54 protein-coding genes (1 of these 54 only partly in view) are annotated in these 57117 nt (G+C 71.4%); 32 read left to right on the forward strand and 22 right to left on the reverse strand.

Annotation, left to right across the window (positions count from 1 at the left end; translation table 11 throughout):
• The 4 genes from VFW79_RS04475 to VFW79_RS04490 form a co-directional block, all read right to left on the reverse strand.
• On the reverse strand, positions 1–189 hold a 189-nt coding region (locus tag VFW79_RS04475; protein WP_329676177.1), incomplete at its 3' end, for a response regulator transcription factor.
• 5 nt (positions 190–194) lie between these two features.
• Positions 195–1397, reverse strand: a complete 1203-nt coding sequence (locus VFW79_RS04480) for a sensor histidine kinase (RefSeq protein WP_329676115.1) — start codon at positions 1395–1397, stop codon at positions 195–197.
• Between the two features lie 59 nt (positions 1398–1456).
• A complete protein-coding gene (locus tag VFW79_RS04485; protein WP_329676116.1) occupies positions 1457–2353 on the reverse strand; it encodes an ABC transporter permease subunit in 897 nt (298 codons plus the stop codon).
• Positions 2350–3309 carry an ABC transporter ATP-binding protein gene (locus VFW79_RS04490; RefSeq protein WP_329676117.1) on the reverse strand — a complete coding sequence of 320 codons (960 nt, stop codon included), beginning with the start codon at positions 3307–3309 and terminating at the stop codon, positions 2350–2352. The genes VFW79_RS04485 and VFW79_RS04490 overlap by 4 nt, the downstream gene beginning before the upstream one ends.
• 278 nt (positions 3310–3587) lie before the next feature.
• Here VFW79_RS04490 and VFW79_RS04495 point away from each other — a divergent pair, with 278 nt between their 5' ends.
• From VFW79_RS04495 to VFW79_RS04505, 3 genes are all read left to right on the forward strand, one after another.
• Positions 3588–4439, forward strand: a complete 852-nt coding sequence (locus VFW79_RS04495; protein WP_329676118.1) for a Bax inhibitor-1/YccA family protein — start codon at positions 3588–3590, stop codon at positions 4437–4439.
• A gap of 146 nt (positions 4440–4585) precedes the next feature.
• Positions 4586–5992, forward strand: coding sequence for a cystathionine beta-synthase (locus VFW79_RS04500; protein ID WP_329676119.1), 1407 nt, complete (start codon positions 4586–4588; stop codon positions 5990–5992).
• Positions 5993–6034: 42 nt separating this feature from the next.
• Positions 6035–7027 carry an acetylxylan esterase gene (locus tag VFW79_RS04505; protein ID WP_329676120.1) on the forward strand — a complete coding sequence of 331 codons (993 nt, stop codon included), beginning with the start codon at positions 6035–6037 and terminating at the stop codon, positions 7025–7027.
• On the opposite strand, the gene VFW79_RS04510 is transcribed toward VFW79_RS04505, so the two are convergent.
• Both VFW79_RS04510 and VFW79_RS04515 read right to left on the reverse strand, forming a co-directional pair.
• A complete protein-coding gene (locus tag VFW79_RS04510) occupies positions 7017–7568 on the reverse strand; it encodes a TetR-like C-terminal domain-containing protein (RefSeq protein ID WP_329676121.1) in 552 nt (183 codons plus the stop codon). The genes VFW79_RS04505 and VFW79_RS04510 overlap by 11 nt on opposite strands.
• 25 nt (positions 7569–7593) lie before the next feature.
• Positions 7594–8472 (reverse strand): alpha/beta hydrolase, encoded by an 879-nt coding sequence (locus VFW79_RS04515; RefSeq protein WP_329676122.1) that lies wholly within the window; start codon positions 8470–8472, stop codon positions 7594–7596.
• A 110-nt stretch (positions 8473–8582) separates the two neighbouring features.
• Here VFW79_RS04515 and VFW79_RS04520 point away from each other — a divergent pair, with 110 nt between their 5' ends.
• From VFW79_RS04520 to VFW79_RS04530, 3 genes are all read left to right on the forward strand, one after another.
• Positions 8583–8987, forward strand: a complete 405-nt coding sequence (locus tag VFW79_RS04520; RefSeq protein ID WP_329676123.1) for an FKBP-type peptidyl-prolyl cis-trans isomerase — start codon at positions 8583–8585, stop codon at positions 8985–8987.
• Positions 8988–9080: 93 nt separating this feature from the next.
• Positions 9081–9536, forward strand: a complete 456-nt coding sequence (locus tag VFW79_RS04525) for a nitroreductase family deazaflavin-dependent oxidoreductase (protein ID WP_329676124.1) — start codon at positions 9081–9083, stop codon at positions 9534–9536.
• Positions 9537–9695: 159 nt separating this feature from the next.
• On the forward strand, positions 9696–10274 hold the full coding sequence (locus VFW79_RS04530) for a TetR/AcrR family transcriptional regulator (RefSeq protein WP_329676125.1): 579 nt from the start codon (positions 9696–9698) through the stop codon (positions 10272–10274).
• A gap of 17 nt (positions 10275–10291) precedes the next feature.
• Here the strand turns inward: VFW79_RS04530 and VFW79_RS04535 are convergent, their stop codons facing one another.
• Positions 10292–11017 carry a HEAT repeat domain-containing protein gene (locus tag VFW79_RS04535; RefSeq protein ID WP_329676126.1) on the reverse strand — a complete coding sequence of 242 codons (726 nt, stop codon included), beginning with the start codon at positions 11015–11017 and terminating at the stop codon, positions 10292–10294.
• A 29-nt stretch (positions 11018–11046) separates the two neighbouring features.
• On the opposite strand from VFW79_RS04535, the gene VFW79_RS04540 reads away from it, so the two are divergent.
• Positions 11047–11427 (forward strand): YchJ family protein, encoded by a 381-nt coding sequence (locus tag VFW79_RS04540; RefSeq protein WP_329676127.1) that lies wholly within the window; start codon positions 11047–11049, stop codon positions 11425–11427.
• A gap of 76 nt (positions 11428–11503) precedes the next feature.
• Here VFW79_RS04540 and msrA read toward each other — a convergent pair whose 3' ends face one another.
• Positions 11504–12127: a peptide-methionine (S)-S-oxide reductase MsrA gene (gene msrA / locus VFW79_RS04545; protein ID WP_329676178.1), complete on the reverse strand. Its 624-nt coding sequence runs from the start codon at positions 12125–12127 to the stop codon at positions 11504–11506.
• Positions 12128–12295: 168 nt separating this feature from the next.
• Here msrA and VFW79_RS04550 point away from each other — a divergent pair, with 168 nt between their 5' ends.
• From VFW79_RS04550 to ilvA, 3 genes are read left to right on the forward strand one after another with little or no spacing between them, the layout of a single operon-like run.
• On the forward strand, positions 12296–13516 hold the full coding sequence (locus VFW79_RS04550; protein WP_329676128.1) for a cystathionine gamma-synthase: 1221 nt from the start codon (positions 12296–12298) through the stop codon (positions 13514–13516).
• Positions 13513–14643 carry an AI-2E family transporter gene (locus tag VFW79_RS04555; protein ID WP_329676129.1) on the forward strand — a complete coding sequence of 377 codons (1131 nt, stop codon included), beginning with the start codon at positions 13513–13515 and terminating at the stop codon, positions 14641–14643. The genes VFW79_RS04550 and VFW79_RS04555 overlap by 4 nt, the downstream gene beginning before the upstream one ends.
• Entirely contained in the window at positions 14640–15842 is a 1203-nt protein-coding gene (ilvA, locus tag VFW79_RS04560; protein WP_329676130.1) for a threonine ammonia-lyase, read from the forward strand. The genes VFW79_RS04555 and ilvA overlap by 4 nt, the downstream gene beginning before the upstream one ends.
• 120 nt (positions 15843–15962) lie before the next feature.
• Here the strand turns inward: ilvA and greA are convergent, their stop codons facing one another.
• Positions 15963–16448, reverse strand: coding sequence for a transcription elongation factor GreA (gene greA / locus VFW79_RS04565; RefSeq protein ID WP_329676131.1), 486 nt, complete (start codon positions 16446–16448; stop codon positions 15963–15965).
• A 286-nt stretch (positions 16449–16734) separates the two neighbouring features.
• On the reverse strand, positions 16735–17148 hold the full coding sequence (locus VFW79_RS04570; RefSeq protein ID WP_329676132.1) for a DUF4307 domain-containing protein: 414 nt from the start codon (positions 17146–17148) through the stop codon (positions 16735–16737).
• A gap of 145 nt (positions 17149–17293) precedes the next feature.
• On the opposite strand from VFW79_RS04570, the gene mca reads away from it, so the two are divergent.
• From mca to VFW79_RS04585, 3 genes are read left to right on the forward strand one after another with little or no spacing between them, the layout of a single operon-like run.
• The gene (gene mca, locus VFW79_RS04575; RefSeq protein ID WP_329676133.1) at positions 17294–18175 is read left to right on the forward strand and encodes a mycothiol conjugate amidase Mca; all 882 of its coding nucleotides are present in this window, start codon (positions 17294–17296) and stop codon (positions 18173–18175) included.
• Positions 18172–18501: a hypothetical protein gene (locus tag VFW79_RS04580; protein ID WP_329676134.1), complete on the forward strand. Its 330-nt coding sequence runs from the start codon at positions 18172–18174 to the stop codon at positions 18499–18501. The genes mca and VFW79_RS04580 overlap by 4 nt, the downstream gene beginning before the upstream one ends.
• A 26-nt stretch (positions 18502–18527) precedes the next feature.
• Positions 18528–19322 carry a carbon-nitrogen hydrolase family protein gene (locus tag VFW79_RS04585; protein ID WP_329676135.1) on the forward strand — a complete coding sequence of 265 codons (795 nt, stop codon included), beginning with the start codon at positions 18528–18530 and terminating at the stop codon, positions 19320–19322.
• A 42-nt stretch (positions 19323–19364) separates the two neighbouring features.
• On the opposite strand, the gene trhA is transcribed toward VFW79_RS04585, so the two are convergent.
• Complete coding sequence (gene trhA / locus VFW79_RS04590; RefSeq protein ID WP_329676136.1) at positions 19365–20051, reverse strand: PAQR family membrane homeostasis protein TrhA; 687 nt, start codon at positions 20049–20051, stop codon at positions 19365–19367.
• Positions 20052–20251: 200 nt separating this feature from the next.
• Between trhA and VFW79_RS04595 the strand changes: the two genes are divergently transcribed.
• From VFW79_RS04595 to VFW79_RS04605, 3 genes are all read left to right on the forward strand, one after another.
• On the forward strand, positions 20252–21013 hold the full coding sequence (locus tag VFW79_RS04595; protein ID WP_329676137.1) for an isoprenyl transferase: 762 nt from the start codon (positions 20252–20254) through the stop codon (positions 21011–21013).
• Positions 21014–21292: 279 nt separating this feature from the next.
• Positions 21293–22693, forward strand: coding sequence for a PhoH family protein (locus VFW79_RS04600; protein WP_414647868.1), 1401 nt, complete (start codon positions 21293–21295; stop codon positions 22691–22693).
• A gap of 129 nt (positions 22694–22822) precedes the next feature.
• Positions 22823–24937, forward strand: a complete 2115-nt coding sequence (locus VFW79_RS04605) for a methyl-accepting chemotaxis protein (protein WP_329676138.1) — start codon at positions 22823–22825, stop codon at positions 24935–24937.
• Between the two features lie 21 nt (positions 24938–24958).
• Here the strand turns inward: VFW79_RS04605 and VFW79_RS04610 are convergent, their stop codons facing one another.
• The 5 genes from VFW79_RS04610 to xseA all read right to left on the reverse strand — a co-directional run bounded on the left by VFW79_RS04610 (position 24959) and on the right by xseA (position 29708).
• Positions 24959–26371: a class II fumarate hydratase gene (locus VFW79_RS04610; RefSeq protein ID WP_329676139.1), complete on the reverse strand. Its 1413-nt coding sequence runs from the start codon at positions 26369–26371 to the stop codon at positions 24959–24961.
• 92 nt (positions 26372–26463) lie between these two features.
• On the reverse strand, positions 26464–27096 hold the full coding sequence (locus VFW79_RS04615) for a carbonic anhydrase (protein WP_329676140.1): 633 nt from the start codon (positions 27094–27096) through the stop codon (positions 26464–26466).
• 2 nt (positions 27097–27098) lie between these two features.
• The gene (locus tag VFW79_RS04620; protein WP_329676141.1) at positions 27099–28055 is read right to left on the reverse strand and encodes a carbohydrate kinase; all 957 of its coding nucleotides are present in this window, start codon (positions 28053–28055) and stop codon (positions 27099–27101) included.
• Positions 28052–28300, reverse strand: a complete 249-nt coding sequence (locus VFW79_RS04625; protein ID WP_329676180.1) for an exodeoxyribonuclease VII small subunit — start codon at positions 28298–28300, stop codon at positions 28052–28054. The genes VFW79_RS04620 and VFW79_RS04625 overlap by 4 nt, the downstream gene beginning before the upstream one ends.
• A 163-nt stretch (positions 28301–28463) precedes the next feature.
• A complete protein-coding gene (gene xseA / locus VFW79_RS04630) occupies positions 28464–29708 on the reverse strand; it encodes an exodeoxyribonuclease VII large subunit (protein WP_329676142.1) in 1245 nt (414 codons plus the stop codon).
• 91 nt (positions 29709–29799) lie between these two features.
• On the opposite strand from xseA, the gene VFW79_RS04635 reads away from it, so the two are divergent.
• On the forward strand, positions 29800–30831 hold the full coding sequence (locus VFW79_RS04635) for a 4-hydroxy-3-methylbut-2-enyl diphosphate reductase (RefSeq protein ID WP_329676143.1): 1032 nt from the start codon (positions 29800–29802) through the stop codon (positions 30829–30831).
• Between the two features lie 5 nt (positions 30832–30836).
• On the opposite strand, the gene VFW79_RS04640 is transcribed toward VFW79_RS04635, so the two are convergent.
• Complete coding sequence (locus VFW79_RS04640) at positions 30837–31688, reverse strand: hypothetical protein (protein WP_329676144.1); 852 nt, start codon at positions 31686–31688, stop codon at positions 30837–30839.
• 138 nt (positions 31689–31826) lie between these two features.
• On the opposite strand from VFW79_RS04640, the gene VFW79_RS04645 reads away from it, so the two are divergent.
• Entirely contained in the window at positions 31827–32108 is a 282-nt protein-coding gene (locus VFW79_RS04645; RefSeq protein WP_329676145.1) for a hypothetical protein, read from the forward strand.
• On the opposite strand, the gene VFW79_RS04650 is transcribed toward VFW79_RS04645, so the two are convergent.
• The 3 genes from VFW79_RS04650 to rmuC all read right to left on the reverse strand — a co-directional run bounded on the left by VFW79_RS04650 (position 32078) and on the right by rmuC (position 36565).
• The gene (locus VFW79_RS04650) at positions 32078–34651 is read right to left on the reverse strand and encodes a hypothetical protein (RefSeq protein ID WP_329676146.1); all 2574 of its coding nucleotides are present in this window, start codon (positions 34649–34651) and stop codon (positions 32078–32080) included. The two genes, VFW79_RS04645 and VFW79_RS04650, sit on opposite strands and share 31 nt — an antisense overlap.
• A 117-nt stretch (positions 34652–34768) precedes the next feature.
• A complete protein-coding gene (locus VFW79_RS04655; RefSeq protein WP_329676147.1) occupies positions 34769–35176 on the reverse strand; it encodes a hypothetical protein in 408 nt (135 codons plus the stop codon).
• Positions 35177–35218: 42 nt separating this feature from the next.
• Entirely contained in the window at positions 35219–36565 is a 1347-nt protein-coding gene (gene rmuC / locus VFW79_RS04660; RefSeq protein ID WP_329676148.1) for a DNA recombination protein RmuC, read from the reverse strand.
• Between the two features lie 112 nt (positions 36566–36677).
• On the opposite strand from rmuC, the gene VFW79_RS04665 reads away from it, so the two are divergent.
• From VFW79_RS04665 to VFW79_RS04685, 5 genes are all read left to right on the forward strand, one after another.
• Entirely contained in the window at positions 36678–37466 is a 789-nt protein-coding gene (locus VFW79_RS04665) for an ABC transporter ATP-binding protein (RefSeq protein ID WP_329676149.1), read from the forward strand.
• A complete protein-coding gene (locus VFW79_RS04670) occupies positions 37436–38998 on the forward strand; it encodes a hypothetical protein (protein WP_329676150.1) in 1563 nt (520 codons plus the stop codon). Before VFW79_RS04665 ends, VFW79_RS04670 begins: the two co-directional genes overlap by 31 nt.
• Positions 38999–39037: 39 nt before the next feature.
• Positions 39038–40123: a redox-regulated ATPase YchF gene (ychF, locus tag VFW79_RS04675; RefSeq protein ID WP_329676151.1), complete on the forward strand. Its 1086-nt coding sequence runs from the start codon at positions 39038–39040 to the stop codon at positions 40121–40123.
• Positions 40124–40190: 67 nt separating this feature from the next.
• Positions 40191–40655 (forward strand): hypothetical protein, encoded by a 465-nt coding sequence (locus VFW79_RS04680; protein ID WP_329676152.1) that lies wholly within the window; start codon positions 40191–40193, stop codon positions 40653–40655.
• Positions 40656–41125: 470 nt separating this feature from the next.
• On the forward strand, positions 41126–42139 hold the full coding sequence (locus VFW79_RS04685) for a magnesium and cobalt transport protein CorA (protein ID WP_329676153.1): 1014 nt from the start codon (positions 41126–41128) through the stop codon (positions 42137–42139).
• A gap of 9 nt (positions 42140–42148) precedes the next feature.
• Here VFW79_RS04685 and VFW79_RS04690 read toward each other — a convergent pair whose 3' ends face one another.
• Positions 42149–42763, reverse strand: a complete 615-nt coding sequence (locus VFW79_RS04690; RefSeq protein ID WP_329676154.1) for a DinB family protein — start codon at positions 42761–42763, stop codon at positions 42149–42151.
• A 408-nt stretch (positions 42764–43171) separates the two neighbouring features.
• Here VFW79_RS04690 and VFW79_RS04695 point away from each other — a divergent pair, with 408 nt between their 5' ends.
• The 7 genes from VFW79_RS04695 (at position 43172) to VFW79_RS04725 (ending at position 53854) form a co-directional block, all read left to right on the forward strand.
• Complete coding sequence (locus VFW79_RS04695; RefSeq protein ID WP_329676155.1) at positions 43172–44812, forward strand: ABC transporter substrate-binding protein; 1641 nt, start codon at positions 43172–43174, stop codon at positions 44810–44812.
• 144 nt (positions 44813–44956) lie between these two features.
• Complete coding sequence (locus VFW79_RS04700; protein WP_329676156.1) at positions 44957–45883, forward strand: ABC transporter permease; 927 nt, start codon at positions 44957–44959, stop codon at positions 45881–45883.
• Positions 45876–46820: an ABC transporter permease gene (locus VFW79_RS04705; protein ID WP_329676157.1), complete on the forward strand. Its 945-nt coding sequence runs from the start codon at positions 45876–45878 to the stop codon at positions 46818–46820. The genes VFW79_RS04700 and VFW79_RS04705 overlap by 8 nt, the downstream gene beginning before the upstream one ends.
• Positions 46817–48841 carry an ABC transporter ATP-binding protein gene (locus tag VFW79_RS04710; RefSeq protein WP_329676158.1) on the forward strand — a complete coding sequence of 675 codons (2025 nt, stop codon included), beginning with the start codon at positions 46817–46819 and terminating at the stop codon, positions 48839–48841. Before VFW79_RS04705 ends, VFW79_RS04710 begins: the two co-directional genes overlap by 4 nt.
• Positions 48842–49093: 252 nt before the next feature.
• Positions 49094–50959, forward strand: a complete 1866-nt coding sequence (locus VFW79_RS04715) for an ABC transporter family substrate-binding protein (protein WP_329676159.1) — start codon at positions 49094–49096, stop codon at positions 50957–50959.
• A 241-nt stretch (positions 50960–51200) separates the two neighbouring features.
• Positions 51201–52727 carry an ABC transporter permease gene (locus tag VFW79_RS04720; protein ID WP_329676160.1) on the forward strand — a complete coding sequence of 509 codons (1527 nt, stop codon included), beginning with the start codon at positions 51201–51203 and terminating at the stop codon, positions 52725–52727.
• Entirely contained in the window at positions 52724–53854 is a 1131-nt protein-coding gene (locus tag VFW79_RS04725; RefSeq protein WP_329676161.1) for an ABC transporter permease, read from the forward strand. The genes VFW79_RS04720 and VFW79_RS04725 overlap by 4 nt, the downstream gene beginning before the upstream one ends.
• 11 nt (positions 53855–53865) lie before the next feature.
• On the opposite strand, the gene VFW79_RS04730 is transcribed toward VFW79_RS04725, so the two are convergent.
• The gene (locus VFW79_RS04730) at positions 53866–54468 is read right to left on the reverse strand and encodes a PH domain-containing protein (protein WP_329676162.1); all 603 of its coding nucleotides are present in this window, start codon (positions 54466–54468) and stop codon (positions 53866–53868) included.
• A 73-nt stretch (positions 54469–54541) separates the two neighbouring features.
• On the opposite strand from VFW79_RS04730, the gene VFW79_RS04735 reads away from it, so the two are divergent.
• Both VFW79_RS04735 and typA read left to right on the forward strand, forming a co-directional pair.
• On the forward strand, positions 54542–56359 hold the full coding sequence (locus tag VFW79_RS04735; protein ID WP_329676163.1) for an ABC transporter ATP-binding protein: 1818 nt from the start codon (positions 54542–54544) through the stop codon (positions 56357–56359).
• Between the two features lie 151 nt (positions 56360–56510).
• A protein-coding gene (gene typA / locus VFW79_RS04740; RefSeq protein WP_329676164.1) for a translational GTPase TypA crosses the window boundary here: on the forward strand, positions 56511–57117 show its 5' end (the start). Its footprint extends 1322 nt past the window's final position; the window shows 607 of its 1929 coding nt (coding positions 1–607); the start codon lies at positions 56511–56513; the stop codon falls past the right edge of the window.

Consider the following 57117-nt stretch of genomic DNA (forward strand, 5'->3'; position numbering starts at 1 on the left):
GCCGGGCATCCGGACGTCCATGAGGACGACGTCGGGCGCGAGCTCGGCCGCGAGGCGCACACCCTCGGCACCGTCGGCCGCCTCGCCGACCACCTCGAGATCGTCCTCCGCCTCCAGGACGAGGCGGAACCCCATGCGGAGCAGCGGCTGGTCGTCGACGAGCAGCACGCGCGTGCGCACCGCAGCCACCTCGTTCACGCGTCCTCCTCGTCCCAGTGCAGGTCGGCCCGGACCCGCCAGCTCGCCGCGGACGGCCCGGCGTCCACCGAGCCACCGTAGATGGCGGCGCGCTCGCGCATGCCGATGATGCCGCGTCCGCCCGGAGGAATCTGCCGACTGTCGGGCACGGCGAGCGGTGAGGCGACGACGATGCGGACGCCGCCAGGCTCGCGCGCGACCTCGACCGTGACGGGTCCCGACCGGCTCGAGTGCCGCAACGCGTTCGTCAACGACTCCTGGACGATGCGGTACACGCTGAGCTGCAGGCCGACGTCCGCCGGGAGCGACGCGCCTGACACGGTGAGGGTGACCGGCAGGCCCGCGGCGCGGAACGACTGCACGAGGTGGTCGAGGTCCGTGCCGCCCGGCGGTGGCGAGAACGTCGCATCGCCGTCCCGCAGCACGCCGAGCACGCGCCGCATGTCGGCCAGGGCGGCCCGGCCGGTGTCCCCGACCTGGTCGACCGCCGCGCGCGCGGAGTCCGGGGACCGGTCGATCGCCGCGGCGGCGCCGTCGGCCAGCGCGATCATGACGGAGAGGCTGTGCGCGACGACGTCGTGCATCTCGCGGGCGATCCGCGCGCGCTCCTCCGCCGTGGCGAGCTGCGCGCGCTGCTCGGTCTCGCGCGCGAGCGCATTGGCGCGTTCGACCAGCTGGGCGACGTGGGCGCGTCGGCTGCGGATGTTCATGCCGATCGCGAACGCCACCAGGACGAGGAAGGCCAGGCTCGTGAGCTCCTCGGTCCGGTTCGCGACGTCCGGACGCAGCAGGATGGCGGCCATCGGGACCGCCATCGCAGCGACCAGTCCGGTCCACGCGACGCGCGCCGGGCGGTTCGCCGCGACCGCGTACACGGCGCACGCGATCGCGAAGTCGAACCCGCTCCCGGTAGCCGCGAGCGCCACCGCGCCGACGTCGAGCGCCGTGACCGCGGCCAGCACGACCACCGGCGCCCGGCGTCGCGCCAGCAGCGCCGCCGTCGTCCCCACGACGAGCGGGATGAACTGGAGGTGCTGAGGTCGCGCGACGACCGTCCCGACGAGCGCCGGCAGGCCGAACAGCATCGCGACGATCCAGTCCATCGCGACGGGGTGGCGCCACAGCCACAGCCGCAGCGGGCCGAGCCGGCGAGCGTCCTGCTCGCTGAACGTCGTGGGTGCGGCGGGCAGCGCACGCACGGCGACGAGCGCCGGACCGGGGCTGGCCCGATCCGGCGCTCGCGGTGTCGCCGTGTCGCTCAGGCGTCCCTCCGACGCAGCAGCACGGCGGCCACGGCCAGCAGCACGACGACCCACAGGATCATCACGCCGTAGCCCTGCCAGGGATCGAGGATCGCCGCGGTGCTGCCGCTTGCCTTGGCGGCGGCACGGGCCACGTCGATCGACGACTGGGTCTGGGTGAGCTGCTGGCCCGCGGTCGACGGCAGGAACGGGCTGACGTTCCGGAAGAAGGTCGCGGGGATCAACCGGAACACGTTCTCGACGACGAGGAGGAGGCCGAGGACGGTCGCGAGGGCCGCGGCCGAGTGGCGCAGCAGCGCGCCGATCGCGAACGCGAGGAGTGCGATCGCGACCAGGTAGAGCACGCCGCCCAGGAGGATCCGCTGGGTCTCGGAGTCGCTCAGGTTGATCGCCGCGCCTTGCGCATGGAGCGTGGGCCACGTGACAGCCCACGAGACCGCGACCGAGACGACCGCCGTGACGGCCGTGACCGCGGTGAGGACGATGGCCTTGGCCCACAGTGCGGGCAGGCGCTTCGGCACCGCGGTCAGGGTCGAGCGGATCATGCCGGTCGAGTACTCGCCGGTGATGACGAGCACCCCGAGGACGGCGATGGCGAGCTGCGCCATACCGGTCCCAGCGAGCACGATCGACGGGTCGTGCAGGATGGCCTGCATCTGCGCCGCAGACTCCCGGGGTGTCCCGCCGCGTGACGCTTCCTGAGCGGTGAAGAAGACCGCCATGAAGCTGATGCCGGCCATGACGACGACCGTCGAGCCGATCGTCCAGATCGTCGAGCGCAGCGTCCAGAACTTGATCCACTCCGAGCGCAGCACGTTCGGGAAGGTCACGTGGTAGGGGCTCGCGCCCGTGTGGGTCGTCGGGCCCGCCTTGGCGGTGGTCAGGGTGCTCATCGTGCCTGCTCCTGGGGGACGGTGCCGGCCGCGGCCAACGGGTGCTCGGCGGCGGACGTGGAGTGGTACTCGATCGAGTCCGCCGTGAGGGACATGTACGCGTCCTCGAGCGAACCCTTGACCGGCGTGAGCTCGTGCAGCACGATCCGCGCGGCCGCTGCGGCCTCGCCGATGGCCTGTGCGGTCGAGCCGGTGATCTCGATCAGACCGGGCTCGCTCGACGTGACGGTGACCGCCGGACCGCGCATGAGCTCGACGAGCTGGGTCGCCTGCGGGCTGCGCACCAGGACGGTCGTGCCGGTGGACCGGGCCACGATGTCGATGACCGAGGCGTCCGCGATGATGCGACCGCGACCGATGACGATGACGTTGTCGGCCGTGAGCGCCATCTCGCTCATGAGGTGCGACGAGATGAAGACCGTGCGGCCCTCGGACGCGAGGTACCGCACGAGCGTGCGGACCCAGAGCACCCCCTCGGGGTCGAGACCGTTGACCGGCTCGTCGAGGATCAGGGTGCGCGGGTCGCCGAGCAGCGCGACCGCGATGCCGAGCCGCTGGCCCATGCCGAGCGAGAAGCCGCCGACGCGCTTGCGGGAGACCGTCTGCAGGCCGGTCATCTCGATGACCTCGTCGACCCGCTTCTGGCCGATGCCGTGCGTGGCCGCGACGGCTCGCAGGTGGTTGGACGCCGAACGCCCCGTGTGGACCGCCTTGGCCTCGAGCAGCGCGCCGACCTCGGTGAGGGGCGATCGGTGCTGGGCGTACGGGCGGCCGTTGACGGTGACGTGGCCGTGCGTCGGGCGGTCGAGCCCGACGATCATGCGCATCGTGGTGGACTTTCCTGCGCCGTTGGGGCCCAGGAAGCCCGTGACCTTGCCTGGCTGCACGGTGAAGGAGATGCCGTCGACGGCGACCTTCTGCCCGTACTTCTTGGTGAGGTTGGTGGCCTCGATCATGGTGCGGTCCTCAGGTGGGCGGGGTGGACAGGAACGAACCTAGGCCCCGGCTGTGACGTCGGGAACGCCCCACAGGTGGATCTGTGCGAGCTGCCCGCATACGCCGCAAGGACGACGACCCCGGCTCGGACCCCGAGTCGGACCCTGAGAGACCCCTGGTCTTCGTCGTTCGCGGGCACCACCGGGAACGATCCCCGCGTCGGCCACGTTGGCCTGGGTGAGGCAAGCCGTCGACGACGGTGCCGGGACCGTCCCCGATCGCCCCGACAGGAGCACCCATGAGCAACCCAGTCTTCGACAACAGCGCGATCTTCGGCGACCCGCGCAAGCAGCGCCGCACGCAGGGCGCTGGTCCCACGACCACCGTGCTGCGCGGCTACCCGCAGGCGGGCACCTCCGGTGCGCCCACCATCGACGCCATGACGCTCGAGCAGATGTACGGCGGCCCGACGGCCACGACCCGCGACACGGGCCGGCTCACGTACGACGACGTCATCGTCAAGACCGGTGGCCTGCTCGCGCTGCTCGTGGTCGTCGCCGCGGCGACGTGGCAGCTCGCGCCGGGACTGTGGATCGTGGGGGCTCTCGTCGGGCTCGTCCTCGGGATGGTCAACGCGTTCAAGAAGAGCCCGAGCCCCGCGCTGATCACGGCGTACGTGGTCGCGGAGGGGGTGTTCCTCGGTGGCATCAGCGCGTTCTACGCCCAGGCGTTCCGCCCCGGCGTCGTCCCGCAGGCAGTCCTCGCGACCTTCTCGGTCTTCGGCGTCGCGCTCTTCCTGTTCCGCTCGGGCCGCGTGCGCGTGACGCCGAAGTTCACGAAGTTCCTGCTCATCGGCATGGGCGGCTACCTGGCGTTCTCGCTGCTCAACCTCGTCCTGTCGTTCGCGCTGCCGAGCTCGAGCGCCTTCGGGCCGTTGCGCGGGGGCACGCTCGGGGTCGTCGTCGGGCTCGTCGCGGTCGGGCTCGCCGCCGCCTCGCTCATCGTCGACTTCGACTCGATCAAGCGTGGCGTCGAGCAGGGCGTGCCGGCCAAGTTCGCGTGGTCGGCGGCGTTCGGCCTCATCGTGACCCTCGTGTGGCTCTACCTCGAGCTGCTGCGGCTCGCGGCGATGTTCAGCGGCAGGAACTGACGCTCGACCGTCGGCCCCGCAGGGTCGACGGTCCCGCGGTGCCGACCGCCCGGGTGCGATGATCGCACCCGGGCGGTCGTGCGTCGGGACACGTCGGCGCGCCCACCCGTACCCGTCCGCCGTCGTCGCCTGGGAGCACCCGCATCGTGAAGTACGCGCAGCACATCTCGGACCTCGTCGGGAACACGCCGCTCGTCAGGCTCTCGTCGGTCACCGCCGGGCTGTCGGCGACGATCCTCGCCAAGGTCGAGTACCTCAATCCGGGCGGCTCGATCAAGGACCGCATCGCGCTCAAGATGATCGAGGCGGCCGAGGCGAGCGGTGAGCTGCGCCCCGGCGGCACGATCGTCGAGCCGACGAGCGGCAACACCGGCGTCGGGCTCGCGCTCGTCGCGCAGCGCAAGGGCTACCGCTGCGTGTTCGTCTGCCCCGACAAGGTGTCCCAGGACAAGCGCGACGTGCTGCGCGCGTACGGCGCCGAGGTCGTGGTCACCCCGACGGCTGTCCCGCCGGACCACCCGGACTCGTACTACGCGGTCTCGGACCGGCTCGCGCGCGAGATCGAGGGGGCCTGGAAGCCGAACCAGTACGCGAACCCGAACGGCCCCGCGAGCCACTACGAGACGACGGGTCCGGAGATCTGGGCCGACACCGACGGGCTCGTCACGCACCTCGTCGCGGGCGTCGGCACGGGCGGCACCATCACGGGGACGGGACGGTTCCTGCAGGACGCGTCCGCCGGCCGCCCGGTGGAGCGCGGCGGGCGCGTCGTCGTCGTCGGCGCGGACCCGGCCGGCTCGGTGTACTCGGGCGGCGACGGCCGTCCGTACCTCGTCGAGGGAGTCGGGGAGGACTTCTGGCCCGCGGCGTACGACCCGTCCGTGCCCGACGAGATCCTTGCTGTCTCCGACGCCGACTCGTTCGCGATGACCCGGCGGCTCGCGCGCGAGGAGGGGCTGCTCGTCGGTGGCTCGTGCGGCATGGCGGTCGTCGCGGCGCTCCGGCTCGCGCAGCGGCTCGAGGACGAGGACCCCGTCGCCGCCGAGCAGGCCGTGATCGTGGTCCTGCTGCCCGACGGCGGTCGCGGCTACCTGTCGAAGATCTTCAACGACTCCTGGATGCGCTCGTACGGCTTCCTGGCGGCCGAGGAGGGCGCGTCGGTCGCCGACGTGCTGCGCGGCAAGAGCGGCGAGCTCCCGACGCTCGTGCACACGCACCCGAACGAGTCGGTCCGCGACGCGATCGAGATCCTGCGCGAGTACGGCGTCTCCCAGATGCCGGTCGTCGTCGCCGAGCCGCCCGTCATGATCGGGGAGGTCGCCGGTTCGGTGAGCGAGCGCGTCCTGCTCGACGCGGTGTTCTCGGGGGCTGCGGCACTCGCGGACCGCGTCGACCGGCACATGTCTCCGCCGCTGCCGCTCATCGGCTCGGGCGAGAGCGTCGAGGCGGCCCGTGCCGCGCTGCACGAGGCCGACGCGCTCATGGTGGTCGACGACGGCCACCCCGTCGGCGTCCTCACCCGGCACGACCTCCTGGGCTTCCTGGCCCGCTGAGCTTGCGCTGCACCCACCCACCCCGCACCGAGAAGGATCACGATGGCCCTGTTCGACCTGCCCCTCGCCGAGCTCACCACCTACCGACCCGAGCTCGACGAGCCGGCCGACCTCGACGCGTTCTGGGACGCGACCCTGGCCCAGGCCCGCACGTACGACCTCGACGTGTCGGTCGTCCCGGTCGACGAGGGTCTGACGCTCATCGAGACGGCCGACCTGACGTTCGCGGGCTTCGGGGGGCACCCGATCCATGCCTGGCTGACCCGACCCGCGGGCGCGACCGAGCCGTTGCCGGCGGTCGTGGAGTTCATCGGGTACGGCGGTGGGCGCGGGTTCGCGCACGAGCACCTCGGCTGGGCGTCCGCCGGGTACGTGCACCTGCTCATGGACACGCGCGGCCAGGGCTCCGGCTGGGGGACCGGCGGTCATACCTCGGACCCCGTCGGCACCGGTCCGGCGTCACCCGGCTACATGACGCGTGGCATCGAGGACCCGGCGGACCACTACTACCGGCGGGTCATCACCGACGGCGTGCGTGCGGTCGACGCCGTGCGGTCCCTGCCGGGCGTCGACGCCTCGCGGGTCACCGTCACCGGGGGCAGCCAGGGCGGCGGCCTCGCGCTCGCGGTCGGCGGGCTGGTCGACGGGCTCGTCGCGGTCATGCCCGACGTGCCGTTCCTGTGCCACTACCGGCGCGCCGTCGAGATCACCGACTCGTTCCCGTACGGCGAGCTCACCACCTACCTGTCGGTGCACCGGGGGAGCGAGGAGCAGGTCTTCCGCACGCTCTCCTACCTCGACGGCGTGCACTTCGCCCGGCGCGCGACCGCTCCGGCGCTGTTCTCGACCGCACTCATGGACACCACCTGCCCGCCCTCGACGGTCTTCGCGGCGTTCAACTGGTACGGCGCGCTCGCAGGCGTCACGGACAAGGAGATCGAGGTCTACCCGTTCAACCAGCACGAGGGCGGCCAGGGCTACCAGTTCGTCCGTCAGCTGGCCTGGCTCGCGCCGCGGGTCGCGATCACGGGGTGAGCCGAGCGGGCAGTGCCGTGACGAGCAGCTCGACCGCATAGGCGAAGCTGGCGTCGACGTCGTGGGGCAACCCGAAGCCGCTGTCCATCTCGAGCATGACGAACCCGTGCAGGGTCGACCGGAACGCGCGCACCGCGTCGATCGTGCGGGCAGGGTCGACGCCGAGGGTCGTGATGGCGTCGGCGATGACGGCGACGGTCCGGGCGCCCGCAGCCTGGACGGCCGTCGCCGCCGGGTCCTGCGCCCATGCCCCCTGCGTGGCCTGGTAGCGACCCGGGTGGGCGTGGGCGAACGCGCGCGTGGCGTGCATGATCGCACGGACCGCCGGGGCACCGGTGAGGCCGCGTCGCGCGACGGTGAGCACCGTCGTGAGGTCGTCGACGCAGACGCGCGCGACCTCGATGCGGAGAGCGGACAGCCCGTCGACGTGCTTGTACAGGCTCGGCACGGCCACGCCGGCCCGGGCCGCGACGGCGGCGAGGGTCAGGCCCTCGAAGCCGCGCGGACCGCCCGCGTCGACGACCTCGAGCGCGAGGGCCACGACGGCGTCGGTCGTCAGCCCGGCCCTAGGCACCGTGCGGCGCCGGTGCGACCCAGGAGCTCTCGGCGCGCGGGAGTCCGGCGAGGAACGTGAGCGTTGCCGGCACGACGACCTCGGGCGCCTGGTGCTGCGCGTAGTGCGCGACGCCCGGCAGGAGCATCCCCTGGGCGTCCAGAGCCGCCGTGGTCCACTCGAGCTCGGCCGCGGGGTCGGGGTAGTCCGGGTCGAGCGCGCCGACGACGACCAGGGCGGGCGCGTGGACCTCGCCGAGCCGTGGCTCGACGACCGAGTGGTCGAGCGCGAGCGTGAGCTCCCGGAACGACCGCAGCCGGCCGGGTCGACGCATGCTCGCACGGACGGCTCGCACATGCTCGTCGAGCCACGGGGCGGTCGTGCCCTTGGTCAGGACCGTGCGGTAGTACGTGGCCCAGACCGCGGCACCCCAGGGCCGGGCGAAGAGCACGCGGTACAGCAGGTGGACGAGGGGGCGCAACCTTCTCGCGGCGGCGGGTTCGCGCAGCATGGGCGACACGAGGACGAGGCCCGCGACGAGGTCCGCACGCTCGGCGGCTGCCCATGCTGCGGCGCTCGTGCCCATCGAGCTCCCGATGACGACGGCGGGGCCGCCGAGGTTCTCGATCAGCGCGAGCAGGTCGCGGGCCGTGACGACGTCGCCGTGCTCGGTGAAGGTCGTGTCGGAGTCGCCGTGCCCGCGGAGGTCGAGCGCAGCGACGCGGTACCCCGCGCCGGTGAGCGGGCCGACGAGCTCGCGCCAGGTCGAGCGGAGGTCGCCCATGCCGGGGACGAGGACGACGAGAGGTCCCTCACCTGCGACGGCGTAGGCGATACGGCCTTCGGGCCGAGCGAGGAACTGGCTGTCTCGGAGCTGGTCGAGGATGTCCATGACCCAAAGCTAATGCCATTAGCCAACGGCGGTCAATGCCCTGAGGCGCGCTCGGTGACCCGGCTCGGGCAGGATGGTCCGGTACTGACAACGATCCGAGGAGACACCCCATGACCGCACAGCTCCCCGAGGCCACCGGCTCGTTCGGCGAGAAGCCCACCCTGACGTTCCCGGACGCGAGCGCGCCCGCCGAGCTCGAGGTGCTCGTGCTCAGCCGCGGCGACGGCGACCTCGTCGAGGCCGGCGACGACCTCGTCGTGCACTACCTGGGCCAGACCTGGGCCGGCCAGGTGTTCGACAACTCCTACGACCGCGGTTCGTCGATCAACTTCCCGATCGGTGTCGGGGCGGTCATCGGCGGGTGGGACGAGGGCCTCGTCGGCCAGCAGATCGGCTCGCGCGTTCTGCTGTCGATCCCGCCGCACCTGGGCTACGGCGACCGCGGGGTCCCGGCCGCCGGCATCAAGGGCGGCGACACGCTGGTCTTCGTCGTCGACATCGTCGGCGTCGGCTGACCTCGACACCTCACCGCACGCGAACGGCCGCGACGACTCCCGTCGCGGCCGTTCGCGTGCGCGTGCGGATCTGCCCCGGCGTAGGTTGCTCGGATGGGACTCGCCCGACGCCTGACGCACCTCGCCACCCACGCCCACGCACGCCTCTACCGGTGGACCGGCGGGCGCGTCCTGGGGCGCTTCGGCCACCTCGAGCAGGTCCTGCTGACGACGACGGGCCGCCGCACCGGGGCGCCGCGCACCGTGCCGCTCGCCGCGACACCCGTCGGGTCGTCGGTCGTGCTCGTGGCCTCGGACGGTGGCGCACCGGGCCATCCCGCGTGGTACCTCAACCTGACCGCGCACCCCGAGGTGCTCGTCCAGCGCGGACGGCGCACGGTGCCGATGCTCGCGCGCATCGCGGTCGACCCAGAGCGGGACGCCCTGTGGGCTGCGGTCGTCAAGAACAACCCGGGCTATGCCCGTTACCAGGAGAAGACCGCTCGCGAGATCCCGATCGTGGTCTGCGAACCGCCCGGCCCGCAGACTCGACCCACCCCCGCTCCCTGACGCCACGTCCCGCCGAGACTGCGCGGATGGCTGGTCTGCGGGCATGGGAGCCAGCCATCCGTGCAGTCTCGGCGCGGGACCCGACACGCCTGACGTGTAACATCCCGACACTACTGTCGAGAACGGGTCAGTCGGCCGGACGTGCGTGACAATGGGCCCATGCCCCGCATCGACGCACCGACCGTGGCCGAGCACCACGTCATGCGCCGCGACGCCATCATCGCGGCCGCACGCGACCTGCTCGGGTCCGCGGGCGCGTCTGCGGTCACGCCTGCGGCAGTCGCGGGCCGGTCCGGTCTGGCCCGCACGAGCGTCTACCAGTACTTCCCGTCGACCGGTGCGCTGCTGGCTGCCGCGGTCGAGGCGACGTTCGCCGACTCCAGCGCGGCGCTCGCAGCCGGCATCGAGCAGGCCGGCGACCCCCGGTCCCGGATCCACGCGTACGTGTGCGACGCGCTGCGCCTCGCCGCACGCGACCATGGGCCGTTCCACCAGCTCACGCTCTCCGACCTGCCGCCCGAGTGCGTGGCCCGCGTCCGCGAGCTGCACGACGAGCTGGTCGCCCCGCTCCGGTCAGCGATCGAGGACTTCGGTGTGCGCGACACGACGCTGGTCACGGGGCTCGTGTTCGGGGCCATCTCCGCGGCCGTGCAGCTCGTCGACCACGGGCGTGACCTGGACGAGACGACGACGGCGACCTTGAGCTTCATCGACGCAGGGCTCGACGCCGCGCGCTGAGCCGCAGTGCTCCGACCTCAGGCGTCGAGCACGTCGTCGGGGGCGGCGTCGAGAACCCGGCGCAGGCGTGCCTTGCGCAGGTTCTCCCGGACGATCCATGCGACGTCGGGGTCGGTCTGTCCGCGCAGCGTCGCGAACGCCGCGAGCCCCCTGGCCGGCTCCGCCGCGACCGCGACGCTCCAGCAGTAGCCGAGGGCCTGCCGCAGCGTCCGCACGTCGGCGTGACGACGCTCGTCCGCGGGCACAGCCAGCAGACCCGCCGTCGCCGTCGCGCACGCGTCGAGCGCTGCGGCCGCGGTCGTCGGGTCCGTCAGGAGGCGCGGCTCGCAGATCGCCGCGATCGCCGCCCGCCGGACCAACGGCCGCTCGTCCGCGGCCCAGTCGGCCACGATCGCCCGCAGCCGTGCCCGGTCGGCGTCGCCGAGGCGCTGCAAGGCGATCGCGACCGCCTCACGAGCCCGCCACGAGGGATCGCACGCATGCTCGCGCAGCTCGCCGGCGAGCTCGGCAGCACCCTCCGTGAGCAGTCGGCCGAGGCCGACGATGCCGCAGCACCGCAGGTACTCGTCCGGGTCCGTCGCGAGCCGTCGCACGAGGGTCGCGTCGCCCACGTCCCCGAACGCGTCGAGCAGCTCAAGGTTGCCGCGCGGGCCCGGGAGTCCCGAGTGGGCCGTCAGATAACCCGGGACCGCCCCTGGGCTGAGCGACTGCAGCGCCGCCCGATGCTCGTCGCGTCGGCTCATCGCGCCAGGCTAGGGCCGATACTGTGCCCGTGTCCTCGACTCGCTGCCCCTGCCTCAGCGGCCGGCCCTACGACGAGTGCTGCGGGGTGCTGCACCGCGGCGATGCGGCCCCGGCGACCGCCGAGCTCCTGATGCGCTCGCGCTACAGCGCCTTCGCGGTCGGCGACGCGCCGTACCTGCTGCGGACGTGGCACCCCAGCACGCGGCCCGTCAGCTTGACGCTCGACGACGACGTGCGCTGGTACCGGCTCGACGTCCTCGGTGGGTCGCTCGGCGGCCCGGACGACACGACGGGCACCGTCGAGTTCCGCGCCTACTTCCGCTCGGGAGACGGCGCCGACAGCCAGCACGAGGTGAGCCGGTTCGTCCGCGACCACGGGCGCTGGGCGTACCTCGACGCCCTCGGTTGAGCTCGCCGCGCAACCCACCGGGGCGTCGTCCGTGCGCTCCGCGCCCAGCGGGGCGGTGATCCTGCCGAACGCGTCCTCAGGCGACCGGGCAGGCCACGCCCGTCGAGTGCACCGGGCAGTACCCGTTCGGGACCTTGTGCAGGTACTGCTGGTGGTACTCCTCGGCGTAGTAGAACGGGCCGGCCTCCGCCGCGGGGCGGACCTCGGTCGTGATCTCGCCGTAGCCGTTGCGGGCGAGCTCAGGGGCGTAGAGCGCACGGGTCGACGCGGCGACCTCGGCCTGCTCGGGCGTCGTCGTGAAGATCGCGGAGCGGTACTGCGTGCCCACGTCGTTGCCCTGCCGGAACCCCTGCGTCGGGTCGTGCAGCGTCCAGAACGTGCGCAGCAGCTCGGCCGTGGGCAGCACCGTCGGGTCGTAGACGACGAGGACCGTCTCGGCGTGCCCGGTCATGCCCGTGCACGTCTCGTCATACGTCGGGTAGGGCGTGAGCCCGCCCTGGTAGCCGACCGCGGTCGTGACGACCCCGGGCAGCTGCCACATCTCCTTCTCGGCGCCCCAGAAGCACCCGAGCGCGAGGTAGATCACCTGCGTGCCCTCGGGCCACGGACCGCGCAGCGCGGTCCCGAGGACGGCGTGCGTCGTCGGGACGGGGTACGCGTAGTCGTCGCGACCGCGCAGGGCACGCTCGGGTGTCACCATCGTCGACCTCAGCGCAGATCCGAACAGCCAGCCCGCCACGGGACACCACCTTCCGACGAGCACGCGCACGCCCGACGGATCCGGACGCGTCCCTGCTCGACGCAGGAGGAACAGCCGCCAGGTGCGCCCTGTTCCCGCATCGGACCGGCGGACGCATAGCCTGTGCACGTGACTACGTCTCCTGATCTGCCCGGCTCCCACGACTGGTCCGAGGCGGGGTTCTCGACGCGCGCGATCCACGCCGGCCAGGACCCGGACGCCGGCACGGGCGCGGTCGTCCCGCCCATCTACCAGGTGTCGACCTACAAGCAGGACGGCGTCGGCGGGCTGCGCGGCGGGTATGAGTACTCGCGCTCGGGCAACCCGACGCGCGCCGCGCTCGAGGAGGCGCTGCGCGCGGCCGAGGGGGGCGCCGCCGGGTTCGCGTTCGCCTCGGGCCTCGCGGCCGAGGACACGCTGCTGCGCGCGACGCTGCGGCCCGGCGACCACGTCGTCGTGCCCAACGACGCGTACGGCGGCACCTACCGGCTGATCGCACGCGTGTTCGGGCCGTGGGGGATCGAGCACACGCCGGTCGACCTCACCAGCACCGATGCCGTGCTCGACGCGATCCAGCCCGGTCGGACCAAGCTCGTGTGGGTCGAGACGCCCACGAACCCGATGCTCACGATCGCCGACATCGGCGCGATCGCGGCCCACGCGCGGTCGGCCGGTGCCGTCCTCGCGGTCGACAACACCTTCGCGACGCCCTACCTGCAGCAGCCGATCGCGCTCGGCGCCGACGTCGTCGTCCACTCGACGACCAAGTACATCGGCGGGCACAGCGACGTCGTGGGCGGCGCACTCGTCGTCGCGGACGGCGCGCAGCTGCCGGTCGGGCTCGACGGGCCGACGGGCGGGACGTCGCTCGCGGACGCCGTGCGGTTCCACCAGAACTCCTCGGGGGCGGTCGCCGGCCCGTTCGACGCGTGGCTCACCCTGCGTGGCCTCAAGACCCTCGCGGTGCGCATGGACCGCCACTGCGCCAACGCTGCAGCAGTCGCGGAGTTCCTCGCGGGTCACCCGCGCGTGACGCAGGTGATCTACCCGGGCCTCGAGTCCCACCCGGGCCACGAGCTCGCCGCCCGCCAGCAGCGCGGGTTCGGCGGCATGATCTCGTTCCGGACCGGCAGCGTGGACAGCGCGCTCGCCGTCTGCGCAGCGACCCGCGTCTTCACGCTGGCCGAGTCGCTCGGCGGCGTCGAGTCGCTCATCGAGCACCCCGCGCGGATGACGCACGGCTCCGTCGCCGGCACCGCGCTCGAGGTGCCCGACGACCTCGTCCGGCTCTCGGTGGGCATCGAGGACGTCGCCGACCTGATCGCCGACCTCGCCCGCGCACTCGCATGACGGACGACGTCAACGCCGCCGTCCCCCGTCCCGTCCGGGTGTCGGCGGCGTGGTCGTGGCGGCTGCTGCTGTTGGCCGCCGCGCTGGCCGTGCTGTTCTGGGTGCTCGCGGTGCTCAAGACCGTCATCGTGCCCGTGGCCATCGCCCTGCTCGTCACGATCGTGCTCACGCCGCTCGTGCAGTGGCTGCAGCGCCGCGCCCGCCTCCCGCGCGCGGCCGCGTCGGGAGCGGCCCTGCTGTCCCTGCTTGCCGTGATCGGGCTGCTGATCGGGCTCGCGGGCAGCTCGATCGCGAGCGGGATCACCGAGCTGTGGCAGGAGGCGGGCGAGGGCATCGGCAAGGTGACCGCCTGGCTCGCGCAGGGACCGCTGCACCTGTCGACGACGCAGGTCGACGACTACATGAGCCGGATCGGGTCGTCGATCAGCAAGGACAGCGGCGGGCTCGTGTCGGGCGCGCTGTCCGTCACCACGACCGTCGGGCACGTCGCGGCGGGGACGCTCATCGCGATCTTCTGCACGTTCTTCTTCCTGCTCGACGGTCGCGCGATCTGGGCCTGGGTCGTCGGGCTGCTCCCGCTGGGCGCCCGGGAGCCCGTGCACCAGGCGGGGCGTCGCGCGCTCGTCACGCTCGGGGCGTACACGCGCACCCAGATCCTCGTCGCGTTCGTCGACGCCGTCGGGATCGGCGTCGGTGCCGCGGTCCTGCGCGTCCCGCTCGCGCTCCCGCTCGGCATCATCGTGTTCGTCGGGTCGTTCATCCCGATCGTCGGTGCGGTCCTGACCGGCTCGATCGCGATCCTCGTCGCGCTCGTCGCGCAGGGACCCGCGGCGGCCGCCTTCATGCTCGTCGTCGTGCTGGTCGTCCAGCAGCTCGAGGGCCACGTCCTGCAGCCGTTCCTCATGGGTCACGCCGTGTCGATGCACCCCGTCGCGGTCCTGCTCGTCGTGGCGACGGGCTCGCTCGTGGCCGGCGTCGTCGGCGCGCTGTTCGCGGTGCCGGTGGCGGCGGTCCTCAACACCGTCGTGCTCTACCTGCACGGCCACGACAAGTTCCCCGCGCTCGGCGATCACGACCACGTACGGATCCGCGGGCAGGTCCCCATCGCTGAGGAGGAGCTCGCATGAGCTGGCTGACGGAGGTCCGGGCGGCCGCGGTCCTGCTCGAGGGCGTCGCGACCCGCACGCCCGTCCAGGACTCGCGCGCGCTGTCCCAGATCGCCGGCGTGGATGTCTGGCTCAAGTGCGAGAACCTCCAGCGGGCCGGGTCCTTCAAGGTGCGCGGCGCGTACGTGCGGATGGCGCGCCTGACGCAGGCCGAGCGTGCCCGTGGCGTCGTCGCTGCGAGTGCCGGCAACCACGCGCAAGGGGTGGCGCTGGCCGCGCGGCTGCTCGGCATCGACGCGGTGGTGTACATGCCGGTCGATGCGGCGCTGCCCAAGCTCGCCGCGACGCGCGAGTACGGCGCCGAGGTGCGGCTCGTCGGCACGAGCGTCGACGAGGCCCTGACCGCCGCACTGGCCGAGTCCGAGCGCACCGGCGCCGTCCTCATCCACCCGTACGACCATCGCGACGTGGTCGCCGGTCAGGGGACCGTCGCGCTCGAGGTCCTCGAGCAGGTGCCCGACGTCGCGACGATCCTCGTGCCGGTCGGCGGTGGCGGTCTCGCGGCCGGCATCGCCGCCACCGTGGCCGAGCTCCGCCCGGACGTGAAGGTCATCGGCGTGCAGGCCGCCCGGGCCGCCGCCTACCCGCAGTCGCTCGCTGCGGGACACCCCGTGCGCGCGACCGAGCTGCACACGATGGCGGACGGCATCGCCGTCGGCATGCCCGGCCAGGTGCCCTTCGACGTGATCCGCGAGACCGGCTGCGAGATCCGGACGGTGGGCGAGGAGGACCTCTCCCGTGCGCTGCTCCTCGTCGCCGAGCGCGCCAAGCTGCTCGTCGAGCCCTCGGGGGCGGCCGGTGTCGCGGCGCTCATGGCCGCGCCGGGTGCCTTCGCCGGCCCGGTCGTGGCGATCCTGTCGGGCGGCAACATCGACCCGCTCGTGCTCCTGCGCGTCGTGCGCCACGGCCTCGTGTCCGCGGGGCGGTACCTCCAGCTGCGGGTCGTCATCACCGACGCCCCCGGCGCGCTCGCCGGTCTGCTCGCGGCGCTCGCGGCCACGGGCGGCAACGTCGCGCACGTGCAGCACGTGCGCACGGGCACCGACCTCGCGATCGACGAGGTCGAGATCGAGGTGCAGGTCGAGACCAAGGGCCCTGAGCACTGCACGCAGGTGCTCGAGCAGCTGCGCGCTGCGGGGTTCCGGGTCCAGAACGCCTGACCGCGCCCACGAGGCCCTCCACCCGGCGTCCACGACGACTGACGCCGCCTCGCGCCGGGCAGGCGGGAGACGGCGTCAGGGCGCTGCGGTGCGTGGGCTGCGGCGTCGGACCGGGCGTGGTCAGCCGATGAACGGCTTCGCGCCGGAGATCACCACGGTGATCTCGGTGCCGGTGGGGGTCGTGTACGACACGGTGTCGCCGACCGTGCAGCCGTTGATCGCGGCACCGAGCGGGGACGTCGGGGAGAACACGTCGATGTCCGCCGAGCCGGCGATCTCGCGCGAGCCGAGCAGGAACACGAGCTCCTCGCCGGCCACCGTGGCCGTCACGACCATGCCGGGCTCCACGACGCCGTCGTCGAGCGGCACGCCGACCTGGACGTTGCGCAGCTTCACCTTGAGCTCGCGGATGCGTGCCTCCTGCTTGGCCTGCTCCTCGCGGGCGGCGTGGTAGCCGCCGTTCTCCTTGAGGTCGCCCTCGTCGCGGGCCGTGGCGATGCGCTCGGTGACCTCGGCGCGTCCTTCGCCCTCGAGCCGTGCCAGCTCGTCCTTGAGCCTGTCGAAGGCCTCCTGCGTCAACCAGGTGACCTGGGTCGTCTCGCTCACGATCGCTCCTTCCTTGCTCACATCAATCGGCACGCATCTCCCGATGCGCACACGCTCACGCGAGGTCCGTGCTCGGGTACGCCGCCGTTCCCTCGCGGACCGGTGACCTCGCGGTCACACCGAGCCGGGGGCGGCGCTGAATCGACAAGACTAGCAAGAGGCACCTCGTCGCGTGAGCGGAACCGCCCTCGCTGCCGGACGTTCCGGGACACTACGGACAGAACGATCTGGCGGCGCCCGTTCTTCCGAGGCGTCCCGCGGTGCCCGCGGGTGTCCCGTGGGGGAGCTACCTGCTCCCGACCACGACGCACGTGTCGACCGTGCCGGTGACGGCAAGCTCAGCCGTCGCGACCTGGACCGTGACGCGCTGCACGCGATCTGCCGACGGCCCGAGCTCGACCGACCCGATGCCCACCTCCGTGAAGCTCCTGCTCAGCGCCGTGACGTCGCACCGGACGGTCGCCGCTGGGTCCTTGGTCACCTCGAAGGTCACGTCGATGCGCTCCGGCCCGGCGATCGAGAAGCCGACGTCCTGCCACTGGACGGGATCACGCAGGGCGCTCGTCCCGAGCCACGCGATCACGACCGCCGCGAGGAGCGTGGCGACCGCGGCGGGCACGAGCCAGGCCGGGCGCCGGCGCTCCGACCGATCGGGTCCGTAGCGGCCCGCGGGCGGCTGGATCACGCTCGGCTGGCTCACGGGACGGCTCCTTCGGATTCGACGGGGCGGCAGGCAACGCGTCAGGCATCGAGCGTTGCATGCGGTGTCCGGCCCTGGCGTGCGGTTTCATTGTCTCTCGTGCCGGGTGCTGATGTGCCCGGTCTCGATCCACAGGAGGCCTGACGTGACCGGAGAACGGCTGCGGCTGTTGGCGGTGCACGCGCACCCGGACGACGAGGCGAGCAAGGGCGCCGCGTCGATGGCGAGGTACGTGTCCGAGGGGGTCGACGTCCTCGTCGTGACCTGCACCGGCGGCGAGCGCGGCGACGTGCTGAACCCGAGCTACCCGCCCGTCACCGGGGGGATCGAGCAGATGCGCGAGATCCGTCGCGCGGAGATGGCCGCGTCAGCGCGTGCGCTCGGCGTGCGGCACCGCTGGCTCGGCTTCGTGGACTCGGGCCTGCCCGAGGGCGACCCGCTCCCGCCGCTGCCCGACGGCTGCTTCGCGCTCGTCCCGCTCGAGGAGGCGTCCGCGCCGCTCGTGGCCGTCGTGCGGGAGTTCCGTCCGCACGTCGTCACGACGTACGACCCGACGGGCGGCTACCCGCACCCGGACCACGTCATGACCCACCGGGTGTCGGTCGAGGCGTTCGCCGCGGCGGGGGATCCGACGCGCTATACGGGTGCGGGCGAGCCCTGGGCGCCGCTCAAGCTGTACTACAACCACGGGTTCTCGATGGCGCGCATCCGCGCCGTGCACGAGGCGCTGCTCGAGCGCGGTCTCGAGTCGCCGTTCGGCGAGTGGGTCGAGTCGCGTGCGGCCCGCGAGATGCCGGAGCGTGAGGTCACGACGCACGTCGAGTGCGCCGACTGGTTCGACGCGCGCGACGAGGCGCTGCGTGCGCACGCGACGCAGATCGACCCGCACGGGTTCTTCTTTGCGGTGCCCCGGGAGCTCGAGCGCGACGTCTGGACGCACGAGGAGTACGAGCTCGCGGAGTCGCGCGTCCCCACGACGCTGCCTGAGGACGACCTGTTCGCCGGGCTGCGCGAGGTGGTTCGATGAGCGCCGTCTCCGCCGCGCTGGCCGTCGTGCCGGGGCTCGTGCGCGCCGTGACCCCGACCCCGACACCGTCCCCGACCGGGACCGTGGCGACGAGCCTCGGTTCTCCCGGGATCACGGGCTTCGTCGTGACGTTCGTCCTCGCGATCGCCCTCATCGGGTTGTTCCTGTCTCTCACGCGGCACCTGCGCATCGTCGACCGGCGGTCCCGTCAGCTCGAGGAGCAGGACGCGAGCGCCGCCGAGGCCGGCACCGAGGCAGACCCGGAGCCGGGTGCCGAGCCGGGCGTCGTCCCACCCGCGCCGGACGCCGAGCCCGGGGGCAGGTGAGCGACGTCGGCGCGCAGGGGACCGCCGTGCGTGTCACCCTCGGCCAGCTGCGCGTGCACGCCGACCGGGCCACGAACCGCGCCGCGGTCGGCAACGCGTTCGCCGTGGCCGCGCACGAGCACGCGGACCTGCTCGTGCTGCCCGAGTACACGTCGGCCTACGACCCCCACGGGGTCGGACCGGAGCACGCGGAGCCGCTGACCGGTTCGTTCGTCGAGATGCTGCGCGCGCAGGCAGCGCGCACGGGTGTCGCGGTGATCGCGGGGACGACGCTTCCGGGCGCCTCGGCGGGTCGGGCCGTCAACGCCGTCGTCGCGGTCGACCCGGCCGGCGAGCTGGTCGGCGTCTACCGCAAGGTGCACCTGTACGACGCGTTCGGGACGCGTGAGTCGGACCGGCTCGAACCCGGCCCCCCCGAGGCCCCGCCGCTCGTCCTCGACGTCGCCGGGCTCCGGTTCGGTGTGCTGACGTGCTACGACCTGCGCTTCCCCGAGTCGGCCCGGCGCGTGGTCGACGCCGGTGCCGACGTTCTCGTGGTGCCCGCGGCGTGGGCTGCGGGGGAGCGCAAGGAGCTGCACTGGCGAGCCCTCGCCGTCGCGCGCGCGATCGAGAACACGTGTGCGGTCGTCGCCGTCGGGCAGGCCGGTCCCGGTGTGGTGGGACGCTCGCTCGTCGTGGGTCCCGACGGTGTCGTCGACCTCGAGCTCGGCGCAGACCCTGAGCTCGGCAGCGTCGATCTCGACCCCGCGCGGATCGCTCGCGAGCGCGAGCTCAACCCGTCGCTCCGGAACCGTCGCTACACGACCGTTCCGCTGCCATGAGCCAGGCGTCGTCCGGCTCGGGCGGTCACCTCGAGCTGACGGTCAGCTCGAGCTGACGGTCGCGATCGCGACGGCGACGAACGTGCACGTGTACCCGACGACCGTGAGCGAGTGGAAGACCTCGTGGAAGCCGAACCAGCGCGGGCTCGGGTTCGGCCACTTCGTGGCGTACACGACCGCGCCGATCACATAGGCGACCCCGCAGCCGGCGATGAGCCACACGATGACCGGGCCACCGGCGTCGGCGCGGGCGAACTGCGGCAGGTAGCCGAGGGCGGCCATCCCGAGGATCACGTAGAGCGGCGTGTACAGCCACCGAGGTGCGCCGAGCCAGAGGACGCGCGCGAGCAGACCCACGACAGCGCCGATCCACACGGTCCACAGCAGGACCGTCGCGGTGTGCGCGGGCAGGAGGAGCACCGCGAGCGGCGTGTAGGTCCCGGCGATGATGAGGAAGATGTTCGAGTGGTCGAGGCGGCGGAGCACGCCCGTGACCCGCGGCGACCAGGTCCCGAGGTGGTAGACGGCGCTGGTCCCGAACAGCATCGCGGCAGTCAGGCCGAAGACCGTGTTCGCGATGCGCGCGCTCTGGGTGGGCGCGAGCGCGACCAGGACGATGCTCCCGGCGACCGCGAGGGGGAACATCCCGGCATGGAGCCAACCGCGCAAGCGAGGCTTGACGTTGGCAGCGGCCGCAGCGGCGTGCTGCGAGAGACTGGTCCGTGCCACGAAGGTCCTCCTTCTCGACGGCTCGACCGGGGTGCGCGGCGTGCTCACCGACCGGGCATGACTGGCGTCAAGACTAACCTTCGCGGCCGTAGGTTACGGCTGCGTAGGTAGGAGGTCCCGTGGTTCGCAGAAAGCTTGTGCCCACGGCGGGTAGCGTGGACGCGACCGGTGTCCGGAAGCCTGGAAGAGGAGCCCCGAGCGTGCGTCTGCCCCACCCGCTGTACGGGCTCTACGAGCGCCGACTCGCGGCGTCGTTGCCACGGACGCAGGTGCCGCGCCACGTCGGTGTGATCCTCGACGGCAACCGGCGGTGGGCGCGCAACGTGGGGGAGTCGGCCGCGACGGGTCATCGCCGCGGCGCCGACAAGATCTCGGAGCTGCTCACCTGGAGCGAGGAGATCGGCGTCGAGGTCGTCACGCTGTGGATGCTCTCGACCGACAACCTCTCGCGCACGCCCGAAGAGCTCGAGTCGCTGCTCGCCATCATCGAGGATGCCGTCCGCGACCTCGCCGCCACGCGCCGCTGGTGCGTGCAGGTCGTGGGCTCGCTCGACCTGCTGCCGCCCGAGACTGCGGCGGCCCTGCTCGCCGCCCAGGAGAGCACGCGCACCATCAAGGGCCTGCACGTGAACGTCGCCGTCGGGTACGGAGGTCGGCGTGAGATCGCCGACGCCGTCCGTTCGATGCTGCGTGAGCACGCCGAGGCCGGCACGAGCCTCGACGACGTGATCGAGGAGTTCGACGTCGAGCACATCGCCGACCACCTCTACACGAAGGGCCAGCCGGACCCCGACCTCGTGATCCGCACGTCCGGCGAGCAGCGGCTGGGCGGCTTCCTGCTGTGGCAGAGCGCGCACTCCGAGTTCTACTTCTGCGAGGCGTACTGGCCGGACTTCCGCCGGGTCGACTTCCTTCGGGCCGTGCGCTCGTACGCCGCGCGGGAGCGACGCCTCGGACGCTGACTGCGTCCGTCGGGTGAACGCGCGTGAACTCTGTGTGACGAAGTGCGTGTCGGGACCGTCGTGTCACCAGTGCCGCGTAGCGTCCTCGACAACGGACGGCACGCCCGCCGTCCAGGGGAGGCCAGCCCATGGAGCACCAGCTCCGGGAGGAGGGTCGGTCCCGGCCCCTCGTGGCCGGCCGCCCTCATCTCGTCGCCGCGCGCCGCATCGTCCCTCAGCACCACGGGGCAGCGACGTGAGGCGGCCGGTGCGGCGCGCAGGCGCCGGAGGGAGCTAGCCGTGGTCACGAAGGTGCTCGCAGTCCCAGACTCTGCGCCCGAGCTCGAAGGTCGCAGGACGCACGTCCTCGACACGTCCGTCCTCCTCTCGGACCCGAAGGCGATCTTCCGGTTCGCGGAGCACGACGTCGTCCTGCCGATCGTCGTCATTACCGAGCTCGAGGCGAAGCGTCACCACCCCGAGCTCGGCTACTTCGCGCGGTCGGCCCTGCGGCTGCTCGACGACCTGCGCATCGCCCACGGCGGTCTCGACACCCCGATCCCGCTCGGCACCGACGGCGGCTCCCTGCGCGTCGAGCTCGGTCGGACCGACCCGGGCGCGTTGCCCGAGGGGTTCCGCCTCGGCGACAACGACACCCGCATCCTCGCCGTCGCGGCGAACCTCGCGGCCGGCGGGGCGGACGTCACCGTCGTGTCGAAGGACCTCCCGATGCGGGTGAAGGCCTCGGCTGTGGGACTGCGGGCCGAGGAGTACCGCGCCGAGCTCGCGGTCGACTCGGGCTGGACCGGGATGGACGAGCTCGAGGTCACCGAGCAGCAGATGGCCATGCTCTGGGAGCACGAGTCGCTCGCGCTGGCCGACCTCGAGACGGGCGAGGACGGTCCCGCGCTCGGGGCCGACGTGGCTCCCGGTGGCCCGCTGCGCGGCAGGTCGCTCCCGTGCCACACGGGCCTCGTCGTCCGCTCGTCGCGCGGCTCGGCGCTGGGCCGGGTGACCCCCGACAAGCACGTGCAGCTCGTGCGTGGCGACCAGGACGCGTTCGGGTTGCACGGACGCAGCGCCGAGCAGCGGATCGCGATCGACCTCCTGCTCGACCCGGAGATCGGCATCGTCTCGCTCGGCGGCCGGGCTGGGACGGGCAAGTCGGCGCTCGCGCTGTGCGCCGGTCTCGAGGCCGTCCTCGAGCGTCGCCAGCACCGCAAGGTGATGGTGTTCCGCCCGCTGTACGCGGTCGGCGGCCAGGAGCTCGGCTACCTGCCCGGGAGCGAGGCCGAGAAGATGAACCCGTGGGCCCAGGCCGTCTTCGACACGCTCGGAGCCCTCGTCAGCAAGGAGGTCGTCGAGGAGATCATGGACCGCGACATCCTCGAGGTCCTGCCGCTCACCCACATCCGGGGTCGGTCGCTCCACGACGCGTTCGTGATCGTCGACGAGGCGCAGTCGCTCGAGCGCAACGTGCTCCTCACCGTGCTGTCGCGGATCGGCGAGAGCTCGCGCGTTGTCCTGACGCACGACGTCGCCCAGCGGGACAACCTCCGGGTCGGTCGGCACGACGGCGTCGCCGCGGTCATCGAGGCGCTCAAGGGTCACCCGCTGTTCGCGCACGTCACACTGACCCGCTCCGAGCGGTCGCCTGTCGCGGCGCTCGTGACCGAGCTCTTCGAGGGCATCGAGGTCTGACGCGGACTGCCCGGGCCGGGCCGTGAGCGGACTCCTCACGACCGGACCCGGGCAGCCGATGGAACTGGTGCCACGGAGGGCAGCTGTGGGCGTTCTTCACGTCCCAGCGCCGTCACCAGGAGTCCGACCATGCGTCGCGGATCAGCCCGGCTGAGTTCCAGCCTGCGTCTTCAGCTCGTCGCCACGGGAGCGGGTGCGGTCGTCCTGACGGCCGTGCTGCTCACCGCCATCGGGGGCCTGCAGGTGTCCGGGCTGGCCCTGAGCGCGGGCGTCGACATCGACAGGCTCACGACCGCCTCGTTGCACCAGACGTCCGACCAGGCCATGACACTGGTCGAGACGCAGGTCGCGACGGTCCAGGACCGGATGAGGTCCGAGCTGCTCGTCGCACAGTCCAGCTTCGCCCTGCGCGGTGCGCTCACGTTCGGCGAGCCCGAGACCTGGTCCGTGAAGGACGCGAGCACCGGGGCGACCACCGACGTCGCGCTGCCGCGCATGCTCGTCGGCGGGGTGGGCTTCGGTCAGAACTCGGACCCCGCGACCCTGTCTCCGCTCGTCGACGACATCGCCGATCTGCTGGGCGCCGCGACGACCGTGTTCCAGCGCGTCGACGACGCCGGCACGATGCTGCGCGTCGCGACGACCGTCAAGACAACCGAGGGCACCCGGGCCATCGGCACCGTGATCAGTCCCGTCGGAGCCGACGGGACACCCAACGCAGTCGTCGCGGCTCTGCTGGCGGGCCAGCCGTACCTCGGCAACGCCCAGGTGGTCGGACAGGCGTACGTGACGGCGTACGCACCCCTGATGATCGGCTCGAAGGTCGTCGGTGCCCTGTTCGTCGGGACGCCGCAGTCGGCCGTCGACGCACCGTTGCGCACCGCGCTCGCGGGCGTCAAGGTCAGCGACCACGGCTACCTGACGGTCCTTGCAGCGGACGGGACCTGGGTCGTCCCGCCGCCCGGCGCGAGCGAGGGTCCGGCCCTCGACGCGGTCGACGCCGCCGGCGCGCCGTATGCGCAACGCCTGATCGACGCCGCAGCGACGCTCGCACCTCACGACGTCGCTTCCGAACGCGTCGCCCTCGGCACCGGCGGAGGCGCGAAGGTCGAGGTCAGCCGCTACGCCCCCTGGGGCTGGACCATCGCCGCCTGGGGGTTCGACGCGGATCTCCGCGCCGTTCCAGACCGCCTCGACGCAGGGACGTCGCAGCTCGTGCGCACACTGCTCATTGCCGGGTTCGTCGTCGCCGCGCTGGCGATCGGGGTCGTCGTATTGACCTCCGGACGCATCGTGGCGCGGGTCGGCCGGCTGACCGAGGCCCTGCGCCGCGTCGCGGCACGCGACCTGTCCTTCGACGTCCGCGGTGAGGGACGCGACGAGATCGGCGTGATGGGCGACGCCGTCGGCGAGGCGATCGACGGCATGCGCGCCGCGATCGGACGGATGCAGGCCGGGGCCGATGCGATGCAGGCGACGGCCGGGCGGCTCGAGGGGTCGAGCGGCACCCTCGAGGGCGTCGCCGGGCAGACGGTGACGCAGGCCGACGAGGCCGCCCGCAGCGCGACCGTCGTGAGCACCGAGCTGCAGGCGGTCACCGCCGCGATGACCGAGATGCGCGCGTCGATCGAGTCCGTGGCCCACGACGTGAACGCGGCCTCGGGGGAGGCCGACCGAGCCGTCGGGGCGACGGCTGAGGCGGCGGTCATCGCTGCGCGGCTCGGCGACTCGTCGTCGCAGATCGCCGCTGTCCTCGACACCGTGACGTCGATCGCCACGCAGACGCACCTGCTCGCGCTGAACGCGACCATCGAGGCGGCGCGCGCGGGAACGGCGGGCCGGGGGTTCGCCGTCGTCGCCGGCGAGGTCAAGAAGCTCGCCGAGCAGACGTCCGCCGCGATCGGGACCATCGAACCGGTGCTCGCGGCCGTCTCCCGGGACGCAGCCGACGTCCGGTCGGCGGTCGAGCGGATCTCGCTGTCGATCGCGACCGTCGACGCGCACCAGTCGTCCATGTCGGTCGTCGTCGAGCAGCAGACCGCCACGACCGGGGAGATCGAGCGCAACCTGATCGTCGCGGCCGACAGCTCCACCGACATCGCCCAGAGCGCCGGCGCCGTGGCTCAGGCCGCGTCGCAGTCGTTCGACGGCGCTGCCGAGGTGCGGCTCGTCGTCGGCGAGCTCAGCCGGGTCGCGACCGAGCTGAACGCCGGCGTCGAGGAGTTCACGCTCGTTGCCCGCTGACCGGCCTGAGCAGGGAGCCGCTCAGACGGGCTTGCGCGTCATGCTGAGCACGTCAAGGGCGCTGTCGAGCTGCGCCTCGGTCACCTCGCCGCGGGCGACGTAGCCGAGGTCGACGACGGCCTCGCGCACGGTGATCCCCTGCTTCACGGAGTGCTTGGCGATCTTCGCGGCGGCCTCGTAGCCGATGACCCGGTTGAGCGGCGTGACGATCGACGGGGACGACTCGGCGAGCGCGCGCGCCCGCTCGACGTTGGCGGTGATGCCCACGACGGTCTTGTCGGCGAGCAGGCGCGTCGCGTTGCTGAGCAGTCGGATCGACTCGAGCACGCCGAGCGCGATGACGGGGATCTGCACGTTGAGCTCGAACGACCCGCTCGCGCCCGCCCACGCGACGGTCGCGTCGTTGCCGACGACGCGGGCGGCGACCATGAGCACGGCCTCGGGGATCACGGGGTTGACCTTGCCGGGCATGATCGACGAGCCGGGCTGCAGGTCGGGGATCGAGATCTCGCCGAGGCCCGTGTTGGGCCCCGAGCCCATCCAGCGCAGGTCGTTGCAGATCTTCGTCAGGCTCACGGCGATCGTGCGCAGCGCACCGGAGAGCTCGACGAGACCGTCGCGCGCGCTCTGCGCCTCGAAGTGGTCACGCGCCTCGGTCAGCGGCAGGCCGGTGTCCTCGACGAGCAGCGCGATGACTCGCTGCGGGAACCCGGCCGGGGTGTTGATGCCGGTGCCGACAGCCGTGCCTCCGAGGGGGACCTCGGCCGCGCGGGGCAGTGCGGTCTGCAGACGCTCGATGCCGTAGCGGACGGCCGCCGCGTACCCGCCGAACTCCTGCCCGAGCGTGACGGGCGTCGCGTCCATGAGGTGCGTCCGGCCGGACTTCACGACGTCCGCGAACTCGCTCGACTTGGCGGCGAGTGCGCCCGCGAGGTGATCGAGCGCCGGGATGAGGTCGTGCACGACGCCGGCCGTCGCCGCGACGTGCACCGAGGTCGGGAACACGTCGTTCGACGACTGCGAGGCGTTGACGTGGTCGTTCGGGTGGACCTCGCGGCCGAGGCGTGCGGTCGCGAGCGTCGCGATGACCTCGTTGGCGTTCATGTTCGACGACGTGCCGGAACCGGTCTGGAACACGTCGATCGGGAAGTCCCGGTCGTGCAGGCCCGCCGCGACCTCGTCGGCGGCGGCGACGATCGCGGCCGCGAGGTTGGCGTCCAGGACCCCCAGCTCGGCGTTCGCGAGGGCTGCGGCCCGCTTGATGCGGGCGAGCGCCTCGATGTGGCTGCGCTCGAGGCGCGTGCCCGAGATGGGGAAGTTCTCGACGGCCCGCTGCGTCTGCGCGCGGTACAGCGCGTCCGCGGGGACGCGGACCTCACCCATCGTGTCGTGCTCGATGCGGAAACCGGGACCCGTCGTTGCGTCGCTGCTCATGGGCGGCATTCTTGCATCGCCCCGGGTAGCCGACGCGACGCGTCCCGTGGCCGACGCACTCCGGCGGAGGAACGCAGGTCGCCGCCCGCGGCTCAGGCGCCGATGTCTCCGAGCGTCTCGGCGACGTGCACCCGGCCGTCGGCGAGCGTGTACTCCAGGCCGACGATCGCGCACCGGCCCTCGTCGACCGCTGCCGCGAGCGCAGCCGAGTAGCCGCGCAGCATCTCCACCGTGTGCCGCACGTGCTCGTGGCCGAGCTCGGCCGCGGACAACGAGGCGAGCGCACGCCTGTCCTCGCCGCCGGCGATGTTGACGATGCTCGGGATGACGCGGTCGACGATCGCGCGCACGAAGCCTCGCGGCAGCTCACCGGTGGTCAGCGCCGTCGTGGCCGCCGCGACGGCGCCGCAGCTGTCGTGGCCCAGCACGACGACGAGCGGCGCGCCGAGCAGCTCGACGCCGTACTCGATCGAGCCGATGACCGTCGTGTCGAGGACGTGACCCGCCGTGCGGACGACGAAGACGTCACCGAGCCCCTGGTCGAAGATGATCTCGGCGGCGACTCGGCTGTCGGAGCACCCGAAGATCACGGCGAACGGGTGCTGCTGCTCGCTGAGCGACGCCCGGTGGTCGATGCCCTGCGAGGGGTGCTCCATCGCCCCGCGGACGAATCGGTCGTTGCCGTCGCGCAGCGCGTTCCAGGCCTCGGCGGGGGTGATCGTCATGGTCAGCCCTCTCCCAGCTCGGTGGACGACGGCGGGTTCGCGCCCGCCCGCGACACGGTGATCGCTGCGATGCGCGCGCACCGGGCGAGCACCCGCTGGAGCGTCGCTGCGTCCACGTCGGCGAGGGCACCGCGGCGGTTCGCTCCGAGCAGCCCGGCCGACCACAGCCCGTCGATGAGGCCCGCCATGAACGAGTCGCCGGCCCCGACGGTGTCGGCGACCTCGACGCGCGGGGCAGGGACGGCGAGCCGCACCCCTGCCGCGGTGCACGCGAAGGCACCGTCACCGCCGTGCGTCACGACGACGAGCCCGGGCCCGAGACGCGCCCACTCCTCGGCGATGTCGCTCGGCGCGACACCGGGGTGCAGCCACTCGAGGTCCTCGTCGCTGACCTTGACGACGTCCGCCAGCGCGACGAGCGCCTCCACGCGGGGACGCGTCGCCTCAGCCGTCCCCATGAGGGCGGGGCGCAGGTTGGGGTCGTAGGTGATGGTCGACGTCGCGCGGTGAGCCGCGACGAGCCGGAGGACTGCCGACCCTCCGGGCGCGAGCACCGCCGCGATCGACCCGGTGTGGACGACGATCGGGTCGGCGGCGGGCTCCTCCCACTGCGCGGGCAGGTCCCAGGCCAGGTCGAAGTCGTAGGTCGCGACGCCGTCGGCGTCGAGGATCGCGGTGGCGACCGAGGTCGACGCGGGTGACGTGTCGCCCTTCAGGACCCGCACCGCGGAGGCCGCGAGATGGCGGCGCACCGCGTCGCCGCGGGCGTCGTCGCCGAGCCACGTCAGCAGGTCGACACCGCGCCCGAGCCGGCCCAGCCCGATCGCGACGTTCATCGGGCTGCCGCCCGGGTGCTCCGCGACCGAGCCGTCGGTGCGGCGCACGACGTCGACGAGGGCCTCGCCGACGACCAGCGCGCGGGGGACGGTCGTTCCGGTCGTCGCGTCGTCGTGCGTCATCGCGCACCGCCCGGCTGCTGCGCGTCGGTGTCGGCCTCGTCCTGCGTCGCTGAGCTGTCGCCGCGCGACGAATCGAGCCGCCTGCGCGCACCGTCGAGCCACTCCTGGCACCGTGCGGCGAGCGCCTCGCCGCGCTCCCACAGCTCGAGCGACTCCTCGAGGCTCGCGCCACCTGCCTCGAGGCGGGCCACGACGGACACGAGCTCGTCGCGGGCCTGCTCGTAGCTCAGGCCCGTGAGGTCGATGGCGTCGGGTCGCGGGCTCGTGGGCTCGCTCGGGACAGGTTGGGTGGGTGCGGGCTGAGAGGCTCCCGCTGAAGGCTTCGTCGGCACGCGCACAGTCAACCAGGCGCCGCCCACGCCCCGCGACCGCTTCCGCGCTCAGCGTCGGCCGCAACCGGCCGGGCGGCTACCGGCCGGTGACCGTCGCGTGCAGCTCGCCGCGCGCGACCCGCACCCGGAGCGCGTCGCCGAGGGCCACCTCGGCCGGGTCGCGCACCACGGCGCCGTCGGCCCGCTGCACGACGGCGTACCCGCGTTCGAGGGTCGCTGCCGGCGAGAGCGCACGGACCTGCGCGGCGAGCCGGCCGCACTGCCCCGCAGCGCTGGTCAGAACCCGGTCGAGCGCGCTGCCTGCGGCGGCCCGCAGACGGTGCACCTCGCGCTCAGGTCCGTCGACGAGGGTCGCCGGCGTCGCGAGGACGGGTCGGCTGCACAGCGCGTCGAGCCCGGCCTGCTCGCGCGCGAACCGGTGCGTGAGCCCCGCGCGCATCCGCGACCTGGCCTGCACGAGCCGTGCGCGCTCCTCGGTCACGTCCGGCACGATGCGCTTGGCAGCGTCGGTAGGGGTCGACGCGCGGTAGTCCGCGACCAGGTCGAGCAGCGGCGTGTCCGTCTCATGGCCGATGGCGCTGACCAGTGGCGTGCGGCACGCGGCGGCGACCCGGACGAGAGTCTCGTTGCTGAACGGCAGCAGGTCCTCGACCGCGCCGCCACCACGGGCCACGACGATGACCTCGACGCGCGGGTCGGCGTCCAGCTCGGCGATCGCGGCGCTGACCTGCGGCACCGCGCCCACGCCCTGCACCGCGACCTCGCGGATGACGAACTCGACCTGGGGCCAGCGGGCCTGGGCGTTGACGACCACGTCGTGCTCGGCCTTGGACTCGCGCCCGCACACGAGGCCGACGACGCGGGGGAGGAACGGCAGGGGGACCTTGCGGTCGGCGTCGAACAGGCCCTCGGCGGCGAGGACCCGCTTCAGGTGCTCGATCCGGGCCAGCAGCTCACCGACCCCGATCGCCCGGACGTCGTCCGCGCTGAGCTGCAGCGTCCCGCGCTTGGTCCAGAACACCGGCTTCGCGTGGACGACGACGTGGGCGCCCTCGGCGAGGGGCGTCGTGGCCGACGCGAGGACGCCGGCCGACATGGACACCGGGAGCGACATGTCGGCGTCGGTGTCGCGCAGCGTGAGGAACGCGATGCCCGCACCGGGCCGCCGGTTGAGCTGGACGATCTGACCCTCGACCCACACGGGCGACATCCGGGCGACGTAGTCGGAGATCTTCGCCGACAGCAGGCGGACCGGCCAGGGCCGCTCGGCGGTCGTCTCGATCGCCTTCTCGGGCAGCGCGCCCACCGCGTGATCCGTCACGCCCCAACTTTGTCATGCGGGTGGGACAGCCCTCCCCGCTGTCGTCGGTGGCGGCGGAAGGCCCGCGTGCGCCGTTGTCTAGACTCAGGGGGTGAACCCCGGTACCGAGCCCCTGCGCCGCAAGCGCGTCCTGCTGGCGGCCCCGCGCGGCTACTGCGCAGGCGTCGATCGCGCAGTGATCGCCGTCGAGAAGGCGCTCGACCTGCACGGCGCACCGGTCTACGTGCGCAAGGAGATCGTCCACAACAAGTTCGTCGTCGAGACGCTCGCTGCGCGCGGTGCGGTCTTCGTGGACGACACCGACGAGGTGCCCGAGGGCGCACGGGTCGTGTTCTCGGCGCACGGCGTGTCCCCGGCGGTCCACGCCGCGGCGGCCGCCCGGTCCCTGGTGACGATCGACGCGACCTGCCCGCTCGTCACCAAGGTCCACAAGGAAGCGGTCCGGTTCGCGTCCGACGACTACGACATCCTGCTCATCGGTCATGCGGGCCACGAAGAGGTCGAGGGGACCCAGGGCGAGGCGCCCGCGCACATCCAGGTCGTCAACTCGCCCGACGAGGTCGACGCGGTGACGGTCCGCGACCCGGACAAGGTCGTGTGGATCTCCCAGACGACCCTGTCCGTCGACGAGACCATGGAGACCGTGCGGCGCCTGCGCGAGCGGTTCCCGACCCTGCAGGACCCGCCGAGCGACGACATCTGCTACGCGACGCAGAACCGCCAGGTCGCCGTCAAGAAGCTGGCTCCGGAGTGCGACGTGGTCCTCACCGTCGGCTCGGCCAACTCGTCGAACTCGGTGCGGCTCGTCGAGGTGGCGCTCGACTCGGGTGCGCGCGCGTCGTACCGCATCGACACCGCCGCCGAGATCGACCCGGCCTGGCTCGAGGGCGCGACCACGGTCGGCGTCACGTCGGGGGCGTCGGTCCCCGAGATCCTCGTGCGCGACGTCCTCGCGAGCCTCGCGACCCACGGCTTCGCCGACGTCGAGGAGGTCCGCACCGCGACCGAGGACCTGATGTTCTCGCTGCCGCGCGAGCTGCGCGCCGACCTCAAGAAGGCCGGGACGCCCGTCGAGCGTCCGCGCCGCGAGTCCCGCGACGAGCTCGGCGTCCAGCCCGTCTGAGTGCGTCAGCCCATCAGGACCACCGTGTAGCCGCCGACGACGGCGCCCTGCTGCTGTGCCGTGACGCGGTAGACGTGCGCCTGTCCGGGTGGAGGAGGCGCGTCGCCGGTCGCGAACATGACGTGCGCGTCGTCGCCGGTTGCCGTGATGGGGCCGGTCCCGCCGAGCTGGCCCGGGGCGCCGAGCGTCAGCGCGCCGGTCCCGACGGCCTGCCCGGGGAACTGACCGCGCACGCCGCCGTGCAGCTGCAGCCACGGCATCGTCGTCGGGGCGTGGCGCGCGACCGTGATCGTCGCCGCCCGGCCGAAGAGCTGCCCGACCGAGAGCTTGACCGGGCCTGCCGGCGACCCGCCGGCCTGCACCACATGGATGTTGCGCTGGCCGAGGTGACGGTTGATCGACGCGTCCCACTCCGGCGTCGTCAGCGGGTCGGCGCACACGTCCCACACGCGCACCAGCAGGCACTCGTGGCCGCCGTTGAGGTACGACGCCGCCCAGCTCTCCGGGCACTTGACGACCTTGTGGCAGTCGGGCTCGCCGCGCTTGCCGAGCCAGGTGACCGTCGAGCCGATCAGGTGAGCGCCCACGGGGTTGAACCCGAGCGACGGGTCGCACCAGGAGAACTCGACGATGACCTCGCGCGCCGCCTGGTGGCCCAGGTTCCAGACGTGCGCGTACACGGTGTTGTCGGCGCCTGCGAGGGCGGTCTGCCCCAGCTGTGGGGGGATGGCGGGCGCCACGGCCGGGTGGACGCCCGCGAGGATGTAGACGTCAGGGCTCTCCCAGAACGGTCCGACGACCGGGCGGGTCCCCGTGTCGCCCGGGTTCGCGCGCATGAACAGGTACGGCAGTGCCATGTCCTTGCGGTCGCCGGGCCAGTGGCCTCGGCCGGGTGGGTGGTGCAGGTCGCCCGGTGTCAGGGGGTCGCCGAGACCTCCGTCGTTCGTGCCGGGGTGCCGCGTGGGACGCCCCCCGCCGTCGCCGTGCCCGTCGCCGTGACCGTGACCGTGCCCGCAGCCGTCGTGCTCGCTGCGGCAACCGTGCTGCCGGCAGTCCGTGCACCCGCAGTCGCACGGGTCGCCGACGAGCTCGATGACGCTCTCGACGAGGCGCGCGACCGCCTCGGTGCGGCAGCCGCAGCGACACCCGTCGGGGTGCCGGCCGAGGTGCTCGTGCCCGTGCCCGTGCTCGTGGTCGTGCGGGTGCCCGTCGCGTCGTGCCCGCGTGTCGTCGTCGTGGTGCGACATCACTCGTCTCCCCTCACGGTGTCGAGGTAGCGCGTGCGGATCGGTTGCTGGACGGCGTCGGGTGACGCGCCGTGCCAGTCGGGGCTGCCCTCGGACTCGACGACCGGCTTCGGGTACGGCTTGTGCCGTCCGTTCTCGCCCGTCGCGTCCCCGCGGATCCAGTCCCAGCAGCGGTAGCCGTAGCCCCGGTCCGCGTCGAGGTTGAAGTCGGGGACCGGCCCGAGGTCGGGGTCCAGGACGCGGCCCATGAGGTACGCGCTGAAGGGGATGGCGTCCCCGAGCGGGCTGTGGTCGGTCGCGGGGTCGCGCCCGATCGCCTGCTCGTTGAGCGCGTCCGTGACCGCAGGGGCGGGCGCTCGCTCGTACGCCGCACGCTCGCCCGGCGTGACCGGCTTGTCGGTCCGGAAGAACACGTCGTGCGGCAGCGCGCCACTGGGGTAGGGCCCGGAGACGGTCCGGCCCTCGTGCGTGCCGAGCATCTTGTGCACGCGCGCCTGGGTCCGGAGGTCGACGTGGGCGTGGTCCAGCTCGGCCTGGACGTCCGAGACCTCGGTCGGGGTGGCGTAGAGCTGGCCGTCGGGCCGCCGGGACAGGATCGGGTAGGCCCAGGGCCGGTGGAACTCGTCGGCGTCCTCGCTGCCGAGCTGGCGCGGGCGGACCGGCAGGAACGGGTACTGGTCGTTGCGCGGGTTGGTCGGTTCGACGATGAGCGACGGGTCTCGGTCGAGGTTGCCGAAGGGGTCGGTCGCGTCGGCGAGGGCCTGCAGGAACGCCTGGTCCACGGTGTTGCCGAGCTGGATGAGGGAGTGGTCGATCTCGTTGGGCTGGACGAGCTCGCCGTCCTTGCTGAGCTCTCCGTGCGGGAGCAGGAACCCGGTGTGCGCGAGGATCTCGTGGGTGTTGTTGACGATGTCCCACGCCCACATGGCCAGCTGGTACAGCCCCCACCGGATCGGGTAGGTGCCGGGACTCAGCACGGCCTTGATGAGGTCGCCGACGAGCTTGGCGATGGCCTCCGCCTCGTGCGCCAGCCAGTCGAAGAACGACTTGATCGCCGAGCAGACGTCCTGCAGCGGGTCGCCGCTGCTCGGCCCGCTGAAGTCCGGCACGCTCGCGAGATCCTCGAAGTCGCTCGCCGGGGGCCAGATGATGAAGTCCGGCTTCTTGGGCTTGTCGAGGTCGAAGCCGCCCCAGAACGACAGGCGGTAGAAGCTGATCATGAACCGGTAGGACGTCTGGACCTGCCACGGCAGCGGGTAACCGTGGGGCACGCCGAATCCCGGATCGGGAGCGACGGCCGCGAGCACGTCGTCGAGCGGCTGGTCGAGGTGGATGCCGGCGTCGTCGAGGATCTGCTGGAGCCTGCCCTTGACGCCGCCGAGCCCGAGCTGGAACAGCCCGCCGCCGAGGTTCGCTGGCTCGACCGAGTCGCCGTCGTGGTAAGTGGCGATGAGGGCGCGCACGATGCCGTCGGCGAGCCACGCAGGCATGAAGCCGTCCTGGTCGACGGCGTCCTTCGCGGCTGCCTGGTCCTCGGGCAGCGTCGCCGGTCGCGTCCAGCCGTTGGGGTGCTCGTCGTCGAGCGCGACCGCGTACACGAAGGCGCTGCGGGACAGGTCGGGGTACACCTCGTTCGCCGCGAGCGGGTCCGAGGCCAGCAGGCCGCCGTCGCCCGCCTGGCGGTAGTTCCACGCGTCGATGTGGTTCTCGATGAGGTGGTGGCGCTGCCAGTGGGTGCGGAACGGGCCGCCGCACTGCTCGTTGACGAACGAGTGGTCGATCGTGTCGGTGCCGAGATGGGCGACCCACCCGAGGTTGAACGCCTGGAACTGCTCGAGCTTGTCCGCGTCGCCATCCTCCTCGAACTGGCGCTGGGCCTCGAGGAACAGGTTGCGTGCCATCTCGGTGGTCTTGCGGTAATGCAGCATGTCGCTCCACACGAACGACTGCTCGTCCCAGCCCGCCCGCATCTTCAGCGAGAACCACGAGAATATGTCCGCGAACGTGAGCAGCTCCTCCTCGGCGACCAGCTTGAGCGCGGTGATGAGCTCGTCGATGGCCTGCCCGGCTGCGCTGAGGATCCCGCCGGTGAGGTCGTCGAGGATCTCGGTGGCCGTGTCCACGATCGGGCCGATGGTCGCGTCCCAGACCTTGACGAAGTCGTCCCAGATCTTCTTGAGCTTGATGAGCAGGCGCACGATCCGCGCGAACGTCTGGTCGACCTCGGCGAGGATCGCCAGGAGCGGCTCCCACTCCTCGTCCTTGGCCTTGTCGACCCAGTAGTAGACGGCCATGGCGAGCATGATCAGGTCGTCCTGGAACTCGAAGGCGGCCAGCGGCCCGCTGCCGTAGTCCTGGCAGAAGAAGAACAGGTCGGGCCCGATCGCACCGATGTTCGTGTAGACGGGCCACTTGGTCATCACCGCGCTGCAGCGAGCGGGATCCAGGCCCTGGAGACCGCCGAAGATGCCCGGGACGCCCTCACCGGTGTCGAGGGGGTTGAACGACTCCTGGTGCGCTAGCCAGTCGGCCAGCTGTCGTGCGGTGTAGACGTGCGTGAAGTGTCCAGGCACAACGTCCTCCACTCATCGATGAGGGGCCGTGCGCCGGACGAACCGGCTTACGGCTGTACGACACGGTGAAGGAGTGCCCGGACCGGCGACTGATACGTCGGCCAACAGGTCCGACGGTCAGGTCTGCCAGTCGTAGCTGTAGACGCCCACGAGCGTCAGGCCCGATCCCGCACGGACGCCCGCGCCGCGTCGAGCGTCGTGGTCGTACACGAGCACGAGTCCGGTGTGGTCGTCGCTGCGCAACCGGCCCAGATCGGGCGCCGCCGCGTCGGCGAACGACTCACCCGCTGAGTAGCCGCGGAGCTCGGCGACCGGGTCGTCGGCGTCCTCGACGAAGCCGTCGACCTCGAGCACGTCGACGTCGATCCCCACGAGCCCCGAGTCCACCTCGAGCGCGTTCCCGGCGTCCGCCACGCGGTATCGGTCGAGCCCGTCGACAGGCACCGTCGTGAGGAACACGCTCACGACGCCGGGCGCCGCCGTGGTCAGGACGCGAGCAGTCCCGGAGTCGGTGACATCGGTCATACCACCATCATTGCGGGTGGAACGGACGTCGTGCGCGACTTCTCACGAGCCGGATGCGGCGGATGCGGTGGAGGTGCTCGGGGTGAGGTCGTCGAGCGCGACGACCTGCTCGGTCACCGAGGCCACGAGCTCGGGTGCGCTCACCGCGGACAGCTGGGGATTCGCCGGTGCCGGCGTGGGCAGGTCCCCGTCGACGACGTTGAGATCGGCGAACCGGCGGGCGCTCACGAGCACGCGCGTCTCGAGCGACGACACCGTCTGGTTGTAGGCGCCCGCTGCGGCGTCGATCGACCGGCCGAGCTTGGCGAGGTGCAGGCCCATCGTCGCAAGTCGCCCGTGCAGCTCCTTGCCGAGGGTCAGGACCGCCTGGGCGTTCGACGCGAGCGCGTCCTGACGCCACGCGTAGGCGATCGTGCGCAGCAGCGCGAGCAGCGTCATGGGGGAGGCGATCACCACGTTGCGCTCGAACGCGTACTCGACGAGGCCGGGGTCCTGCTCGAGCGCCGCGTGCAGGAACGACTCGGCGGGCACGAACATCACGACGAACTCGGGGGCCGGGGCGAACTGGTCCCAGTACCGCTTGCCCGCGAGGTCGTCGATGTGGGCGCGCATGTGGCGGGCGTGCGCGGCCAGCCGCTCGACCCGCACCCGCTCGTCGGTCGTCTGGGTCGCCTCGAGGAACCCGAGGAACGCCACCTTGGCGTCGACGACGACGTTCTTGCCGCCCGCGAGCCGCACGACCATGTCGGGCCGCAGCAGGCCGTCGTCGGTCCGGACCTGGCTCTGCTCGACGAAGTCGACCTGCGCGATCATGCCGGCCGACTCCACGACCCGGCGCAGCTGCAGCTCACCCCACCGACCGCGCACCTGCGACGAGCGCAGCGCCGTGACGAGCTGCGCGGTCTCGCTGCGCAGGTGCTCGGAGGACTCGCGCATCGCCCGGACCTGCTCGCCGAGCGCAGCGTGCCCCTCGAGGCGCGCCTTCTCGGCGGTGGTGAGCTCGGTGCGCACCGCCTCGAGGGTCCGGGTCAACGGCTCGACGAGCGCCTTGACCGCCTGCTCGCGCTGCGCGAGCTCGCCGACCTGGGTCTGCTGGCTCGCGGACAGCCGCTGATGGGCGAGCGCGAGGAACTGCTCGTTGTTGTTCGCGAGCGCGTCGGCCGCGAGCGCGCGGAACTGCTCCGACTGCCGGTCGTTGTCGGCGGCGAGGGCCGCCAGCCGCTCGGTGTGCGCGGCCCGCTCGGCGTCGAGCCGCGCACGCGACTGCGCCGCGTCGACCTGGGCGGCGCGCAGCCGGTCGCTCGCCGCCGACGCCCGGGCCATCCAGCCGACGAGCACGCCGACGGCTACCCCGACCAGCAACGCGGCACCAGCAGTCCAGAGCTCCATGCCACGCAGCCTGCCAGGCACGTCCGACAGGCACCCGGGCGCGCCGGCACGACCCGGCGAGCGGTGCCGCGAATCGCCTCGTCGACCTGGTCAGGCCGCCTATCCTGGCCCGATGCCCCTTCCCGACGTCCCGGTGCCGCCCGCGCTCGAGGTCCGGGGCCTGTGGAAGAAGTTCGGGGACAAGATCGCGGTCGCGGGCATCGACCTCGTCGTGCCGGTCGGGTCGTTCTACGGGCTCGTCGGCCCCAACGGCGCCGGCAAGACCACGACGCTGTCCATGGCGACCGGGCTGCTGCGCCCCGACTACGGCCAGGTCGTGGTCCAGGGCCGCGACCTGTGGGCCGATCCGGTGGGGGTCAAGGCGCTGCTCGGCGTGCTGCCCGACGGCGTCAAGCTCTTCGACCGGCTCACCGGCGCGCAGCTCATCACGTACGCCGGCCTCCTGCGGGGCATGGACCGCGAGACCGTCGCGGCGCGCACGTCCGACCTCCTCGCGACGCTCGACCTCGCGGCGGACGCCAACACGCTGGTCGTCGACTACTCCGCAGGCATGTCGAAGAAGATCGCGCTCGCGTGCGCCCTCGTGCACGCACCCCGCCTGCTCGTCCTCGACGAGCCGTTCGAGGCCGTCGACCCCATCTCGGCCGCCAACATCCGGGACATCCTCACGGCCTACGCGCGCTCGGGCGGGACGGTCATCGTCTCCTCGCACGTCATGGACCTGGTCCAGCGGATGTGCGACCACGTCGCGGTGATCGCCGCGGGTCATGTGCTCGCAGCCGGGCCGGTCGACGAGGTGCGCGCGGGCCAGACGCTCGAGGACCGGTTCGTCGAGCTCGTCGGTGGTCGCTCGAACGGAGAGGGCCTCGCGTGGTTGCGCACCTCGTCCGACTCAAGCTGAGACTGCTCGCCAACGGTCTGCGACGCAGCGCCTGGCAGGTCGTCGGGCTCGTCGTCGCCGCGCTGTACGGGCTCGGGATCGTCACGGGCGCACTGATCGGGCTGGTCGTGCTGAGCACGCAGGATGCGGAGTTCATCCGGACCGTCCTCGTGCTCGCGGGCGGGCTGCTCGTGCTCGGCTGGTGGGTCCTGCCGGTGCTCGCGTTCGGCGTCGACGAGACGCTCGACCCGGCCCGCTTCGCCACGTTCCCGATCCCGCGCCGTCCTCTGTTGACGGGGCTCGCGCTCGCGGGCGTCGTGGGGGTCCCGGGTGTGACCACGGCGCTGGTCGCGCTCACGACGGCTGCCACCTGGCGCCAGCACCCGGTCGCGGTGCCGTTCGCGCTCGTCGGAGCAGTGCTCGCGCTCGCGACGTGCGTCGTCGGCGCGCGGGCGACGACGACCCTCCTCGCCCCGCTGGTGACCCGTCGACGGTTCCGCGAGGTGGTCGCGGCCGTCGTGCTCCTGCCGCTCTTCCTGCTCGGCCCGATCCTCAACGTGCTGGCACGCGGGATCGCCTCCGCCGAGGACGTGTGGCCGAGCATCGCTCGCGCTGCCGGGTGGACACCCTTCGGGGCTCCGTGGGCGTTGGCTGCCGACGCGGCCGACGGCCTGTGGGGTGCCGCCGTGCTCAAGGTCGTCATCAGCGCGGCGACCCTGGCAGCGCTCGTCGCAGCCTGGTCGTGGGGCCTCGACGCGACGCTCGTCCGCGGGCCCGGGCACGGGCGGACGCCCACGCGCACGCACGGTCTCGGCTTCTTCGGACGACTCCCGGCATCGCCGACCGGCGCTGTTGCCGCGCGCAGCCTCACCTACTGGGCGCGCGACCCTCGGTACGCGATCAGCGTCGCGTTCGTGCCCTTCGTGCCGGTCGTGCTGTGGTTCGCCTTCCGGGGCGGATCGGCGACGCTCGCGGTCGGGCCGGTGGTCGCGTACATGCTGGGGTGGTCGATCTCCGCGGACGTCGCCTACGACGGGACGGCGTTCTGGATGCACGTCGCGGCCCCGATCCGCGGGCGGGTCGACCGGGCCGGACGGGTGCTCGCGGCCGGGCTGATCGGCGTGCCTGTCGTGATCGTGATGACGCTGCTGTCGGTCGCCGTGGCTGATCGATGGGACGCTGCCGCCCCGATCCTGGGGATCGCCCTCGGCCTGCAGACCTCGGCGCTCGGGGTCGCGAGCGTGATCTCGGCACGCGTCGTGTACCAGGTCCCGCAGGTGGGGGAGAGCCCGTTCTCGGCCAAGCAGGGTGGCTCGACGGCCTCGCTCGTCACGCAGAGCCTCGGCGGGCTGGTGCTCATCGCGCTCGTGCTGCCGGAGGTGGCCCTGGGCATCGCGGCCGTCGTGACCGGCTCGGCGCTGCTCGGCGTCCTGGCGCTCGTCGTCGGCGTCGGCCTCGGGTCGACCCTGCTCGTCGTGGGCGTGCGCCTGGGCGGCGACCTGTACGACCGGCGTGCCCCGCAGCTCCTCCAGACCCTCGTCTCGTTCGCCTGACGGCCGACCGGCCTGTGGACGCCCCGTAGAATTCGCGCCGTGGCACTCACCATCGGCATCGTCGGCCTGCCCAACGTCGGCAAGTCCACCCTCTTCAACGCCCTGACCCGCGCGCAGGTTCTCGCGGCGAACTACCCGTTCGCGACGATCGAGCCCAACGTGGGTGTGGTGCCGCTCCCGGACCCACGCCTGGAGGTGCTCGCGGGCATCTTCGGCAGCGAGCGCATCCTTCCCGCGACGGTGTCGTTCGTCGACATCGCCGGCATCGTGAAGGGCGCCAGCGAGGGGGAGGGGCTCGGCAACAAGTTCCTCGCGCACATCCGTGAGGCCGAGGCGATCTGCCAGGTCACGCGCGTGTTCCAGGACCCGGACGTCGTCCACGTGGACGGCCGGGTCTCGCCCAAGGACGACATCGAGACGGTCAACACCGAGCTCATCCTCGCGGACCTCCAGACGCTCGAGAAGGCCGTGCCGCGGCTCGAGAAGGACGTGCGCGCCAAGAAGGCCGACGCCGCGCTGCTCGAGGCCGCCCAGCAGGCGCAGGCACTGCTCGAGACGGGCCAGACGCTGGCCCAGGGCGCAGCCAAGGCGGGCATCGACCCCGAGCAGCTCGCGCGCCTCCAGCTCATGACGGCCAAGCCGTTCATCTACGTGTTCAACACGGACGACGCCGGGCTCGCCGACACCGCGATGCAGGACGAGCTGCGTGCGTTCGTGGCCCCGGCCGACGCGATCTTCCTGGACGCCCAGTTCGAGTCGGAGCTCGTCGAGCTCGAGCCCGACGAGGCCAAGGAGATGCTCGCCGACAACGGCCAGGCCGAGCCCGGTCTCGACCAGCTCGCGCGCGTCGGCTTCCACACCCTCGGCCTGCAGACCTACCTGACCGCCGGGCCCAAGGAGACGCGAGCCTGGACGATCCACCAGGGCTGGACCGCCCCGCAGGCCGCGGGCGTGATCCACACGGACTTCCAGCGCGGCTTCATCAAGGCCGAGGTCATCGGCTTCGAGGACCTCGTCGCGGCCGGCTCGATCGTCGCGGCGCGCGCGGCCGGCAAGGCCCGCATCGAGGGCAAGGACTACGTGATGCACGACGGCGACGTCGTGGAGTTCCGCTTCAACGTGTGAGGCACTCGGCGCCCGACGTGCAGGCGTTTCGCCGGACTGCCGCGGTCTTTCGGTGTTGGATCGCGGCATGAGAACGCCCGCGTCGCCCCCGCCGCCCGTGTCCGACGAGCAGATCATCCGCACGTTCACGTTCATCACCATCGCCTTCTGCAGCGCGCTCGTGCTGATCTCGGCCCTGTGCGTGTTCGTCGTCGTGCCGCACGGCTCGGTCCGCAGCCGCGGAGTGCTCATCGGCGTCGCGCTCGGTCTCGTGTCGTGGTTCGGGTCTCGGTGGATCACGAGCAGCGCGCTCGACAGAGCTGCACGCCCGGGTCTCACGGACAAGGGCGTCGCCGCGCCCCTCGGTGTTGCGGTGTTTCGGGGCATCGCCGTCGCGGAAGCTCCGGCGCTGGTCGGATTTCTCCTCGCGGTGGCCGACGGCGTGGACGTCGGCCCCTTGGTGATCGCCGTACCGGTCGGCATCGTGGCGATCGTCCTCAACGCCTCCGGCCCTGCGGCCATACGCCGGCACCTGGCTCAGCTGAGGACGTGAGCCCGGCGCTCGAGGTCCGGTCCGGCGAGCTCACGCGTGCCTGCGCGCTCGGCGTTGTTCGGCGACGCGGCGTCATGGAGCTCCGCTTCACCGCCTGAGCTCGGGGGCGGGACTACTCTCGGTGGCGGCCGCGGTGACCTGCGGCCATGGGTTTGGGTTGGCCCCGGACGAAGCGGAGATCGGGAGGTGGTGTCGCATGCGCAGCGACCCTCCTAGTACGCAGCCCCTCGACCTCCTTGGCGGACTGCCCTAGCTCATCCGTGCCCGCATGGGCGCTGGCGACAGTCGGAGTGGGGTCGGGGCAACGATCCGACATCCCACCCGTGCCCGCTGGAGGACCGACCATGCCCGAGCCCCGTCGCCTGCCGTTTCGTGCGCTGACTGGTCGGCCGCACAGGTCCGACGCTCCTGCTGAAGATGCCAGGAACGGCGTCGGCGTGGCAGGTTCGGCGCCGAGGCCGAGCAGCAGCATGGTCGACAGCGCGATCTACGGCGGTGGTCAGCGGGTGGATTCGCCGACGTCCCTCCCGGCGACCTACCGCGCCCTGGAAGCCCAGGACGCGACGATGGCGTGGATCGGTCTCTACCGGCCCACCGCGGCCGAGCTCGACTCCCTGGCGCGGGAGTTCGGGCTGCACGAGCTGGCGATCGAGGACGCCAACGAGGCTCACCAGCGCCCCAAGCTCGAGCGGTACGGCGACACGTTGTTCGTGGTGCTGCGCGCCGCCCGCTACCTCGACGATGTCGAGGAGGTGGAGTTCGGCGAGCTGCACCTGTTCATCGGTCCGGCGTTCGTCGTCACCGTCCGGCACAGCGAGTCGCCTGACCTCGCGGCGGTCCGCCGCAGGTTGGAGGCGGACCCCGATCTGCTCGCGTTGGGCACCGAGGCGGTCCTCTACGCGATCCTGGACGCGGTCGTCGACGGGTACGCGCCGGTAGTGGCTGGTCTGGAGAACGACATCGACGAGATCGAGACCGAGGTCTTCCTCGGTGAGCCGCACGTGTCCCGCCGCATCTACGAGCTCTCCCGAGAGGTCGTGGAGTTCCAGCGGGCCGTGCACCCCCTCAGCGGGATCCTCGCGGGTCTGATCGCCGGGTTCGCCAAGTACGCGGTCGAGGAGGAGCTGCAGCGCTACCTGCGAGACGTCGCTGACCACGTCACCCACATCACCGAGCGCATCGAGGGCTTTCGCACGGCACTGCGCGAGATCCTCACGGTCAACGCCACCCTCGTCGCCCAGCGGCAGAACGAGGAGATGAAGTCGCTCAGCGAGGCGAGCAACGCCCAGAACGAGGAGGTCAAGAAGATCTCGGCGTGGGCGGCCATCCTCTTCGCTCCCACGCTGGTGGGAACCGTCTACGGCATGAACTTCGACCACATGCCCGAGCTGCACTGGGCGTTGGGCTATCCCCTCGCCCTCACCCTGATGGGACTGGTCAGCGTCGTCCTCTACAGGATCTTCAGGCGTCGGCGCTGGATCTGAGCCGGGCGGTCAGGCCGAGGGACCAGGCGCCGGCGCGCTCGGGGATGCCTCCCGGGCAGTGCGCTCGAGCCGGTCTCGGTAGTCCGTCCACCAGGCCTCGTCGACCGGCGGAATGTTGTCGTTGTCCGCGCGCAGCCCGACCTCGCCGTCGACGAGCTCGCGGACGATGTCCGCGTGTCCGGCGTGCCGGTTGGTCTCCGCGACCATGTGAACGAGGATCCGGCGCAGCGTGACCTCGTTCCGCTCGGAGGGCCACCAGGGCACGTGGCCGATGGCGTCCAGGTCGAGTGCCGCGATCGTCGCGTCGGAGTGTGCCCACACGCGGCGGTACAGCTGGATGACGTCGGCACGCGACTGCTCGGCTGTGGCCCACATGTCCGCATTCGGCTCGGCATCCGCCGCGAGCCACGGCAGCGGCTCGTCAGACGGCCGCCCGAACGTCTCGCCGAAGTACCCGAGCTCGACGCTCGCCACGTGCTTGACGAGTCCGAGCAGGTTGGTGCCGGTCGGGGTGAGCGGGCGGCGGATGTCGTACTCAGGGAGGCCTTCGAGCTTCCACAGCAGCGCCTCGCGCGCAGCCTGGAGATACCGGTGGAGCTCGGCTTTCGGTTCAGGTGGGGACATGGAAGACAACCTCTCACCGACCGCCCACGATCGCTCTTCCTTCGGGCGTGCCGCGTGGAGGAGAACGCGCGACGCGGCCGCACCATCGCGCAGGCAGGCCGCCCGCGGAGTCATGCAACGTGTTGACGGTGAGTCATCACCGTGTCATCGCGACCGGACGCGCGCGCATGCAGGTCACCCGACGTTTCCGGCATGTTGCCACATCGGAAGTCTCGTATACTGGACGCTACCGTCCAGTATCGATCATGTAACGATCCGAGACTGCCGCCAGACTTGCATCGAATGTCCGGTAGGTGATCGCTAACGTTCAAACCAACCTATGGCGCACACCGGTGCTCCGTCGGACGTCGGCCGGATGCTCGGCCGACGCTCCTCTGCCCGGTGCGTTCCGAATTCCCAGGAGGAACATTGAAGATCAGGCGAATTGGTGGCCTTGTGGCCGGCCTCGCAGTCGGCGCACTGGCGCTCGCGGCCTGCAGCGGCGGAGGCACCACGGCATCTCCCAGCACCGCGGCGTCGAGCGAGGCTGCGACCAGCACCGGCATCGTGACTGCCTGGGGCAGCGAGCCGCAGAACCCGCTCATCCCGACCAACACCAACGAGGTCGGCGGCGGCAAGATCGAGGACCTGATCTTCGCGGGTCTCGTCTACTACGACGCCAAGGGTGCCCCCCACAACGACGCCGCGGAGTCGATCGAGACGACCGACTCGCAGAACTACACGATCAAGATCAAGTCGGGGCAGAAGTTCACCAACGGTGACCCGGTCACGGCGAAGAACTTCGTGGACGCCTGGAACTACGGGGCCAAGCTCAGCAACGCCCAGCTGTCGAGCTACTTCTTCGAGAGCATCGACGGGTTCAGCTACGACGCGGACACCGAGCTCACCGGCCTCGTCGTCGTCGACGACACGACCTTCACGGTCAAGCTGAAGCAGCCCGAGGCGGACTTCCCGCTGCGACTCGGCTACTCGGCGTTCTACCCGATGCCGTCCGAGGCCCTCGTGAGCGCCGACTCGGTCAAGCAGTACGGCGAGCACCCGGTCGGGAACGGCCCGTACAAGGTCGCGTCGGACACGGCGTGGAACCACAACGTCGGCATCGACCTCGTCCCGAACCCGGACTACACGGGTGACCGCAAGCCGCAGAACGGTGGCGTGTCGATCAAGTTCTACACGACCCTCGACGCCGCCTACCAGGACCTGCTCTCGGGCAACCTCGACGTCCTCGACAACGTCCCGGACAGCGTGTACGGCACCTACAAGGCCGACCTCGGCGACCGTGCTGTCAACCAGCCCGCCGCGATCTTCCAGTCGTTCACGATCCCGCAGAACCTCGCGCACTTCACGGGCGACGAGGGCAACCTGCGCCGCCAGGCGCTCTCGATGTCGATCAACCGCAAGGAAGTCACCGACACGATCTTCCAGGGCACCCGCACGCCGGCCAAGGACTTCACGTCCCCGGTCATCGCCGGCTGGTCGGACTCCATCAAGGGCTCGGACGTGCTCAACTACAACCCGGACCAGGCCAAGAAGCTCTGGGCCCAGGCTGACGCGATCTCGCCCTGGTCTGGCTCGTTCACGATCGGGTACAACGCCGACGGCGGCCACCAGGCCTGGGTCGACGCTGTGACGAACAGCATCAAGAACACCCTTGGCATCGATGCTGCCGGTCAGAGCTACCCGACGTTCAAGGCCCTGCGTGCCGACGTCACGGCTCGCACCATCAAGGGCGCGTTCCGGAGCGGTTGGCAGGCGGACTACCCGTCGCTGTACAACTTCCTCGGCCCGCTCTACGGCACGGGTGCCGGCTCGAACGACGGCGACTACACGAACCCGAAGGTCGACGACCTGCTGAAGCAGGGTCAGGCCGCCACCTCGGTCGACGCCGCGAACAAGGTCTTCGACAAGGTGCAGGAGATCCTGTTCCAGGACCTCCCGGCCATCCCCCTGTGGTACTCGAACGTGACCGGCGGTTCCGCCACGACGGTCAGCAACGTCGAGTTCGGGTGGAACAGCGTCCCGCTGCTCTACCAGGTCCACAAGAGCTGACCTTGCAGTGACGAGACGGGGCGGGGACCCGCGGGTCCCCGCCCCTTCTCATGTCCCGAGTCGTCGAGCGGCGTCGGCTCAGACTAAAGTGGCCCGCCGTCGCCTCATGTCGGCGCGCCCCTATCCATTCGAGGAGGAGACCTGATGGCCTGGTACGTCGGGCGCAGGCTCTTGCAGATGGTCCCGGTCTTCTTCGGGGCGACGCTGCTCATCTATTTCATGGTCTTCGCACTGCCTGGCGACCCGATCGTTGCGCTCGGCGGGGACCGCGGTCTGAACCCCGCGGTGGTCGAGCAGCTCCGGGCGCACTACCACCTGGACCAGCCGTTCCTCACGCAGTACGTGCTGTTCCTCAAGGGGCTGCTGCACTGGGACTTCGGCACGGCCTTCAACGGTCGCCCGGTCCGCGACCTCATCGCCGCGGCCTACCCCGTGACGATCAAGCTCGCGTTCCTGGCGCTGGCCTTCGAAGCCGTGTTCGGGATCGTCGTCGGGCTGATCGCCGGTCTGCGCAAGGGCGGCATCTTCGATGCGACGTTCCTGCTCGTCAGCCTCGCCGTCATCGCCGTCCCCGTCTTCGTGATCGGGTTCGTCATGCAGTTCGTCATGGGCGTGAAGCTCGGGTGGCTGCCGACGACCGTCGGTGGGAACGTGTCGCTGCGGACGCTGCTGATGCCCGCGATCGTGCTCGGATCGGTGTCGTTCGCCTACGTGCTACGTCTGACGCGGACGTCCGTCGCGGAGAACATGAGCGCGGACTTCGTCCGCACCGCGACGGCGAAGGGGCTGTCCCACAGCCGCGTGATCACGGTGCACGTGCTGCGCAACTCGCTCATCCCGGTCGTGACGTTCCTCGGTGCGGACCTGGGCGGCCTCATGGGCGGCGCGATCATCACCGAGGGGATCTTCAACGTCCCGGGCGTCGGCCAGGCGCTCTACCGGGCGATCCAGCAGTCCGAGGCGCCGACCGTCGTGTCCCTGGTCACGGTGCTCGTCATCGTCTACATCGTCGCCAACCTGCTCGTGGACCTCTTGTACGCGGTCCTTGACCCGAGGATCCGCTATGTCTGACGTCGCCCGCCCCCACCAGAACCACTTCTTCGCCCAGCTCGATGTGGCGCTGGACGCGGTCGACAGCGTCGACGAGAGCGCGCCGCCCGCGAGCCTGTGGCACGACGCGTGGCAGAACCTGCGCGTGCGGCCGATCTTCTGGGCGTCGGCGGTGCTCATCCTGCTCGTCATCGTCGTGGCGGCCTTCCCGCGTCTGTTCACGAGCGTTGACCCGACGTTCTGCGAGCTGAAGCACTCCCTCGGCTCCTCTGTCGGCGGACACCCGTTCGGCTTCGACCGCCAGGGGTGCGACGTGTACTCGCGGGTCATCTACGGCGCACGCGCGTCGGTGACGGTCGGCGTGCTCACCACGATCGCGGTGGTCGTGCTCGGCGGCATCGTCGGGGCACTGGCCGGGTTCTACGGCAAGTGGTTCGACGCGCTGCTGTCCCGGATCACGGACATCTTCTTCGCGATCCCGCTGGTCCTGGCCGCCATCGTCGTGATGCAGGTCTTCAGCACGAAGCGGACGGTCGTCACCGTCGTCCTCGTGCTCAGCGTGTTCGGTTGGCCGCAGATCGCGCGCATCACGCGCGGCGCCGTGATGTCGGTCAAGAACGCCGACTTCATCACGGCCGCGACCGCCCTCGGTGCCTCCCGCATCCGCAACCTGGTGCAGCACGTGCTGCCGAACGCCGCCGCGCCGATCATCGTGACGGCGACGGTGTCCCTCGGCACGTTCATCGTGGCCGAGGCGACGCTCTCGTTCCTCGGTATCGGTCTGCCGGGCACCGTCATGTCGTGGGGGGCGGACATCTCGCACGCGCAGGCGTCGATCCGCACGCAGCCGTCGGTGCTGTTCTACCCGGCCGGGGCGCTCGCGCTGACCGTGCTCAGCTTCATCATGATGGGCGACGCCGTGCGCGACGCCCTCGACCCGAAGGCGCGGACGCGATGACGGACTCCCTCACCACACCGGCCTCGGCGCTCCCGCAGCACCACAGGCACGGCGACGTGCCGCTGCTCGCTGTGCGTGACCTCGAGGTCTCCTTCCAGACCGCCGGCGGCACCGTCCGCGCCGTGCGAGGCGCCGACCTGACGATCTACCCGGGCCAGACCGTGGCGATCGTCGGCGAGTCCGGCTCAGGCAAGTCGACCCTGGCGCACGCGATCATCGACCTCCTGCCGGGCACCGGCAAGGTCACGGCCGGCTCGATCCTGTTCAACGGCACCGAGGTGACGAAGGCGAGCAAGCGGGAGATCATCGCGCTGCGCGGCCAGCAGATCGGTCTCGTCCCGCAGGACCCGATGTCCAACCTCAACCCGGTGTGGAAGATCGGCTACCAGGTCAAGGAAGCCCTCAAGGCCAACCACGTCGACGTCAGCCGGGCGACGCGGAACACGCTCACCGAGGCGCTCATCACCGACGAGGCGATGATCGAGGTCGGCGCCAACGGCGACGACCTCTACCTGGGCCGCAAGGCGAAGAAGGCTCTGCTCGCCGACCTTCGCACCGCCCTCACGGCCGCGCGCGGGGCCGACCAGGCGCACGCCGCCGTCGGCGCGGCGTCGGATGCCCTCGTCGTCGGCGCGACGACCCGCAGCCAGGTCGTCGCGATCTTGAGCGCGGCGGGCCTGCCCGACGCCGCGGAGAAGGTCCGCGTCACCGTCAGGGGCTCCGACGCGACCGACCGGGTCGCCGGCCTGCTCAGCGAGGCGGGACTCGTGGACGCCGAGCGGCGCGCCACCCAGTACCCGCACGAGTTCTCCGGTGGCATGCGCCAGCGCGCGCTCATCGCGATCGCCCTGGCGGCACGCCCGCAGCTGCTGATCGCCGACGAGCCGACGTCCGCCCTGGACGTCACGGTGCAGCGCCGGATCCTCGACCACCTGCAGGGACTGACCGAGGAGCTCGGGACGGCTGTCCTGTTCATCACGCACGACCTCGGCCTCGCGGCCGAGCGTGCGGAGCACCTCGTGGTCATGTACCGCGGCAAGGTCGTCGAGTCCGGGCCCGCCCGGCAGATCCTCGCGGCTCCTCGGCACCCCTACACAAAGCGGCTCGTCGCGTCCGCGCCGTCGCTCGCGTCGCGGCGGATCCAGAGCGCCAAGGCCGCTGGTGTCCAGGCCACCGAGCTGCTCGCCCAGACCGGCGGGGACGGTGTCAGCACAGAGCGTGCCGAGGTGCTGCGCGTCGAGAACCTCACGCGCGTCTTCCAGCTGCGCGGCGCGCGGCCGGGGTCGCACACCGACTTCAAGGCCGTCGACGACGTGTCGTTCCGGCTCCGGGCAGGCACGACGCTTGCGCTCGTGGGGGAGTCCGGCTCGGGCAAGTCCACCGTCGCGAACATCGTGCTCAACCTGCTCGACCCGACGTCGGGCAAGGTCTTCTTCGACGGCACGGACATGAGCACGCTCGGCCGCAAGGAGCTGTTCGCCTTCCGGCGTCGGGTCCAGCCGATCTTCCAGAACCCGTACGGCTCGCTCGACCCCATGTACTCCATCTTCCGGACCATCGAGGAGCCGCTGCGGACGCACCGCATCGGCACCAAGGCGTCCCGGGAGAAGAAGGTCCGTGAGCTCCTCGACATGGTGGCCCTGCCGCAGGCGACCCTGCGCCGGTACCCCAACGAGCTGTCGGGCGGCCAGCGTCAGCGCATCGCCGTCGCGCGTGCTCTGGCGCTCGAGCCGGAGGTCATCGTCTGCGACGAGGCGGTCTCGGCGCTCGACGTGCTGGTTCAGGCGCAGATCCTCACGCTGCTCAACGACCTGCAGGCCGAGCTCGGGCTGAGCTACCTGTTCATCACGCACGACCTCGCGGTCGTGCGGCAGATCGCGGACGAGGTCTGCGTCATGAAGTCGGGGCAGATCGTCGAGCAGGCGACCACCGACGAGGTGTTCGACCACCCGCAGCAGGACTACACGCGTGAGCTCCTCGAGGCGATCCCTGGCGCGAAGCTTGACATCTTCGGGGTGTGACGACTTCCGGGCCGGGCCTGGATGTTTCCAGGACGTGACGCAATTGCGCATCTCGTATGCTGGACGCTACCGTCCAGTATCGATCGGGTAACGATCGGGAGCTGGTGTCGGGCTTGCGCTGATTGTGCGGAGTTGCCTCACTAGCGTGAGGTCAACCCACGGCGCACTTGCCCGACGCAGCCACGACGGGGCAACTCCTCCCGCCCCGTGTGCTCGATCAGCGTGAGTCGTGCCAACTCTCCAGGAGGAACATTGAAGATCAGGCGATCGGCCGCCGTGGTGGCGGCTCTGGCAGCAGGCGTGCTTGTTCTCACCGCCTGCTCCGGACCGGCCAAGTCGGACTCGGGCATCCAGAAGGACAGCGCGATCACCGTCGCGTGGGAGGCGCCGCTCAACGAGCTCAACACCAGCTCGGCCAACGGCAACGCCACGCAGAACGCGGTCATCACGGCGCTTCTCGACGCGGGCTTCTGGACGTACGACAAGGACCTCAAGCTCGTTCACGACACCTCGTACGGCACGTACGAGAAGACGAGCGACGACCCCCTGACGGTCAAGTACACGCTCGGCGCGGACACCACCTGGTCGGACGGCACCCCCGTCGACGCGACCGACCTGCTGCTCGAGTGGGCCGCGACGTCCGACGTGTTCAACAACGTCGTGGCGAAGGAGGACCCGGAGACAGGTGCGATCACCAACCAGGACGAGATCGACGCCGGCGTCTACTTCGACGGCACGAGCCCGAGCCGCACGCTGATCACCGACACGCCGAAGATCTCCGACGACGGCAAGTCGATCACCTTCGTCTACTCCAAGAAGTACGCCGACTGGGAGCTCGACTTCCAGGCACCGGCTGTCCCGGCGCACGTCGTGGGTGAGAAGGCCCTCGGTGCAGCCGACGCGACCGCCGGCAAGGCCGCGATCGTCAAGGCGATCCAGGACAACGACACCGCCGCGCTGAGCAAGGTGTCGAAGTTCTGGAACTCGGGCTTCGAGTTCACGAAGCTCCCGGCCGACTCTGCGCTCTACCTGTCCACCGGCGCGTACATGCTCAAGGACTACGCCGAGAACCAGTACCTGACCCTCGAGGCCAACCCCAAGTACAAGGGCGCCCACAAGGCGTCGGTCGAGCGCGTCACGGTGCGCTACATCGACGACCCGATGGCCCAGGTCACGGCACTCGAGAACGGTGAGGTCGACATCATCGGCCCGCAGGCCACGGCCGACGTCCGCACCGCGATCGAGGCGCTGAAGAACGTCAACACGGCGTTCGGGGTCGAGGGCACGTACGAGCACATCGACCTGGTCCACGCCAACGGCGGCCCGTTCGACGCCGCGACCTACGGTGGCGACGCCGCCAAGGCGCTCAAGGTCCGCCAGGCCTTCCTGAAGGCGATCCCGCGTCAGCAGATCGTGGACAACCTCATCAAGCCGTTGAACCCTGACGCCAAGGTCCGCAACTCGTTCATCCTGCTGCCTGGCTCGGCCAACTACGACAAGATGGTCAAGGAGAACGGCTCGTCGGCCTACTCCGACGCCGCCGATGTCCCGGGCGCTCAGGCGCTCCTGGCCGATGCGGGTGTCGCCACGCCCGTCAAGGTCCGGTTCGCGTTCAACGCCGACAACACGCGTCGTCAGACCGAGTTCGCGCTGATCCAGGAGTCCGCCAAGGCGGCGGGCTTCGAGCTCGTCGACGCCAGCAAGCCTGCGGCCGAGTGGGGCACCCTGCTCCAGACCGGCCAGGACCAGTACGACGCGTCGCTGTTCGGGTGGCAGTCGCAGTCGACCGCGGTGACAGAGTCGGACGCGAACTTCCGCACGGGCGGGCTGAACAACTACGGCAAGTACTCCAGCGCCGCGGTCGACAGCGAGTTCGACGGGCTGCAGACCGAGACCGACCCGTCGAAGCAGTTCGACTACCAGCTCGCGGTCGAGAAGGACCTCTGGGCCGACGCTTTCGGCACGACGATCTTCCAGTTCCCCGCCATCCAGGCCTGGAACAAGAACGTCACGGGCGTCTCGCCGAGCTCGATCTCTCCGACGATCTTCGCGAACTTCTGGGAGTGGAAGACGACAGGGGCGACCGCCCCGTCGGGAACCCCGACGCCGACCAGCTGAGCCGCTCCAGCACGCTGCTCGTGAGCACCGTGTGACGTGCACGGCGGGCACCGGAACCACCCGGTTCCGGTGCCCTCCGTGCGTCGTCGACCATGGACCGCGACCCGGTCCACCGCCACGATCCCCATCGGCTCCACGAGGCACCGAGCGCCGTCACCGGCTGCCCGGGTCGCGCGGTGACCGGCGCGTACGATGACGCCGCCACGGTGGGTTCCGCTGTCACTGCGAGGTATCGCTCCCGATGTTCACCTTCCTCTGGCGACGGCTGCTCCAGGGCCTCGCCACACTCCTGACGTCGAGCTTCCTGATGTATCTCCTGGTCAGCGTCTCGATCCGTCCGCTCCAGGACCTCGAGGAGAGCACGGCCCGCAACAAGGCCCAGCTCATCGCGGCCCGCCGGCAGCTCCTGGACCTCGACACGCCCGTCGTCGTCCGCTATGGCAAGTGGCTCGGCCATGCGCTCACGGGTGACCTCGGGACGGCCTGGCGCAGCGGCCAGGCGGTGAACGACAAGCTCGGCGGTGCGATGCTGTCGACGCTGCAGCTCGTCGGAGCAGCCACGGTCCTGGCGATCCTCTTCGGCGTCGCGGTCGGGATCATCAGCGCGTTGCGCCAGTACTCGGCGTTCGACTACCTGATCACGTTCGTGTCGTTCCTGCTCTACTCGCTGCCCGCGTTCTGGGTCGCGGTGCTCCTCAAGCAGTGGGGTGCCATCGGCTTCAACACCTTCCTCGCCGACCCCGTCCAGTCCTGGACGTCCATGATCGTCGCGGGGGTCGTCCTGGGGCTCCTCTGGTCGCTCGCGATGGGTGGCGCCTGGCGGCGGCGACTGCTCACGTTCGTCCTGGCCCTGGTCGCCACGGTCGGTGCGCTGTTCTACCTCTGGGCCAGCGACTGGTGGAGCTCACCGAACCTCGGGCCCGTGCTCATCGCCGTCGTGGGCGTCGCCGTGGCGTTCGGCGTCACGACGCTTTCGACGGGGCTGCGTCATCGGCGCGCGCTGTACTCCTCGCTCACCGTTGTTGCTCTCGGTCTCGCGCTCTACACGCCGCTGCAGTACCTGTTCGTGTACGTCACGTTCGGCTGGCCCCTCACGATCGGGCTCGGCATCGTCGCCGTGCTCTCGGGCTACGCGGTCGGACGCCTGTGGGGAGGGCCCGACTGGGCGCAGTCCGCGCGGACGGCGGCGATCACGGCCGGCATCATCGCCTCGATGGTCTTCCTCGACCGCGTCATGCGGGTCTGGCCCGACTTCTTCGGCTCCCAGGCGATCGGGGGCCGACCCATCGCCACGGTCGGCGATGCCACGCCGAACCTCGGCGGGGACTTCTGGGTGCAGACGCTCGACAGCTACACGCACCTCGTCCTGCCGACGATCTCGCTGCTGCTCATCAGCTTCGCCGGCTACACGCGGTACTCGCGGGCCAGCATGCTCGAGGTGATGGGCCAGGACTACATCCGCACCGCGCGGGCCAAGGGCCTCTCCGAGCGGACGGTCGTCATGCGGCACGGCTTCCGCAACTCGCTGATCCCGCTCGCGACGATCGTTCCGCTCGACATCGTGGCGCTGTTCGGCGGCGCGATCATCACGGAGCAGGTGTTCGGCCGGCCCGGCATGGGCCAGCTGTTCATCAAGTCGCTGCACAACGCGGAGATCGAGCCGATCATGGCGTACCTCGTCATCACGGCCTCGCTCGCGATCCTGGCGAACATCGTCGCCGACCTCATCTACGCCGCTCTCGACCCACGGATCCGGGTGAACGCATGAGCACGCCACCGAACCCCGCTGCGCACGGCGACTCGCCGAGCCCCCGGCCCGACGTCACCGAGGGGCTCGAGACCTCGATCGAGCTCAAGCAGGTCGAGGGCCTGTCGCAGGGACAGATCGTCCGGTCGCGCTTCGTCCGGCACCGGGCGGCGGTCGTGGCGATGTTCGCGCTCGCGTTCGTCGTCCTTCTGGCGTTCACCTCGGTCGGCGTCGGACCGTGGACGGGGTGGTGGAAGTTCACGCCCAACGCGACGGGCTCGCTGACCCACGCCGGCGGCGGCCCCACGATGCACCTGCCCGTGTGGCTCGGAGGGGATGGGTTCGCCATCGGCGACCACCCGTTCGGCCAGGACGAGGCCGGTCGCGACGTCTTCGCGCGAGTCATGCGAGGGACCCAGACGTCCCTCACCGTCATGGTCATCGTGGGTCTCGTGTCCACGGTGGTCGGCATCCTGGTCGGCGCGGTCGCCGGGTACTTCCGTGGGCACCTCGACAGCTGGCTGATGCGGTTCACCGACCTCGTCATCACGATCCCCGTGCTGGTCCTCGGGGCGGTCCTCGGCAGCCTGGCCGGCGGTCAGGGTGGCGCGTACCTGCTGGCGGTGTTCCTGGGCCTCGCGTCGTGGACGACCCTCGCGCGACTCGTCCGCGGCGACTTCTTGTCGCTGCGCGAGCGTGAGTTCGTCGACGCGGCCCGGGTCGCGGGAGCGAGCGACGTCCGCATCATCTTCAAGCACATGCTGCCGAACTCGATCGGCGTCATCATCGTCAACCAGACGCTGCTCATGAGCTCGGCGATCCTGCTGGAGACCGCGCTGAGCTTCGTGGGCCTCGGCATCCGGTACCCCAACGTGTCGCTGGGGCAGCTCATCAACCAGTACCAGGAGGCCTTCGCGACGCGGCCCTGGCTCTTCTGGTGGCCGGGTCTCCTCATCGTCGTCATCGCGCTCAGCGTGAACTTCATCGGCGACGGTCTGCGCGACGCGTTCGACCCGCGACAGAAGCGCATCCCGTCGCAGCGCAAGATGGAGAAGAGCCTCGCTGCGCGGGCCGCGATCCAGGGGACGACGACTGCTCCTCCGCGGGACGACCTCGGTACCGGCACGAGCCTCGGGGCGGGGGCCTGATGAGGACCGGCTCAGCCCAGCACGGCGCCCGCGACGGCGAGCGCGCCGAGCACGGACACGACGGCGATCATGCGCAGGTGCCACGTCGTCGTGACGTGCACCCCGGTCGGCGGCGGGCCGGGGCGCAGGTGGCCGGCTCGCTCGAGGCTCTCGCGGCGCGCCGCGATCTCGAGCGCGACGACGTCGGCTGTGTGACCGTCGGACTCGCTGCGCCCGCGCCGCGGCGGGCCGAGCCGTGGACGGCCGGGGGCAGCCGCGTCAGCGCGGGCACCCATGGCGCTGCGCGCCGGCGCGGCCCAGGCGGTGAAGCGTCCGTCGGTCGTGTCGATCGTGAGCGACAGGCGGGTGTCCGCGCCGCGGAACGTCGGCCACGGGATGTGGACGGTGCGCAGGACGTTGCGCAGCACGATCTCACCGTCGGACACCTCGACCTGCGGGTACCAGAACAGCGCCCACACGACGACGAGCCCCAGCACGGGGATCGCTCCGTACCGCAGCAGCTCGCCGAGGCCGCCCGAGGCAGCCGAGCCGACCAGCGCCGCGAGAGCGGCGACCGCTGCCACGACGGTGAGCACGCGTCCCGACGTCGCAGCGAACACTCGCGCAGGACCCATGCGCCCATGCTCCCAGACATGCCCCGCGCGGCCGTCGCCGCGCCGCGTGCCGCCAGGAAGGACCCGATCTCCCGTGGCCACTGACACCGCGCACGTCCCCGTCCCCGCGCAGCAGGCCGAACCTGTCCTGAGCGTCCGGGGCCTCGGCGTCGACTTCTACGTGGACGGCGAGTGGTACGCCGCCGCCATCGACCTCGACTACGACGTCCGGCCGGGCGAGGTGCTGGCGATCGTCGGTGAGTCCGGCTCGGGCAAGACGCAGTCGTCGATGTCGCTGATCGGCCTGCTCCCGCCTAACGGGCGTGCCCGCGGGAGCGCGAAGATCGACGGCCGTGAGCTCATCGGGATGCCGTCGCACCGGCTGCGGCAGATCCGCGGCAAGGAGATCGCGGTCATCTTCCAGGAGCCGATGACCGCGCTCAACCCGGTCTACACCGTCGGCTTCCAGATCGTCGAGACCCTGCGCACGCACTTCACGCTGTCTCCGAAGGAGGCCCGCGCGCGGGCCATCGAGCTGCTGACCCTCGTCGAGATCCCGGACCCCGAGCACAGGTTCGACTCCTACCCCCACCAGCTCTCGGGCGGGCAGCGCCAGCGCGCGATGATCGCCCAGGCCCTCGCGTGCGACCCGCGGCTGCTCATCGCCGACGAGCCGACGACGGCGCTCGACGTCACCGTGCAGGCCGAGATCCTCAAGCTCATGCGGGACCTGCGCCACCGCATCGACTCGGGGATCATCCTGATCACGCACGACATGGGTGTCGTCGCCGACATGGCGGACAACATCCTGGTCATGAAGGACGGTCGCGTCGTCGAGCACGGGACGTCGGAGGCGATCTTCGGCAACCCGCAGCACCCGTACACGCGCAAGCTGCTCGACGCGGTGCCGCACCTGGGCACGGCACGGCCCCTCTCCGCAGCAGCGGGCGAGCCGACGCCCGCGCCCGCCGAGGCTGCGGCGGCGCACCCGCTCGTCCTCGAGGCGCGCGGCATGGTCATCGAGTACCCCGGCCGTGGGCGCACCCCGGCCTTCCGTGCGGTCGACGGCGTCGACCTGACGATCGGGTACGGCGAGGTCGTCGGACTGGTCGGTGAGTCGGGCTCGGGCAAGACCACGATCGGGCGTGCGGTCGTCGGGCTGCTGCCGACGACGCACGGTGAGCTGACGATCGCCGGCGTGAACATGGTGGGCGCGAAGCGCAAGGACCTGGCGCCGCTGCGCAGCCAGGTCGGCATCGTCTTCCAGGACCCCGGGTCGTCGCTGAACCCGCGCCTGCCCATCGGTGAGTCGATCGGTGAGCCGCTGTACCTGCACCACGGGATCAAGGGCAAGACGCTGAGCCAGCGCGTCGAGCAGCTGCTCGACCAGGTCCAGCTGCCGCGCTCGATGCGCAACCGCTACCCGCACGAGCTGTCCGGCGGCCAGCGCCAGCGGGTCGGCATCGCGCGCGCCCTGTCGCTCGAGCCGAAGCTGCTGGTCGCGGACGAGCCGACGTCCGCCCTCGACGTGTCGGTGCAGGCCACGGTGCTGGCCATCTTCCAGGAGCTGCAGCGCGAGCACGGCTTCGCGTGCCTGTTCATCTCCCACGACCTCGCCGTCGTGGAGATCCTCGCGAGCCGCATCGCCGTCATGCACCAGGGCAAGCTCGTCGAGGTCGGCCGCACTGAGCAGATCGTGAACGACCCGCAGCACCCCTACACGCAGCGGCTCCTGTCAGCCGTGCCGGTGCCGGACCCGGCCGAGCAGCGTCGTCGTCGGGAGGCCCGCGACGCCCTCATCGTCGCCGCGCAGCACGAGCAGGACGAGATCGAGCGGACCGCGACGGCTCGCGCGACGGCCGACAAGCTCGACCACCTGGGCGAGGAGAGGATCCCGCCGACGGGCCTCTGAGAGGCGCCCGCGGGGCCGTCGAGAGGCGCCGGCCGGGGGCCCTGACCGGGTCGCTGAGGCCGAATGAAGCGGATCCACGGCGCGGGCGCGTAGAATCTACCCCGCGCCTCATGAAGCGGTGCGATCCCCACCTCCCTGAGATGAGTTTTCTATGTCTGTGCCTGCCGGCAAGAGTGTGCGCTCCGACCTGCGCAACGTCGCGATCGTGGCCCACGTCGACCACGGCAAGACGACCCTCGTCGACGCCATGCTCTGGCAGTCGGGTTCGTTCGGGGAGCACGCCCACGTCGAGGTCCGCGCCATGGACTCGGGCGACCTCGAGCGTGAGAAGGGGATCACGATCCTCGCGAAGAACACCGCGGTCCATTACACCGGACCGGCGGCGGCGGCCCACGGTCACCCCGAGGGCATCACGATCAACGTCATCGACACCCCCGGCCACGCGGACTTCGGTGGCGAGGTCGAGCGCGGCCTGTCGATGGTCGACGGTGTCGTGCTGCTCGTCGACGCGTCGGAGGGCCCGCTCCCGCAGACCCGGTTCGTGCTGCGCAAGGCGCTCGAGGCGAAGCTGCCGGTCATCCTCCTGGTCAACAAGGTCGACCGGCCCGACTCGCGCATCAGCGAGGTCGTCACCGAGTCGATGGACCTCCTGCTCGGTCTCGCGAGCGACCTGCACGAGGACGTCCCGGACCTCGACCTCGACGCCATCCTGGACGTGCCCGTCGTGTACGCGGCCTCGAAGGCCGGCCGCGCGTCGA

Source organism: Cellulomonas sp. (assembly GCF_036279715.1).
In the GTDB taxonomy this organism is placed as follows: Bacteria; Actinomycetota; Actinomycetes; order Actinomycetales; family Cellulomonadaceae; genus Cellulomonas_A.

Coding starts and splice junctions, on each gene's coding strand:
- VFW79_RS04485 (WP_329676116.1), bottom strand. CDS start 2,353: ATGAGCACCCTGACCACCGCCAAGGCGGGCCCGACGACCCACACGGGC.
- VFW79_RS04490 (WP_329676117.1), bottom strand. CDS start 3,309: ATGATCGAGGCCACCAACCTCACCAAGAAGTACGGGCAGAAGGTCGCC.
- VFW79_RS04495 (WP_329676118.1), top strand. CDS start 3,588: ATGAGCAACCCAGTCTTCGACAACAGCGCGATCTTCGGCGACCCGCGC.
- VFW79_RS04505 (WP_329676120.1), top strand. CDS start 6,035: ATGGCCCTGTTCGACCTGCCCCTCGCCGAGCTCACCACCTACCGACCC.
- VFW79_RS04515 (WP_329676122.1), bottom strand. CDS start 8,472: ATGGACATCCTCGACCAGCTCCGAGACAGCCAGTTCCTCGCTCGGCCC.
- VFW79_RS04520 (WP_329676123.1), top strand. CDS start 8,583: ATGACCGCACAGCTCCCCGAGGCCACCGGCTCGTTCGGCGAGAAGCCC.
- VFW79_RS04525 (WP_329676124.1), top strand. CDS start 9,081: ATGGGACTCGCCCGACGCCTGACGCACCTCGCCACCCACGCCCACGCA.
- VFW79_RS04530 (WP_329676125.1), top strand. CDS start 9,696: ATGCCCCGCATCGACGCACCGACCGTGGCCGAGCACCACGTCATGCGC.
- VFW79_RS04535 (WP_329676126.1), bottom strand. CDS start 11,017: ATGAGCCGACGCGACGAGCATCGGGCGGCGCTGCAGTCGCTCAGCCCA.
- msrA (WP_329676178.1), bottom strand. CDS start 12,127: ATGGTGACACCCGAGCGTGCCCTGCGCGGTCGCGACGACTACGCGTAC.
- VFW79_RS04555 (WP_329676129.1), top strand. CDS start 13,513: ATGACGGACGACGTCAACGCCGCCGTCCCCCGTCCCGTCCGGGTGTCG.
- ilvA (WP_329676130.1), top strand. CDS start 14,640: ATGAGCTGGCTGACGGAGGTCCGGGCGGCCGCGGTCCTGCTCGAGGGC.
- VFW79_RS04580 (WP_329676134.1), top strand. CDS start 18,172: ATGAGCGCCGTCTCCGCCGCGCTGGCCGTCGTGCCGGGGCTCGTGCGC.
- VFW79_RS04605 (WP_329676138.1), top strand. CDS start 22,823: ATGCGTCGCGGATCAGCCCGGCTGAGTTCCAGCCTGCGTCTTCAGCTC.
- VFW79_RS04610 (WP_329676139.1), bottom strand. CDS start 26,371: ATGAGCAGCGACGCAACGACGGGTCCCGGTTTCCGCATCGAGCACGAC.
- VFW79_RS04615 (WP_329676140.1), bottom strand. CDS start 27,096: ATGACGATCACCCCCGCCGAGGCCTGGAACGCGCTGCGCGACGGCAAC.
- VFW79_RS04620 (WP_329676141.1), bottom strand. CDS start 28,055: ATGACGCACGACGACGCGACGACCGGAACGACCGTCCCCCGCGCGCTG.
- VFW79_RS04640 (WP_329676144.1), bottom strand. CDS start 31,688: ATGGCACTGCCGTACCTGTTCATGCGCGCGAACCCGGGCGACACGGGG.
- VFW79_RS04655 (WP_329676147.1), bottom strand. CDS start 35,176: ATGACCGATGTCACCGACTCCGGGACTGCTCGCGTCCTGACCACGGCG.
- rmuC (WP_329676148.1), bottom strand. CDS start 36,565: ATGGAGCTCTGGACTGCTGGTGCCGCGTTGCTGGTCGGGGTAGCCGTC.
- VFW79_RS04665 (WP_329676149.1), top strand. CDS start 36,678: ATGCCCCTTCCCGACGTCCCGGTGCCGCCCGCGCTCGAGGTCCGGGGC.
- VFW79_RS04680 (WP_329676152.1), top strand. CDS start 40,191: ATGAGAACGCCCGCGTCGCCCCCGCCGCCCGTGTCCGACGAGCAGATC.
- VFW79_RS04685 (WP_329676153.1), top strand. CDS start 41,126: ATGGTCGACAGCGCGATCTACGGCGGTGGTCAGCGGGTGGATTCGCCG.
- VFW79_RS04690 (WP_329676154.1), bottom strand. CDS start 42,763: ATGTCCCCACCTGAACCGAAAGCCGAGCTCCACCGGTATCTCCAGGCT.
- VFW79_RS04700 (WP_329676156.1), top strand. CDS start 44,957: ATGGCCTGGTACGTCGGGCGCAGGCTCTTGCAGATGGTCCCGGTCTTC.
- VFW79_RS04705 (WP_329676157.1), top strand. CDS start 45,876: ATGTCTGACGTCGCCCGCCCCCACCAGAACCACTTCTTCGCCCAGCTC.
- VFW79_RS04710 (WP_329676158.1), top strand. CDS start 46,817: ATGACGGACTCCCTCACCACACCGGCCTCGGCGCTCCCGCAGCACCAC.
- VFW79_RS04720 (WP_329676160.1), top strand. CDS start 51,201: ATGTTCACCTTCCTCTGGCGACGGCTGCTCCAGGGCCTCGCCACACTC.
- VFW79_RS04725 (WP_329676161.1), top strand. CDS start 52,724: ATGAGCACGCCACCGAACCCCGCTGCGCACGGCGACTCGCCGAGCCCC.
- VFW79_RS04730 (WP_329676162.1), bottom strand. CDS start 54,468: ATGGGTCCTGCGCGAGTGTTCGCTGCGACGTCGGGACGCGTGCTCACC.